The organism is Streptomyces sp. NPDC005820 (assembly GCF_040630255.1).
In the GTDB taxonomy this organism is placed as follows: Bacteria; Actinomycetota; Actinomycetes; order Streptomycetales; family Streptomycetaceae; genus Streptomyces.
In genome coordinates this window covers 1-54,610 of sequence record NZ_JBEXXE010000060.1, presented here as the reverse complement: position 1 = coordinate 54,610, position 54,610 = coordinate 1, and the positions used below count along the sequence as shown (strand labels likewise).

Annotated in this window: 55 protein-coding genes and 1 pseudogene; 26 read left to right on the top strand and 30 right to left on the bottom strand. The window is 72.2% G+C overall.

Features of this window, described 5'->3' with window-relative positions; translation table 11 throughout:
- Positions 1 to 233: 233 nt before the first annotated feature.
- The 3 genes from ABZ464_RS46020 (at position 234) to ABZ464_RS46010 (ending at position 3,102) form a co-directional block, all read left to right on the top strand.
- Positions 234 to 932, top strand: coding sequence for an SDR family NAD(P)-dependent oxidoreductase (locus ABZ464_RS46020; RefSeq protein ID WP_359287922.1), 699 nt, complete (start codon positions 234 to 236; stop codon positions 930 to 932).
- Positions 929 to 2,056, top strand: coding sequence for an S-adenosylmethionine:tRNA ribosyltransferase-isomerase (locus ABZ464_RS46015; RefSeq protein WP_359287921.1), 1,128 nt, complete (start codon positions 929 to 931; stop codon positions 2,054 to 2,056). Before ABZ464_RS46020 ends, ABZ464_RS46015 begins: the two co-directional genes overlap by 4 nt.
- A 299-nt stretch (positions 2,057 to 2,355) precedes the next feature.
- A complete protein-coding gene (locus ABZ464_RS46010) occupies positions 2,356 to 3,102 on the top strand; it encodes a transglycosylase SLT domain-containing protein (protein ID WP_359287920.1) in 747 nt (248 codons plus the stop codon).
- Positions 3,103 to 3,184: 82 nt separating this feature from the next.
- Here the strand turns inward: ABZ464_RS46010 and ABZ464_RS46005 are convergent, their stop codons facing one another.
- Entirely contained in the window at positions 3,185 to 5,737 is a 2,553-nt protein-coding gene (locus tag ABZ464_RS46005; protein ID WP_359287919.1) for an FHA domain-containing protein, read from the bottom strand.
- A gap of 233 nt (positions 5,738 to 5,970) precedes the next feature.
- Here ABZ464_RS46005 and ABZ464_RS46000 point away from each other — a divergent pair, with 233 nt between their 5' ends.
- Together ABZ464_RS46000 and serB are read left to right on the top strand one after the other, a co-directional pair.
- Positions 5,971 to 8,100, top strand: coding sequence for a streptophobe family protein (locus ABZ464_RS46000; RefSeq protein WP_359287918.1), 2,130 nt, complete (start codon positions 5,971 to 5,973; stop codon positions 8,098 to 8,100).
- A gap of 149 nt (positions 8,101 to 8,249) precedes the next feature.
- Positions 8,250 to 9,470 (top strand): phosphoserine phosphatase SerB, encoded by a 1,221-nt coding sequence (gene serB, locus ABZ464_RS45995; RefSeq protein ID WP_359287917.1) that lies wholly within the window; start codon positions 8,250 to 8,252, stop codon positions 9,468 to 9,470.
- A 97-nt stretch (positions 9,471 to 9,567) separates the two neighbouring features.
- On the opposite strand, the gene ABZ464_RS45990 is transcribed toward serB, so the two are convergent.
- The 4 genes from ABZ464_RS45990 to ABZ464_RS45975 all read right to left on the bottom strand — a co-directional run bounded on the left by ABZ464_RS45990 (position 9,568) and on the right by ABZ464_RS45975 (position 12,021).
- A complete protein-coding gene (locus ABZ464_RS45990; protein WP_359287916.1) occupies positions 9,568 to 10,086 on the bottom strand; it encodes a histidine phosphatase family protein in 519 nt (172 codons plus the stop codon).
- Between the two features lie 100 nt (positions 10,087 to 10,186).
- On the bottom strand, positions 10,187 to 10,402 hold the full coding sequence (locus ABZ464_RS45985) for a hypothetical protein (protein WP_359287915.1): 216 nt from the start codon (positions 10,400 to 10,402) through the stop codon (positions 10,187 to 10,189).
- 151 nt (positions 10,403 to 10,553) lie between these two features.
- Complete coding sequence (locus ABZ464_RS45980) at positions 10,554 to 10,667, bottom strand: SGM_5486 family transporter-associated protein (RefSeq protein ID WP_099054046.1); 114 nt, start codon at positions 10,665 to 10,667, stop codon at positions 10,554 to 10,556.
- 43 nt (positions 10,668 to 10,710) lie between these two features.
- Positions 10,711 to 12,021: an MFS transporter gene (locus ABZ464_RS45975; RefSeq protein ID WP_359287914.1), complete on the bottom strand. Its 1,311-nt coding sequence runs from the start codon at positions 12,019 to 12,021 to the stop codon at positions 10,711 to 10,713.
- Positions 12,022 to 12,079: 58 nt separating this feature from the next.
- Between ABZ464_RS45975 and ABZ464_RS45970 the strand changes: the two genes are divergently transcribed.
- Positions 12,080 to 12,772: a FadR/GntR family transcriptional regulator gene (locus ABZ464_RS45970; protein WP_359287913.1), complete on the top strand. Its 693-nt coding sequence runs from the start codon at positions 12,080 to 12,082 to the stop codon at positions 12,770 to 12,772.
- A 12-nt stretch (positions 12,773 to 12,784) separates the two neighbouring features.
- Here ABZ464_RS45970 and ABZ464_RS45965 read toward each other — a convergent pair whose 3' ends face one another.
- The 3 genes from ABZ464_RS45965 to fabG all read right to left on the bottom strand — a co-directional run bounded on the left by ABZ464_RS45965 (position 12,785) and on the right by fabG (position 14,731).
- Positions 12,785 to 13,108, bottom strand: coding sequence for a hypothetical protein (locus ABZ464_RS45965; protein WP_359287912.1), 324 nt, complete (start codon positions 13,106 to 13,108; stop codon positions 12,785 to 12,787).
- 130 nt (positions 13,109 to 13,238) lie between these two features.
- Positions 13,239 to 14,006 (bottom strand): enoyl-ACP reductase FabI, encoded by a 768-nt coding sequence (gene fabI, locus ABZ464_RS45960; protein ID WP_359287911.1) that lies wholly within the window; start codon positions 14,004 to 14,006, stop codon positions 13,239 to 13,241.
- Between the two features lie 5 nt (positions 14,007 to 14,011).
- Entirely contained in the window at positions 14,012 to 14,731 is a 720-nt protein-coding gene (gene fabG / locus ABZ464_RS45955; protein WP_359287910.1) for a 3-oxoacyl-[acyl-carrier-protein] reductase, read from the bottom strand.
- 255 nt (positions 14,732 to 14,986) lie between these two features.
- On the opposite strand from fabG, the gene ABZ464_RS45950 reads away from it, so the two are divergent.
- From ABZ464_RS45950 to tyrS, 3 genes are read left to right on the top strand one after another with little or no spacing between them, the layout of a single operon-like run.
- Positions 14,987 to 16,510: a TldD/PmbA family protein gene (locus tag ABZ464_RS45950; RefSeq protein ID WP_359287909.1), complete on the top strand. Its 1,524-nt coding sequence runs from the start codon at positions 14,987 to 14,989 to the stop codon at positions 16,508 to 16,510.
- Positions 16,507 to 17,910 (top strand): metallopeptidase TldD-related protein, encoded by a 1,404-nt coding sequence (locus ABZ464_RS45945; protein WP_359287908.1) that lies wholly within the window; start codon positions 16,507 to 16,509, stop codon positions 17,908 to 17,910. Before ABZ464_RS45950 ends, ABZ464_RS45945 begins: the two co-directional genes overlap by 4 nt.
- A 43-nt stretch (positions 17,911 to 17,953) precedes the next feature.
- Positions 17,954 to 19,222 (top strand): tyrosine--tRNA ligase, encoded by a 1,269-nt coding sequence (gene tyrS, locus ABZ464_RS45940; protein WP_359287907.1) that lies wholly within the window; start codon positions 17,954 to 17,956, stop codon positions 19,220 to 19,222.
- A gap of 102 nt (positions 19,223 to 19,324) precedes the next feature.
- On the opposite strand, the gene ABZ464_RS45935 is transcribed toward tyrS, so the two are convergent.
- Complete coding sequence (locus ABZ464_RS45935; RefSeq protein ID WP_359287906.1) at positions 19,325 to 19,603, bottom strand: GlsB/YeaQ/YmgE family stress response membrane protein; 279 nt, start codon at positions 19,601 to 19,603, stop codon at positions 19,325 to 19,327.
- A 202-nt stretch (positions 19,604 to 19,805) separates the two neighbouring features.
- Here ABZ464_RS45935 and ABZ464_RS45930 point away from each other — a divergent pair, with 202 nt between their 5' ends.
- Together ABZ464_RS45930 and ABZ464_RS45925 are read left to right on the top strand one after the other, a co-directional pair.
- Positions 19,806 to 20,180 carry a DUF3099 domain-containing protein gene (locus ABZ464_RS45930; protein WP_359287905.1) on the top strand — a complete coding sequence of 125 codons (375 nt, stop codon included), beginning with the start codon at positions 19,806 to 19,808 and terminating at the stop codon, positions 20,178 to 20,180.
- A 196-nt stretch (positions 20,181 to 20,376) separates the two neighbouring features.
- On the top strand, positions 20,377 to 20,595 hold the full coding sequence (locus ABZ464_RS45925) for a hypothetical protein (RefSeq protein ID WP_359287904.1): 219 nt from the start codon (positions 20,377 to 20,379) through the stop codon (positions 20,593 to 20,595).
- A 75-nt stretch (positions 20,596 to 20,670) separates the two neighbouring features.
- Here ABZ464_RS45925 and moaA read toward each other — a convergent pair whose 3' ends face one another.
- From moaA to ABZ464_RS45910, 3 genes are all read right to left on the bottom strand, one after another.
- Complete coding sequence (moaA, locus tag ABZ464_RS45920) at positions 20,671 to 21,660, bottom strand: GTP 3',8-cyclase MoaA (protein WP_359287903.1); 990 nt, start codon at positions 21,658 to 21,660, stop codon at positions 20,671 to 20,673.
- Positions 21,661 to 21,810: 150 nt separating this feature from the next.
- Complete coding sequence (locus ABZ464_RS45915; protein ID WP_359287902.1) at positions 21,811 to 23,439, bottom strand: cation acetate symporter; 1,629 nt, start codon at positions 23,437 to 23,439, stop codon at positions 21,811 to 21,813.
- Positions 23,436 to 23,792, bottom strand: a complete 357-nt coding sequence (locus tag ABZ464_RS45910; RefSeq protein ID WP_359287901.1) for a DUF485 domain-containing protein — start codon at positions 23,790 to 23,792, stop codon at positions 23,436 to 23,438. The genes ABZ464_RS45915 and ABZ464_RS45910 overlap by 4 nt, the downstream gene beginning before the upstream one ends.
- 258 nt (positions 23,793 to 24,050) lie before the next feature.
- On the opposite strand from ABZ464_RS45910, the gene ABZ464_RS45905 reads away from it, so the two are divergent.
- Positions 24,051 to 25,592, top strand: a complete 1,542-nt coding sequence (locus ABZ464_RS45905; RefSeq protein WP_359287900.1) for a S8 family serine peptidase — start codon at positions 24,051 to 24,053, stop codon at positions 25,590 to 25,592.
- Positions 25,593 to 25,656: 64 nt separating this feature from the next.
- Positions 25,657 to 27,021, top strand: coding sequence for a CoA transferase (locus tag ABZ464_RS45900; RefSeq protein ID WP_359287899.1), 1,365 nt, complete (start codon positions 25,657 to 25,659; stop codon positions 27,019 to 27,021).
- 103 nt (positions 27,022 to 27,124) lie between these two features.
- Here ABZ464_RS45900 and ABZ464_RS45895 read toward each other — a convergent pair whose 3' ends face one another.
- From ABZ464_RS45895 to ABZ464_RS45885, 3 genes are read right to left on the bottom strand one after another with little or no spacing between them, the layout of a single operon-like run.
- Positions 27,125 to 28,168, bottom strand: a complete 1,044-nt coding sequence (locus tag ABZ464_RS45895) for a zinc-dependent alcohol dehydrogenase family protein (RefSeq protein WP_359287898.1) — start codon at positions 28,166 to 28,168, stop codon at positions 27,125 to 27,127.
- A gap of 36 nt (positions 28,169 to 28,204) precedes the next feature.
- Complete coding sequence (locus ABZ464_RS45890; protein ID WP_359287897.1) at positions 28,205 to 28,912, bottom strand: lysoplasmalogenase; 708 nt, start codon at positions 28,910 to 28,912, stop codon at positions 28,205 to 28,207.
- Positions 28,909 to 29,787: a sterol desaturase family protein gene (locus ABZ464_RS45885; protein WP_359287896.1), complete on the bottom strand. Its 879-nt coding sequence runs from the start codon at positions 29,785 to 29,787 to the stop codon at positions 28,909 to 28,911. Before ABZ464_RS45885 ends, ABZ464_RS45890 begins: the two co-directional genes overlap by 4 nt.
- 119 nt (positions 29,788 to 29,906) lie before the next feature.
- On the opposite strand from ABZ464_RS45885, the pseudogene ABZ464_RS45880 reads away from it, so the two are divergent.
- Positions 29,907 to 30,614: pseudogene (locus ABZ464_RS45880) on the top strand (ATP-binding protein); the annotation flags it as partial.
- 85 nt (positions 30,615 to 30,699) lie between these two features.
- Here ABZ464_RS45880 and ABZ464_RS45875 read toward each other — a convergent pair.
- A complete protein-coding gene (locus ABZ464_RS45875) occupies positions 30,700 to 31,428 on the bottom strand; it encodes a VIT family protein (RefSeq protein WP_359287895.1) in 729 nt (242 codons plus the stop codon).
- A 62-nt stretch (positions 31,429 to 31,490) separates the two neighbouring features.
- Between ABZ464_RS45875 and ABZ464_RS45870 the strand changes: the two genes are divergently transcribed.
- The 3 genes from ABZ464_RS45870 (at position 31,491) to ABZ464_RS45860 (ending at position 33,668) form a co-directional block, all read left to right on the top strand.
- The gene (locus tag ABZ464_RS45870; RefSeq protein WP_359287894.1) at positions 31,491 to 32,483 is read left to right on the top strand and encodes a DEDDh family exonuclease; all 993 of its coding nucleotides are present in this window, start codon (positions 31,491 to 31,493) and stop codon (positions 32,481 to 32,483) included.
- Between the two features lie 104 nt (positions 32,484 to 32,587).
- Positions 32,588 to 32,821 carry a hypothetical protein gene (locus tag ABZ464_RS45865; protein ID WP_078633039.1) on the top strand — a complete coding sequence of 78 codons (234 nt, stop codon included), beginning with the start codon at positions 32,588 to 32,590 and terminating at the stop codon, positions 32,819 to 32,821.
- A gap of 49 nt (positions 32,822 to 32,870) precedes the next feature.
- Complete coding sequence (locus ABZ464_RS45860) at positions 32,871 to 33,668, top strand: SURF1 family protein (protein ID WP_359287893.1); 798 nt, start codon at positions 32,871 to 32,873, stop codon at positions 33,666 to 33,668.
- Between the two features lie 5 nt (positions 33,669 to 33,673).
- Here ABZ464_RS45860 and ABZ464_RS45855 read toward each other — a convergent pair whose 3' ends face one another.
- The 3 genes from ABZ464_RS45855 to ABZ464_RS45845 form a co-directional block, all read right to left on the bottom strand.
- Positions 33,674 to 34,627 (bottom strand): hypothetical protein, encoded by a 954-nt coding sequence (locus ABZ464_RS45855; RefSeq protein ID WP_359287892.1) that lies wholly within the window; start codon positions 34,625 to 34,627, stop codon positions 33,674 to 33,676.
- 184 nt (positions 34,628 to 34,811) lie between these two features.
- Entirely contained in the window at positions 34,812 to 35,003 is a 192-nt protein-coding gene (locus ABZ464_RS45850) for a YbdD/YjiX family protein (RefSeq protein ID WP_359287891.1), read from the bottom strand.
- Positions 35,000 to 37,153 carry a carbon starvation CstA family protein gene (locus ABZ464_RS45845; protein ID WP_359287890.1) on the bottom strand — a complete coding sequence of 718 codons (2,154 nt, stop codon included), beginning with the start codon at positions 37,151 to 37,153 and terminating at the stop codon, positions 35,000 to 35,002. Before ABZ464_RS45845 ends, ABZ464_RS45850 begins: the two co-directional genes overlap by 4 nt.
- A 248-nt stretch (positions 37,154 to 37,401) precedes the next feature.
- On the opposite strand from ABZ464_RS45845, the gene ABZ464_RS45840 reads away from it, so the two are divergent.
- Genes ABZ464_RS45840 through ABZ464_RS45820 form a run of 5 tightly spaced genes read left to right on the top strand, consistent with a single transcriptional unit; the run spans position 37,402 to position 42,451 of the window.
- Positions 37,402 to 38,958 carry a sodium:solute symporter gene (locus ABZ464_RS45840; protein WP_359287889.1) on the top strand — a complete coding sequence of 519 codons (1,557 nt, stop codon included), beginning with the start codon at positions 37,402 to 37,404 and terminating at the stop codon, positions 38,956 to 38,958.
- A gap of 14 nt (positions 38,959 to 38,972) precedes the next feature.
- Complete coding sequence (locus ABZ464_RS45835; RefSeq protein WP_359287933.1) at positions 38,973 to 39,536, top strand: sigma-70 family RNA polymerase sigma factor; 564 nt, start codon at positions 38,973 to 38,975, stop codon at positions 39,534 to 39,536.
- Positions 39,533 to 39,868, top strand: a complete 336-nt coding sequence (locus ABZ464_RS45830) for a hypothetical protein (RefSeq protein WP_359287888.1) — start codon at positions 39,533 to 39,535, stop codon at positions 39,866 to 39,868. Before ABZ464_RS45835 ends, ABZ464_RS45830 begins: the two co-directional genes overlap by 4 nt.
- A 34-nt stretch (positions 39,869 to 39,902) precedes the next feature.
- On the top strand, positions 39,903 to 41,690 hold the full coding sequence (locus ABZ464_RS45825; RefSeq protein ID WP_359287887.1) for a glycoside hydrolase family 15 protein: 1,788 nt from the start codon (positions 39,903 to 39,905) through the stop codon (positions 41,688 to 41,690).
- Between the two features lie 5 nt (positions 41,691 to 41,695).
- Positions 41,696 to 42,451 carry an SDR family oxidoreductase gene (locus ABZ464_RS45820; RefSeq protein ID WP_359287886.1) on the top strand — a complete coding sequence of 252 codons (756 nt, stop codon included), beginning with the start codon at positions 41,696 to 41,698 and terminating at the stop codon, positions 42,449 to 42,451.
- Positions 42,452 to 42,476: 25 nt separating this feature from the next.
- Here ABZ464_RS45820 and amaP read toward each other — a convergent pair whose 3' ends face one another.
- The 5 genes from amaP to ABZ464_RS45795 are packed head-to-tail and all read right to left on the bottom strand — an operon-like array spanning position 42,477 to position 44,813.
- A complete protein-coding gene (gene amaP / locus ABZ464_RS45815; RefSeq protein WP_359287885.1) occupies positions 42,477 to 43,055 on the bottom strand; it encodes an alkaline shock response membrane anchor protein AmaP in 579 nt (192 codons plus the stop codon).
- A 5-nt stretch (positions 43,056 to 43,060) separates the two neighbouring features.
- On the bottom strand, positions 43,061 to 43,699 hold the full coding sequence (locus ABZ464_RS45810; protein ID WP_359287884.1) for a DUF6286 domain-containing protein: 639 nt from the start codon (positions 43,697 to 43,699) through the stop codon (positions 43,061 to 43,063).
- Positions 43,696 to 44,115, bottom strand: a complete 420-nt coding sequence (locus ABZ464_RS45805) for a hypothetical protein (protein ID WP_359287883.1) — start codon at positions 44,113 to 44,115, stop codon at positions 43,696 to 43,698. Before ABZ464_RS45805 ends, ABZ464_RS45810 begins: the two co-directional genes overlap by 4 nt.
- Positions 44,112 to 44,297 carry a hypothetical protein gene (locus ABZ464_RS45800; protein WP_133910355.1) on the bottom strand — a complete coding sequence of 62 codons (186 nt, stop codon included), beginning with the start codon at positions 44,295 to 44,297 and terminating at the stop codon, positions 44,112 to 44,114. Before ABZ464_RS45800 ends, ABZ464_RS45805 begins: the two co-directional genes overlap by 4 nt.
- A gap of 30 nt (positions 44,298 to 44,327) precedes the next feature.
- On the bottom strand, positions 44,328 to 44,813 hold the full coding sequence (locus ABZ464_RS45795) for an Asp23/Gls24 family envelope stress response protein (RefSeq protein ID WP_359287882.1): 486 nt from the start codon (positions 44,811 to 44,813) through the stop codon (positions 44,328 to 44,330).
- Positions 44,814 to 44,901: 88 nt separating this feature from the next.
- Between ABZ464_RS45795 and ABZ464_RS45790 the strand changes: the two genes are divergently transcribed.
- Complete coding sequence (locus ABZ464_RS45790; protein ID WP_359287881.1) at positions 44,902 to 45,660, top strand: nucleopolyhedrovirus P10 family protein; 759 nt, start codon at positions 44,902 to 44,904, stop codon at positions 45,658 to 45,660.
- Positions 45,661 to 45,673: 13 nt separating this feature from the next.
- Here the strand turns inward: ABZ464_RS45790 and ABZ464_RS45785 are convergent, their stop codons facing one another.
- From ABZ464_RS45785 to ABZ464_RS45775, 3 genes are all read right to left on the bottom strand, one after another.
- Complete coding sequence (locus ABZ464_RS45785; RefSeq protein WP_359287880.1) at positions 45,674 to 46,477, bottom strand: enoyl-CoA hydratase/isomerase family protein; 804 nt, start codon at positions 46,475 to 46,477, stop codon at positions 45,674 to 45,676.
- Positions 46,478 to 46,604: 127 nt separating this feature from the next.
- Positions 46,605 to 46,826: a helix-turn-helix domain-containing protein gene (locus ABZ464_RS45780; RefSeq protein WP_004002281.1), complete on the bottom strand. Its 222-nt coding sequence runs from the start codon at positions 46,824 to 46,826 to the stop codon at positions 46,605 to 46,607.
- 336 nt (positions 46,827 to 47,162) lie between these two features.
- Positions 47,163 to 48,761 carry an ABC-F family ATP-binding cassette domain-containing protein gene (locus ABZ464_RS45775; RefSeq protein WP_358993653.1) on the bottom strand — a complete coding sequence of 533 codons (1,599 nt, stop codon included), beginning with the start codon at positions 48,759 to 48,761 and terminating at the stop codon, positions 47,163 to 47,165.
- Between the two features lie 148 nt (positions 48,762 to 48,909).
- Here ABZ464_RS45775 and ABZ464_RS45770 point away from each other — a divergent pair, with 148 nt between their 5' ends.
- A complete protein-coding gene (locus tag ABZ464_RS45770) occupies positions 48,910 to 49,329 on the top strand; it encodes a VOC family protein (protein WP_359287932.1) in 420 nt (139 codons plus the stop codon).
- Between the two features lie 52 nt (positions 49,330 to 49,381).
- On the opposite strand, the gene ABZ464_RS45765 is transcribed toward ABZ464_RS45770, so the two are convergent.
- The 3 genes from ABZ464_RS45765 to ABZ464_RS45755 all read right to left on the bottom strand — a co-directional run bounded on the left by ABZ464_RS45765 (position 49,382) and on the right by ABZ464_RS45755 (position 52,842).
- Entirely contained in the window at positions 49,382 to 50,812 is a 1,431-nt protein-coding gene (locus ABZ464_RS45765) for a hypothetical protein (RefSeq protein WP_359287879.1), read from the bottom strand.
- A 170-nt stretch (positions 50,813 to 50,982) separates the two neighbouring features.
- On the bottom strand, positions 50,983 to 52,119 hold the full coding sequence (locus tag ABZ464_RS45760; RefSeq protein WP_359287878.1) for an alpha/beta fold hydrolase: 1,137 nt from the start codon (positions 52,117 to 52,119) through the stop codon (positions 50,983 to 50,985).
- A gap of 66 nt (positions 52,120 to 52,185) precedes the next feature.
- Complete coding sequence (locus tag ABZ464_RS45755; protein ID WP_359287877.1) at positions 52,186 to 52,842, bottom strand: class II aldolase/adducin family protein; 657 nt, start codon at positions 52,840 to 52,842, stop codon at positions 52,186 to 52,188.
- A gap of 153 nt (positions 52,843 to 52,995) precedes the next feature.
- Between ABZ464_RS45755 and ABZ464_RS45750 the strand changes: the two genes are divergently transcribed.
- Positions 52,996 to 54,243 (top strand): inorganic phosphate transporter, encoded by a 1,248-nt coding sequence (locus tag ABZ464_RS45750; protein WP_359287876.1) that lies wholly within the window; start codon positions 52,996 to 52,998, stop codon positions 54,241 to 54,243.
- A 49-nt stretch (positions 54,244 to 54,292) separates the two neighbouring features.
- Positions 54,293 to 54,514: a hypothetical protein gene (locus ABZ464_RS45745; RefSeq protein ID WP_055635691.1), complete on the top strand. Its 222-nt coding sequence runs from the start codon at positions 54,293 to 54,295 to the stop codon at positions 54,512 to 54,514.
- The last annotated feature ends 96 nt before the right edge of the window (positions 54,515 to 54,610 follow it).

Below are 54,610 nucleotides of genomic sequence, written 5' to 3'. Positions count from 1 at the left end.
CGGTACCGGCGGGGTGTGACAGCCCGGATCCGACCTGTGACGGCCCGGGGTAGGCCGGGGGGCCTAGGCCGCAGGTCCTCGGTACGGCGGCGTAGGGCGCGGGGAGGGGGCGTGCGGGCGTACGTCGAAGGGCCCCGGCGGATCCGGTCCCGCGGTGGAGGCGGGGGCGCGGGGCCGGTTCCTAGGTTGGGGTCACCGCCGAGCGGAGGCGGGCTGACGAGGGGACGGTTGTCATGCCGGTAGCGATCATCACGGGGGCCTCGAAGGGGCTGGGGCGGGCGCTGGCCGAGGCGCTGGCCGCGCGGGGCTGGGATCTGGTGCTGGACGCCAGGAGCGAGGGGGTGCTGAAGGAGACGGCGGCCTGGGTGGCGGGGCACGGGACGGGGGTGCGGGCGTCGGCGGGGGACGTCACGGATCCGGTGCACCGGTCGGCGCTGGTCGAGGCGGCCCGGGAGCTGGGCGGGTGCGATCTGGTGGTGAGCAACGCGAGCGCGCTGGGTGCCGAGCCGCTGGTGCGGCTGGACGAGCTGCCGCTGGCGGGGCTGCGGCGGGCGCTGGAGGTGAACGTGGTGGCGGCGCTGGGGCTGGTCCAGGAGGCGCTGCCGCTGCTGCGGGCGGCGCGGGCGGGTGCGGTGATCACCGTGAGCTCGGACGCGGCGGCCGAGGCCTATGAGACCTGGGGCGGCTACGGGGCGTCGAAGGCGGCCCTGGACCATCTCTCGGCGGTGCTCGGGGAGGAGGAGCCGGGGCTGCGGGTGTGGGCGGTGGATCCCGGGGACATGGCGACGGACCTGTACGCGGCGGCCGTACCGGACGACGACGATCCGCGTCCGGAGCCGGGCAGTGTGGTGCCGGCCTTCCTGCGGTTGCTGGACGAGCGTCCGGCGAGCGGGCGGTACGGGGCTCCGGCGCTGCTGGAGGGACGGCGATGACGCTGGCGGTGAGGGTGCCGGAGGAGCTGTCGGCGCGGGTGCCGGCCGAGCAGCGGGGGCCGGGGCGGGAGCGGGACGACGTACGGCTGCTGGTGTCGCGGGGGACGGAGCCGGCGCATCACGTGTTCCGGGAGCTGCCGTGTCTGCTGCGGGCCGGGGACCTGCTGGTGGTCAACACCTCGCCGACGCTGGCGGCGGCCGTGGACGGGCGGATCGGGCACGCGCGTGTGGTGGTGCACTTCTCGACGCGCGGGGACGTGGCGCACGGCGGTGAGGGGCGGTGGGCGGTCGAGCTGCGGGATCCGGACGGGAGGGGAACGACACGCGCGCGTGCGGGAGGGCCCACGGGGACGCGGGTGCGGCTGCCCGGGGGTGCGCGGCTGGTGCTGGAGGAGGCGCTGAGTCCGGGGAGCGGGCGGTTGTGGTGGGCGCGGGTGGCCGGCGGGGCGGGGGGCGACGGCCGGGGCGCGGCCGACGTACCGGGGCTGTTGCGGGAGTACGGGCGGCCCATCCGTTACTCCTATACAGAGCGGGACCAGCCGTTGTCCGTGTATCAGACGGTGTTCGCGCTGCCGTCGGCGGACGGGGCGGGGAGCGCGGAGATGCCGAGTGCGGCGCGGCCCTTCACGGCGGCGCTGGTGGCGGAGCTGGTGAGCCGGGGGGTGCAGTTCGCGCCGGTCGCGCTGCACACCGGGGTGGCCTCGGCGGAGGTGCACGAGCCGCCGTATCCGGAGCGGTTCTCGGTGCCGGAGGCCTCGGCGCGGCTGATCAACGCCGTGCGGGCCGGGGACGGGCGGGTGATCGCCGTGGGGACGACGGCCGTGCGGGCGGTGGAGTCGGCGGCGGGGGACGACGGGGTCGTACGCGCGCGTGAGGGGTGGACGGACCTCGTGGTGACGCCCGGGCGCGGGGTGCGGGTGGTGGACGGGCTGCTGACCGGGCTGCACGAGCCGGAGGCCTCGCATCTGCTGATGCTGGAGGCGGTGGCGGGGCGGGCGGCGATCGACCGTGGGTACGAGGAGGCGCTGCGGGGGCGCTATCTGTGGCACGAGTTCGGGGACGTCCATCTCCTCCTGCCGGAGGAAGATGCTCACGCAGAGCATTGCTTCAGCAACTGCCGGTGAGAACGGGGGTCGGGCGATGTGAGGCCCCGCATAGGGCGCACATCACGTACGAAGGGGCATAGGAGAGAAAGCGGTCCCTTGCGAACGGGGCAGACGTTCCAGTCTGTCCCGTTTTGCCCTTCCCTGATCCACTACCCGGGATCGTAGGTCACACCTTTGCCTGGCCATTTTGCGGCCGCTAAGAATTGCTCTCGTCGCTCAGCGCCGCGGGTTTCCGCCGCGGCGTTCGTTCGTGCCAAGAGCACCGTGTCCACCGTCGGACGAGCGACCTCCGCGCTATTTCGAAGAGGTCATTCGCCATGCCCAAGAACACTCACAAGATCGCGATCGCCGGTGCCGCCACCCTCGGGGCCGCAGCCATCGCCTTCTCCGTGGTGCCGGCCGACGCGCACACGACCACGACGGACGCCGTGTCCTCGGCCCGGGTCGCGTACAGCACCGAGCCGGTGCAGGGCGTGAAGGGCACGGTGACCGACCAGCTCGCCGGCTCGAACCTGAAGGTCGAGGCCATCGAGGCGAAGAAGAACGCCGCCGCGGACGCCGCCGCCAAGAAGAAGGCCGCCGCCGAGGCCGTGCGCAAGGCCGTCGCCGCCAAGAAGAAGGCCGCCGCCGAGGCCGCCCGCAAGGCCGCCGCCGCGAAGGCCGCCGCCGCGCACAAGGCGAAACAGGCCGCGAGCCGCTCCGCGCACCGCGCCGCGGTGAAGCCGGTCGCCGCCAAGAGCTACGCCAACAACCTCGACGGCTGGATCCGCGAGTCGCTCCACATCATGAAGAAGCACGGCATCCCGGGCTCCTACGAGGGCCTCAAGCGCAACATCATGCGCGAGTCCTCGGGCAACCCGAACGCCATCAACGACTGGGACATCAACGCCATCAACGGCATCCCGTCGAAGGGCCTGCTGCAGGTCATCCCGCCGACCTTCAAGGCGTACCACGTCGCCGGCACGTCCTGGAACATCTACGACCCGGTCGCCAACATCACCGCCGCCTGCAACTACGCGGCCGACAAGTACGGCTCCATGGACAACGTCAACAGCGCGTACTGACGCAGCCCCCTCACACACCCCCTCACACGCCGAAGGGCGGCACCCGCACCGGGTGCCGCCCTTCGGCGTCGTACGACGGGCACTACTTGCGCATGACCTCGGGCTCGTGCCGGCGCAGGAAGCGGGCCACGAAGAAGCCGCAGATCACGCCGAGGACGATCAGGGCGATCATGTCCAGGCTCCAGGCGCCGACGGTGTGCTCCCACAGCGGGTCGGTGTCGCCGCCGTCCTTGGGCGGGCTGATCTTGTTGAAGTCCAGCGTGGCGCCGGCCGCGCCGACCGCCCAGCGCGAGGGCATCAGGTACGAGAACTCGTTGACGCCGATCGAGCCGTTCAGCGCGAACAGACAGCCGGTGAAGACCACCTGGATGATCGCGAACATGACCAGCAGCGGCATGGTCTTCTCGGCCGTCTTCACCAGCGAGGAGATGATCAGGCCGAACATCATCGAGGTGAAGCCCAGCGCCATGATCGGCAGGCACAGCTCCACCAGCGGGGCGTTGGTGAGGATCAGGCCCTCTTCCGGGATCTCCCGGCTGGAGAAGCCGATGACACCGACCAGCAGCCCCTGGAACACGGTGACCAGGCCGAGCACGAACACCTTGGACATCAGGTACGCCGAGCGCGACAGGCCGGTGGCGCGCTCCCGCTCGTAGATGACCCGTTCCTTGATCAGCTCACGGACGGAGTTCGCCGCGCCCGCGAAGCAGGCGCCGACCGCGAGGATCAGCAGCACGGTGGTGGCCGTGCCGTTGGGGATGATCCGGCCGCTCTTGGGGTTGACCGGGTTGGGCAGCAGGCTGTTCCCGGAGTCGATGAGCAGGCTCACCGAGCCGAGGACGACCGGCAGGATCACCGACAGGGCGAGGAAGCCCTTGTCCGACGCGATCACCGACGTGTAGCGGCGCACCAGCGTCATGAACTGCGACATCCAGCCCTGCGGCTTCGGCGGCTTCATGGCCTGCATCGGCGGCATCTGTACGGACTGCGGCGCGACGGCGTCGATGTCCGCGGCGTACATCTGGTAGTGCTGCGAGCCCTTCCAGCGGCCCGCCCAGTCGTAGTCGCGGTAGTTCTCGAAGGCGGAGAAGACGTCGGCCCAGGTGTCGTACCCGAAGAAGTTCAGCGCCTCCTCGGGCGGGCCGAAGTAGGCGACCGCGCCGCCCGGCGCCATCACCAGCAGCTTGTCGCAGATCGCCAGCTCGGCCACCGAGTGGGTGACCACGAGGACCGTACGCCCGTCGTCGGCGAGGCCGCGCAGCAGCTGCATCACATCGCGGTCCATGCCCGGGTCGAGGCCCGAGGTGGGCTCGTCCAGGAAGATCAGCGACGGCTTGGTGAGCAGCTCCAGGGCCACCGAGACACGCTTGCGCTGGCCGCCGGAGAGGGAGGTGACCTTCTTCTCCTTGTGGATGTCCAGCTTCAGCTCGCGCAGCACCTCGTCGATCCGGGCCTCGCGCTCGGCGGCCGTGGTGTCGGCCGGGAAGCGGAGCTTGGCCGCGTACTTGAGGGCCTTCTTGACGGTCAGTTCCTTGTGCAGGATGTCGTCCTGCGGGACGAGACCGATGCGCTGGCGCAGCTCGGCGAACTGCTTGTACAGGTTCCGGTTGTCGTAGAGGACGTCGCCCTGGTTGGCCGGGCGGTAGCCGGTCAGCGCCTTGAGCAGCGTCGACTTGCCGGAACCGGACGGTCCGATGACCGCGATCAGGGACTTCTCCGGGACACCGAAGGAGACGTCCTTGAGGATCTGCTTGCCGCCGTCGACCGTGACGGTGAGGTGGCGTGCGGAGAAGGAGACCTCACCGGTGTCGACGAACTCCTCGAGCCGGTCGCCCACGATCCGGAACGTCGAGTGGCCGACGCCGACGATGTCGGCCGCGCCCAGCAGCTGGGTGCCGCCCTTGGGGATCGGCTGACCGTTGACGTAGGTGCCGTTGTGCGAGCCGAGGTCGCGGATCTCCATGCTGCCGTCGGGCATGGAACGGAACTCGGCGTGGTTGCGGGACACCTGGAGGTCGGAGACGACCAGTTCGTTCTCCAGGGCACGGCCGATGCGCATGACGCGGCCGATGGAGAACTGGTGGAACGTGGTCGGGCTGCGGTCTCCGTAGACCGGCGGCGCCCCCGCGCCCCCGCCGGACACCTGCTGCGCGTACGGCTCGTTCGGCCCCGGCTGCTGCGGGACCTGCGGCGTCGCCTGCTGCGGCGGCTGCCAGCCGGCCTGCGCGGCCTGCGGCTGGGCGGCCGGCGGAGCGGCCCAGCCGGGGTTCGCGGCCTGTGCGGCGTACGGCTGCTGCTGAGGCTGCGCCGCGGGCTGCGCGACCGGCGCCTGCGCTCCCGACAGGGTCACGCGCGGGCCGTCGTTGGCGTTGCCCAGGTGCAGCGCCGAGCCGGGCCCGATCTCCAGCTGGCTGATCCGCTGCCCCTGCGCGAACGTGCCGTTCGTGCTGCCGTGGTCCTCGACCACCCAACTGCGGCCGTTGAAGCTGACCGTGGCGTGACGCCAGGAGACCCTGGCGTCCTCGAACACGATGTCCCCCTGCGGATCACGTCCGAGGGTGTATGGCCTGGACGGATCGAGCGTCCAGGTACGTCCGTTCAATTCCAGTACGAGTTCCGGCACTCCATGCCCCATGAGTAGTCCCCCGAGTTACCCCCATCACAGGGAGTCTAGGGATGTCGAACATCGTCGGGAACTATTTCAGTAGCGGCCCCCTGACCGAAAGTCGGGCCTCGTCACGAGCTTGCACGAGCACATCCGCCGTTCCCGTTGACGGGGTTGAAATCGCCCCGGAGAGTGGTAAACGCACGTGAGGGGGACGGATACGGCGATCTTCGCCGAAGCGCGCCGCGGATCGGGGGGTCTGCATGAGTGCCGGCACTGGGGTGGAGAGCAACGGGCGCGCGGGGTACGGCGGTGGCGTGCCGTGGGTGGACGTGGCGCTCGCCGCGATCGCCGCCGTGAGCTGGGCGTTGATCGGGATGGCGGGGACGGCGGCGCTGGGCCTGCATCTGCTCGGGGCCGACGCGGCGGGTTCGTTGGGCCCGATGACGGCGGCCGTGGTGGCGCTGGGGGCGGGCGGCTCGGTCACGCCGTCGGGCGATGTGTCGGCCTTCGGCCTCACGGGAGCCGAAGCAAACACCGCCATCGAGATCACGCCACTGGGGGTGAGCCTGGTCGGGGCGCTGCTGCTGTCGTGGTGTTTTCTACGGTCCCTGCGCGCCGCCGGAGTTGTCATCGCGCCGGCCGAACTCCTCGCGCGGGCGGGCGCGGTGGTCGCGCTGTTCGTCGCGATGCTGGGCGCTCTGGCCTGGGCGGGGCACGATGTCATCACGCTCGACGGCGGCGCGCTGGGGCTGGACGACCTGCCCGGCGGGGGTGGCGGCGGGGGCGGTGGCCTGGAGATCCCCGGGCTCGGTGACATCGGGGGGCTGCTGCCCGACCGGATCGGGGATCTGATCGACGCGAAGGCGGCGGTCGGCTTCACCGTCGACACGGCGCCCACCCTGTGGGGCGGGCTCCTCTGGTCGGCGGGGATCCTGCTGATCGCCCTGCTGGCCTCGCGCCGCACCCCGCTGCCGCGCGGATGGGAGGCGGTGCACCGGGTGGTGCGGCCCGCGGTGTCCGCCGTCGTCACCGTGCTGCTGGTGGCCGTGGCGGCCGGGCTCGCGGCGGCGGCGTACGCGGCGATCGGCGACGACCACCCGAAGCGGATCGCGGGAGCGGCGCTGCTCGGCGCGCCGAACGGGGTGTGGCTGGGCGTCTCGGTCGGCCTGTTCGTCCCCTGGGACGGCCGCGCCACGGGCGCCCTCGTACAGGTCCTGCCGGACCCTCTCGACAAGCTCCTCTCCGTCGGCACCGACCAGCCGGTCACCCTCGGCCGGCTGGCCGACCTGGAGAGCCGCGTGTGGCTGCTCGCGGTGGCCATGGCCGTGACGATGCTGTTCGCGGGGGTGCTGGTGGCGGTACGGACGCCGGTCACGGCGGGGGCCGGGGGGCGGAGTGCGGGACGGGCCAGGGTGGGGGCCGCGCGGCGGGCCGGGGTGGGGGGTTTCGTCGGGCGGTGTGCCGTGCGGCTGGGGGTGGCGACCGCGGTGGCGGTGCCCTTCCTCGGGCTGCTGACGGGGTTGTCCGTGGACGCTTCGCTGTCCGTGCTGGGGTTCGACGCGTTCGGGGCCGGGATCGACTTGCACGCGCACCTCGGCATGGCGCTGCTCCTCGGGGCCGTGTGGGGGGCGGGAGCGGGCGCCGCGGGGGCGCTGCTGGCGTGCGCCACGGGGGCGGCGGGACGGCGTGCCGCGCCGTTGGCACTCGGTGACGCGACGGGGGCGGGCGGGGAGTACGGGGGCGAGGGCGGGGCCGCGCGGTACAGCGGGGCGGAGGCGGGGCCGTACGCCCCGAGTGCGTCGTACCGGGCGCCGAACCCCGCGACCAATCCGTATCTCCGGGTACCGGACGAACTGCGGGAGCCGGAGGACGCCCGGCCCGGCGAGGAGCCCCGGGGGGAGCCCGGCGGGGCGGGTGGAGCGGGGCGGCGGTACCGGGGCGGACGTCCGGGTGAGCCCTGGTCCGGGGAGGGGCGTGGAGCGGGTCAGTCCCCTCCTGTGGAGGGGCGGGATGCGGGTGAGCCCCCGTCCAGGGGAGGGCGGCATGCGGGTGAGCCCCCGTCCGGGGAGAAGCGCGGGGCGGGTGGTCGGCCAGGGCCTCGCGGGAGTGCTCGGTCCGGCGAAGCCCCTTCGGGGCCGGCGCAGGGATCGGGTGAGTCCCAGGTCGGGGAGCGGCGGGACGGCGGAGGGCGGGGCACGGGACGGCAGGGGAATGACGGCCAGGGGAATGTGTACGGTGCGCCGACCGTCGTGGGCCCAGTTGGCCCAGTCGGGCCGGTCGGGCCGGCTTCTCGGCGGCCCGGGGGCGGCTCCACCGGGGACGACGGGCCGCCGCCGCCTCCGCCGCCCCCTCCCCCGCTGCCCCCGAAACGGCCCAGGCGGCCCCGGTGACCGGCTCGGCGACGGGCCCCGCACCGGCTCGCGCGACAAAATGAAGGGACTTCATAAAACCGACATCACCGGTTCGCCCAGTGTTCCGTGTCCGCTAGACGGACCTCTGCGGCGAAAGGCACTGGGTGCCGGATACGGTGGGATACATCATGAGAGCTTCGCAGACTTCGCCGACCTCGTCCTCTGATGTCCCCACGCTCCTTGTCAAGATCTTCGGCAAGGACAGGCCTGGCATCACGGCCGGTCTTTTCGACACCCTCGCGGCCTACTCCGTCGACGTGGTCGACATCGAGCAGGTGGTCACCCGGGGCCGGATGGTGCTGTGCGCGCTCGTGACCGCGCCACCGCGGTCGCTTGAGGGTGACCTCCGGCGCACGGTCCACAACTGGGCCGAGTCGATCAAGATGCAGGCAGAGATCATCTCGGGTCTCGGTGACAACCGTCCTCGCGGCGTCGGCCGCTCCCTGGTGACCGTCCTCGGCCATCCGCTGACCGCGGAGGCCACCGCCAAGGTGGCCGCCAAGATCACCAAGGCCGGCGGCAACATCGACCGTATCTTCCGGCTCGCCAAGTACCCCGTCACGGCCGTCGAGTTCGCGATCTCCGGGGTGGAGACCGAGCCGCTGCGCACCGCGCTGGTCACGGACGCGCGGGCGCTCGGGGTGGACGTCGCCGTCGTGGACGCGGGTCTGCACCGGCGTGCCCAGCGGCTCGTCGTCATGGACGTCGACTCGACCCTGATCCAGGACGAGGTGATCGAGCTCTTCGCGGCGCACGCCGGCTGCGAGAACGAGGTCGCCGAGGTGACGGCCGCCGCGATGCGCGGTGAGCTGGACTTCGAGCAGTCGCTGCACGCGCGCGTGGCCCTGCTGGAGGGGCTGGACGCCTCCGTGGTGGACAAGGTGCGCGCCGAGGTCCGGCTGACGCCGGGCGCGCGCACACTGATCCGTACCCTGAAGCGGCTCGGCTACCAGGTGGGGGTCGTCTCCGGCGGCTTCACGCAGGTCACCGACGATCTGAAGGAGCGGCTGGGGCTGGACTTCGCCCAGGCCAACACCCTGGAGATCGTCGACGGCAGGCTGACCGGCCGGGTCACCGGCGAGATCGTGGACCGGGCGGGCAAGGCGCGGCTGCTGCGCCGGTTCGCCGCGGAGGCGGGCGTGCCGCTCTCGCAGACCGTGGCGATCGGCGACGGCGCCAACGACCTGGACATGCTGAACGCGGCCGGTCTCGGGGTGGCCTTCAACGCCAAGCCGGTGGTGCGCGAGGCGGCGCACACGGCGGTGAACGTGCCGTTCCTCGACACGGTCCTGTATCTGCTGGGCATCACCCGTGAAGAGGTCGAGGCGGCGGAGACCCACACGGAGTAGCACCAGAGCGAGAGGCGCCTCGTACGACGTGGAGGCCTCGTAGGACACGGAGGGCCCGGTGCCGAAGTGGCGCCGGGCCCTCGTGCGTGCCGGACGGTCACTCCTCGGGCGCCCAGTAGTCGGTCAGTGTGGCCACGGCCGGCTCCAGGGACTTCCAGGAGCCGTCGAAGGTGAGGACGGCGAAGGAGGAGGTCGGGAAGCCGCGGCGGGTCATCCGCTCGCGGGGCTCGCTCTCGGCCGAGTCGGTCAGGATGTCGGTGAGGGCGTGGACGCCCGGGTTGTGGCCGATCAGGATGACGGTGCGCACGTCGTCCGGGGTCTCGTTGAGCAGGGCGATCAGCTCGCCCGGGGAGGCCTCGTAGATCCGCTCCTCGTAGACCGTTTTCGGCCGGTGCGGGAGTTCATGGACGGCGAGCTTCCACGTCTCCCTGGTCCGGGCCGCGGTGGAGCACAGCGCCAGGTCGAGGGGGATGCCGCTGTCGGCCAGTCTGCGTCCGGCGACGGCGGCGTCCTTCCGGCCCCGCTCGGCGAGCGGGCGCTCGTGGTCGGTCACCTGTGGCCAGTCGGCTTTCGCATGCCGGAAGAGGACGATCCTGCGGGGTTCTGCGACGCTCATGCGTCCCAGCTTCGCATGAAACAGGCCATGGGGCGCAGGGAGTTGACATGGGGCTTTGCCGCTCGCCCCGGGTGTGTGGAGTGCGTCCGGGGCGTGCTCGTCACGGCTGGCGCGCGAGCAGTCGCTGCACGCGCTCGACGAGGTGGGTGATCGCCGGGTCGCCGGTGGCGGCGTGGGCGTCGGAGGGGTTCAGTATCAGGGCGAGCAGAGTGATGAAGGCGAGCGTCGGCAGGGCGAGGGCCCACCAGGGCAGCCGGGTGTCGAGCCGGGCCCGGGCGGCGGTCGGGCGGGGCCGGGTGAGCACAGGGGCCGACATGGATGCCTCCGGTCGTCTTCGAGCGGTCCGTGGTCCGCGTCGTACGGCCACATCTCGAAGCTACGGAATCGGCGGCCCGCAGCCCATCCGGTGATCCACCCACTTGACCCTGACCCTCACCCCCTAGGGGACAGGGGGGTTAACCCCACCCTCAGGGTGCGGCGATCGTGGCGATGACGGCGATGATCACGAAGATGGCGAGGAACGAGCCGAAGACCATCAACATCTTCTTCTGGCCGTTCTGGGGGTTCGGGTCGAGCACCATGGGCCCAGTGTCGCACCCGTGGTCCGCCGCACGGCAGCCGGGGTCAGCGGGCCGCGGCCTCGTCCTCCACCGTGCGGGGGCGGCCCGCCAGGACGCCCACGGCCATCTGCGGGAGCATCAGCGCCGCCATGAGCGCGAGGGGCAGACCCCAGCCGCCGCTGTGCTGGTAGAGCACCCCGACCAGGAGGGGCCCCGGGATCGAGATCAGATAGCCGGTGCTCTGCGCGAAGGCGGACAGCTGGGCCACGCCCGCGCCGGTCCCGGCGCGCATGCCGACCATCGTGAGGGCCAGTGGGAAGGCGCAGTTGGCGACGCCGAGCAGCACGGCCCAGGCCCAGGCTCCCTGAGCGGGCGCGAGGTACAGACCGGTGTAGCCGGCGAGGCCGCAGACGCCGAGCACGACGACGATCGGGCCCTGCTGCGGGAGCCGGGCGGCGACGCGCGGGATGACGTAGGCCAGGGGCACGCCCATCGCCATGGTGACGGCGAGCAGCAGACCGGCCTCGCCCGCGGACACGCCCGCGTCCCGGAAGATCTGGGCCATCCAGCCCATGGTGACGTAGGCGGCGGTGGCCTGGAGCCCGAAGAACAAGGCGAGCGCCCAGGCGGTGCGACTGCGGGTGATACGCAGTCCGTCCGGTCGCTCCGGCTGTTCCTGCTGCTGTTCTCGCTGTTCTCGCTGTTCTCGCTGCTCTCGCTGTTCCTGCCGTCCCCGCCCTTCGCGTGCGAAGAGCAGCCACGGTGGAACGGCAACGGCGGCCAGGGCCGCCCACAGGGCGAGGCCGGGCCGCCAGCCGCCGCCCAGCGTCTCGGTCAGGGGGACGGTGAGCGCGGCGGCGGCCGAGGTGCCGAGGGCGAGGGCCATCGAGTAGAGGCCGGTCATGGAGCCGACCCGGTCGGGGAAGTTCCGCTTGACGATGACCGGCATCAGGACGTTGCTGACGGCGATGCCCATCAGGGCGAGGGCACTGGCGGCCAGGAACCCGGCCGTTCCGCCCGTGTACGGCCGTATGAGCAGGCCCGCGGTGATCGCCGCCATCCCCGCGCACACCACCGCGCCCGCTCCGAGGCGGCGGGCGAGGCGCGGGGCCATGACGCCGAACACGGCGAAGCACAGCGGGGGCACGGAGGTGAGGAGTCCGGCCATGCTGCCGCTCATGCCGAGCCCGTCGCGCACCTCCTCCAGGAGCGCGCCGAGGCTGGTGATGGCGGGCCGGAGATTGAGTGCGGCCAGCACGATGCCGGCCATGAGCAGCCGGGTGCGCCACGCGCGCGTGGCCGTACGCGGGGGCTCGGCGACCGTCGGCGTGCGGGTGGGCGGGGGTGTCGTCGTCCTCGTGTCCTCACTGACCATGCCGCCCATCATAGAATCATAGGATGAATATCTGTCCAGTCCTGTGAGAAGGTGTGCCATGCCCCTGAGCCATCCCCGTCGCTCGGCCCTCTCCGAGCAGGTCATCACCGAGCTGCGCCACCAGATCACCTCGGGCGAGTGGCCGGTCGGCTCGCGGATTCCCACCGAGCCCGAGCTGGTCGAGCAGCTGGGCGTCGCCCGCAACACGGTCCGTGAGGCCGTCCGCGCCCTCGCGCACAACGGGCTGCTGGCCATCCGGCAGGGCTCGGGGACGTATGTCGTGGCGACCAGTGAGCTGGCGGGCGTGATGCACCGGCGGTTCGCGGGGGCCGACCCCCGGCACATCGCCGAACTGCGCTCCAACCTGGAGTCGGGCGCGGCACGTCTCGCGGCCGAGCGGCGCACGGAGCGGGACCTCAAGCAGTTGGACGCGCTGCTGCTGCGGCGCGAGGAGGCCTGGGAGTCGGGGGACGCGGAGGCCTTCGTGGCGGCCGACGCGACGTTCCATCTGGCGGTGGTGGCCGCCTCCCACAACGACGTCATGACCGCGCTCCACGCCGACCTGGGCGAGGTGCTGCGGGACTGGCTGCGTGAGGACGTCGGCGACGCGCTGACGCCGGAGACGTACATGGACCACACGCGGCTGGTGGACGCGATCCGCGCGGGCGACGCGGAGACTGCCGCCGCGGAGGCGGCCGGCTATCCGCTGTCCTGCCGCCCGGGCCGGATCGCCGGATCCGGCGCGGGCTGAGCGGGGACCGGCTCACACCTTCTCGTGGGTGACCCAGGCCCTGCCGACCTCCTTCCAGCAGCGCCCGGTGAGCCGTACGGTCAGGGCGGGCCCGGCGTCGACGGGGGTGCCGTCGGTGTCGAGGTCCCACCAGCGCGCGCACTCGATGTGCAGGGTGACGCGGTCGGTGTCGGCGTAGGGGTTGTGGCAGTGGGCGACGACGTGGGAGCCGTCGACGGCGGTGCGGCACTCCGCGCCGAAGGGTTCGGGACGCTCGTGGGGCAGCGCCTCGTGGGGTGCCCAGAGGACGAGCGCGACGGCGGCGGTCACGGGGGCGAGGACACGGAACAGACGCACGACGGAACCTCCTCGGCAGAGCTGGGGAGGGCGGCGCGTGGGAGGAACGCGCACTTCATCGTGCCTGTTCGCGGGCGTGTCCCGCCCGGCCGGATAGGCCGGACGGGTGACACGGCAAACGGGGAGGGCGTCAGGCGCCGATGGCGTGCAGACCGCCGTCCACGTGGATGATCTCGCCGGTGGTCTTCGGGAACCAGTCGCTCAGCAGGGCGACGATGCCCTTGCCGGCCGGCTCCGGGTCCTTGAGGTCCCACTCCAGCGGGGAGCGGGTGTCCCACACGGAGGCCAGGTCGGCGAAGCCCGGGATGGACTTGGCGGCCATGGAGGCGAGCGGGCCCGCGGAGATGAGGTTGCAGCGGATGTTCTGCTTGCCCAGATCGCGGGCGACGTAGCGGCTGGTGGCCTCCAGGGCGGCCTTGGCCGGGCCCATCCAGTCGTACTGCGGCCAGGCGAACTGCGCGTCGAAGGTGAGGCCGACGACCGAGCCGCCGTTCTGCATCAGCGGCAGGCAGGCCATGGTCAGCGACTTCAGGGAGTACGCCGAGACGTGCATGGCCGTGGCCACGGACTCGAACGGCGTGTTCAGGAAGTTGCCGCCGAGCGCGTCCTGCGGCGCGAAGCCGATGGAGTGCACGACACCGTCGAGGCCGCCGAGCTCCTGGCCGACGACGTCGGCCAGCCGGCCCATGTGCTCGGCGTTGGTCACGTCGAGCTCGATGACCTTGGTGGGCTTCGGGAGCTTCTTGGCGATGCGCTCGGTCAGCGTGGGCCGCGGGAACGCGGTCAGGATGATCTCGGCACCCTGCTCCTGGGCCAGCTTGGCGGCGTGGAAGGCGATGGAGGACTCCATCAGCACACCGGTGATCAGGACGCGCTTGCCCTCGAGAATTCCGCTCATGGTGATCAGTGACCCATTCCCAGTCCGCCGTCAACGGGGATGACGGCTCCAGTGATGTACGAGGCGTCGTCCGAGGCGAGGAACCGCACCGCCGCGGCGATCTCCTCGGGCTGCGCGTACCGGCCGAGCGGGACCTGCGAGACGATGCCCGCGCGCTGCTCGTCGGTGAGCACCTTGGTCATGTCGGTGTCGACGAAGCCGGGCGCGACGACGTTGAAGGTGATGTTGCGCGACCCCAGCTCACGGGCGAGGGAACGCGCGAAGCCGACGAGTCCGGCCTTGGACGCGGCGTAGTTGGCCTGCCCGGGCGAGCCGTAGAGCCCCACGACCGACGAGATGAGGACGACCCGGCCCTTCTTGGCGCGCAGCATGCCACGGTTGGCGCGCTTGACGACGCGGAAGGTGCCGGTGAGGTTGGTGTCGACGACCGAGGTGAAGTCCTCCTCGGACATGCGCATCAGGAGCTGGTCCTTGGTGACGCCGGCGTTGGCGATCAGGACCTCGACGGGGCCGTGCTCGGCCTCGATCTCCTTGTAGGCCTGCTCCACCTGTTCGGCGTCGGTGATGTCGCACTTGACGGCCAGGCAGCCCAAGTCGGTGAGGGCCTGGGGCGGTTCGCCCGAACGGTATGTGATCGCGACCTTGTCGCCGGCGTCGGCGAACGCGCGGGCGATGGCGAGGCCGATGCCCCGGTTTCCTCCGGTGACGAGAACCGAGCGGCTCAACGGATCACCCTTTCGATAGGGGTCTGACACACCTGCCCGGGACCTTGACGGCAGGCGGCTTCCCTCGAAACCTATCGGTCCGGCCACGCGCGCGGACATTCGGGCACCGACAGTGGGGCAGGGGGCTGACTGTGGGGTCCCTACAGAAACTTTGGAGGAGGCGCTCCGAAAGGTGTGGTCCGACAGGCGCCGGGCGCGACATGATCGGGGCCACACGCGCGATGACACACGCGACGACACCAGGGAGATACGTAGGTGCCTCATACCATCGACGAAAGCTTCACGGCCCTACCTCTACGCGCCCTCGCCGACGCCGCTCTCGCACGCGCGCGTGCGCTCGGGGCCGAGCACGCGGACTTCCGGTTCGAGCGGGTGCGCAGTGCGTCGTGGCGGCTGCGGGACGCCAAGCCGTCCGGGTCGTCGGACACGACCGACCTGGGGTACGCGGTGCGGGTGGTGCACGGCGGCACGTGGGGGTTCGCGTCCGGCGTGGACCTGACGATGGACGCGGCCGCCAAGGTGGCTTCGCAGGCCGTGGCGATGGCCAAGCTGTCCGCACAAGTGATCAAGGCCGCCGGGTCCGACGAGCGCGTGGAGCTGGCCGACGAGCCGGTGCACGCCGACCGGACGTGGATCTCGTCGTACGAGATCGATCCGTTCACCGTGCCGGACGAGCAGAAGAGCGCGCTGCTGGCCGACTGGAGCAACCGGCTGCTGGCGGCCGACGGCGTCAACCATGTCGACGCCTCGCTGCTCACCGTCCACGAGAACAAGTTCTACGCCGACACGGCGGGGACGGTGACCACCCAGCAGCGGGTGCGGCTGCACCCCTCGCTGACGGCGGTCTCGGTCGACGAGTCCAGCGGTGAGTTCGACTCGATGCGGACGATCGCGCCGCCCGTGGGCCGGGGCTGGGAGTACCTCACCGGGACCGGCTGGGACTGGGACGACGAGCTGGAGCGGATGCCGGAGCTGCTCGCCGAGAAGATGCGGGCGCCCAGCGTGGCCCCCGGGCTGTACGACCTGGTCGTCGACCCGTCCAACCTGTGGCTGACCATCCACGAGTCCATCGGGCACGCCACCGAGCTGGACCGGGCCCTCGGCTACGAGGCCGCCTACGCCGGCACCTCCTTCGCCACCTTCGACCGGCTCGGCAAGCTGCGCTACGGCTCCGACCTGATGAACGTCACCGGTGACCGCACCGCCGAGCACGGCCTCGCGACGGTCGGCTACGACGACGAGGGCGTCGAGGGCCAGTCCTGGGACCTGGTGAAGGACGGCACGCTCGTCGGCTACCAGCTGGACCGGCGGATCGCGAAGCTGACCGGCCTGGGCCGCTCCAACGGGTGCGCCTTCGCCGACTCCCCGGGGCACGTCCCGGTGCAGCGGATGGCGAACGTGTCGCTGCGGCCGGATCCGGCGGGGATGTCGACCGAGGACCTGATCGGGAGCGTCGACCGGGGGATCTATGTGGTCGGGGACCGGTCGTGGTCCATCGACATGCAGCGGTACAACTTCCAGTTCACCGGCCAGCGGTTCTTCAAGATCGAGAACGGGCGGGTCACCGGGCAGCTGCGGGACGTGGCCTACCAGGCGACGACCACCGACTTCTGGGGGTCCATGGCGGCCGTGGGCGGCCCGCAGACCTATGTCCTCGGGGGTGCCTTCAACTGCGGCAAGGCCCAGCCGGGGCAGGTCGCGGCGGTGTCGCACGGCTGCCCGTCGGCCCTGTTCAAGGGCGTCAACATTCTGAACACCACACAGGAGGCCGGTCGATGAGCGCCCGTACCAACAAGCCGCACGAGGTCGTCGAGCGCGCCCTCGAGCTGTCGCGGGCCGACGGGTGCGTGGTGATCGCCGACGAGCAGTCGACGGCGAACCTGCGTTGGGCCGGCAACGCGCTGACGACGAACGGCGTCACCCGCTCGCGCACGCTCACCGTGATCGCGACGGTCGACGGCAAGGAGGGCACCGCCTCCGGGGTCGTCTCGCGGGCCGCCGTGACCGCCGACGAGCTGGAGCCGCTGGTGCGGGCCGCCGAGGCCGCCGCGCGCGGTGCCGGGCCCGCCGAGGACGCGCAGCCCCTGGTCACCGGGGTGGCCGGGGCCCTCGAGCACCCCGAGTTCGTCGAGGCGCCGGCGGAGACCTCGTCGGCCGTGTTCGCCGACTTCGCGCCCGCGCTGGGCGAGTCCTTCGCACGCGCGCGTGCGGGCGGCCGTGAGCTGTACGGCTTCGCCAACCACGAGCTGGTGTCGACGTACATGGGCACGTCCACGGGGCTGCGGCTGCGGCACGACCAGCCGAACGGCACCCTGGAGCTCAACGCCAAGTCCCCGGACCGTACCCGCTCGGCCTGGTCGGGGCGCTCCACGCGGGACTTCAAGGACGTCGACCCGGCGGTGCTCGACGCCGAGCTCGCCGTACGCCTCGGCTGGGCGGAGCGGCGGATCGCGCTGCCCGCCGGGCGGTACGAGACGCTGCTGCCGCCGACCGCCGTCGCGGACCTGCTGATCTACCAGATGTGGTCGGCGTCGGGACGGGACGCGGCCGAGGGCCGGACGGTGTTCTCCAAGCCCGGCGCCGGCACCCGCCTCGGCGAGCGGCTGTCCGAGCTGCCGCTGACCCTGCGCAGCGACCCGAACGAACCGGGCCTGGAGTCGGCGCCCTTCGTCCTCGCCCACTCGTCCGGGGGCGACTCGTCGGTGTTCGACAACGGGCTGCCGCTGACGGCCACCGAGTGGGTCGGCGAGGGCCGGCTGAAGAACCTGATCACCAGTCGGCACAGCGCCGCCCTGACCGGGCTGCCGGTCGCGCCGGCGATCGACAACATCATCCTCGACGGCGGCGCGGACCGCTCCCTGGAGGAGATGGTCGCGAGCACCACGCGCGGGCTGCTGCTGACCTGTCTGTGGTACATCCGCGAGGTCGACCCGGCGACCCTGCTGCTGACCGGTCTGACCCGGGACGGCGTGTACCTCGTCGAGAACGGCGAGGTCGTGGGCGAGGTGAACAACTTCCGGTTCAACGAGTCGCCGGTCGATCTGCTGGGCCGGGCCGTCGAGGCCGGACGCACGGAAAAGACGCTGCCCCGGGAGTGGAGCGACTGGTTCACTAGGGCTGCGATGCCCGCGCTGCGGGTGCCGGACTTCAATATGAGCTCTGTCAGTCAGGGCGTATAACCTCGTACTGACCACGAGCCCATTCCAAGGAGATACGAGAACCGTGACGGACATCGTCGACGAGCTGAAGTGGCGGGGCCTGTTCGCCCTGTCCACCGACGAGGACGCCTTGCGCAAGGCGCTCGCGGACGGCCCCGTCACGTTCTATTGCGGCTTCGACCCGACCGCGCCCTCGTTGCACGTGGGGCACCTGGTGCAGGTGCTCACCGTGCGACGGCTCCAGCAGGCCGGTCACCGGCCGCTGGCGCTGGTCGGCGGGGCCACGGGACTGATCGGCGACCCGCGCCCGACGGCGGAGCGCACGCTGAACGACCCGGAGACGGTCGCCGGCTGGGTCGGCAAGCTGCGCTCCCAGATCGAGCCGTTCCTCTCCTTCGAGGGCGAGAACGCGGCCGTGATGGTCAACAACCTCGACTGGACCGCGGGGCTGTCCGCGATCGAGTTCCTCCGGGACATCGGCAAGCACTTCCGCGTCAACAAGATGCTGACGAAGGACTCCGTGGCCCGGCGCCTGGAGTCCGACCAGGGCATCAGCTACACCGAGTTCAGCTACCAGATCCTCCAGGGCATGGACTTCCTCCAGCTCTACCGGCGCCACGGCTGCACGCTCCAGCAGGGCGGCAGCGACCAGTGGGGCAACCTCACGGCCGGTCTGGATCTGATCCACAAGCTGGAACCGCAGGCCGACGTGCACGCGCTGGCGACGCCGCTGATGACCAAGGCGGACGGCACCAAGTTCGGCAAGACCGAGGGCGGCGCGGTCTGGCTCGACCCCGAGATGACGACGCCGTACGCGTTCTACCAGTTCTGGCTGAACGTGGACGACCGGGACATCTCGGGCTACCTGCGGATCCTGTCCTTCAAGTCCCGTGCGGAGCTGGAGGAGCTGGAGCGGGAGACCGCGGAGCGGCCGCAGGCGCGGGCCGCCCAGCGGGCGCTGGCGGAGGAGCTGACCACGCTGGTGCACGGCGCCGGCCAGACGGCCGCGGTGATCGCCGCGAGCCGGGCGCTGTTCGGGCAGGGCGAGCTGGGCGACCTCGACGAGCGGACGCTGACGGCGGCGCTCTCCGAGGTGCCGCACATCCAGGTCGCCGAGCCGGCTCCGGTCGTGGACCTGTTCGCGGAGGTCGGGCTGGTGGCCAGCAAGTCCGCCGCGCGGCGGACCGTGAAGGAGGGCGGGGCCTACGTGAACAACGTGAAGGTCACGGCCGAGGACGCGGTTCCCGTGAAGGAGGAGCTTCTGCACGGGCGGTGGCTGGTGCTGCGGCGGGGGAAGAAGAATCTGGCCGCCGTCGAGGTGACGGGAGCGTAAGCGCCGTAGGGGTGCGGGTCGCTGCGGGCCGAGGGTCCGTTGTGGCTTGTCGCGCGGTTCCCCGCGCCCCTGAGGGCGGCGCCCCTTTCGGGGCGCACCCCCTCAGGCTCGTTGCTTTCTCTTGCCCAGGGTCGCCACGTACGCCCTGTCTCCCAGAGCCACCACCACGATCGCCGCCACCAGCTGGAAGACGTGACGCCACCAGTCGATGCCGGCGGTCTCCTCTACGCCGAAGCCCCGGGCGATCGCGTTGCCGATGACCGCGCCGATGATGCCGAAGATGGTGACCAGCCAGAGGGGGCTGTGCTGCTTGCCCGGGATGATCGCCTTGGCGAGCAGACCCAGTACGAATCCCACGATGATCGCCCACAACCAGCCCATGGCTGCCTCCTCGTACGGCTCGACGTGAGCATTGCCCTCAGTCTTGTTCCGTGACCCGTACGGCGCATGTCGGGCACGGCCGTACGCGGTACGGCGCAGGATGTTCGCCCCGGCGGGAGGCGACCCGGTCTCGAAGGCGGCGCAGCCCCGGCGTAACGTGGAGTGCCGGGGAGAGTTCGATGTGGGCGGACGGTGGAATGGGATGCGGAAGCAGGGTGGCGGCGGAAAAGCCCAGGTGTTCCGGATCACCGGGGCCCGGCAGGGGCTCCAGGAGGATGTGCGCGGCCGGCAGCGGCGGTATGTGATCTCGATGACGGTCCGTACCGTGTCGGTGATCCTCGCGGCGACCCTCTGGAACGTGGAGCGTCATGTCGCCCTCGTGGCCCTGGTGTTGGGGGCGGTCCTGCCGTACATCGCGGTGGTGATCGCCAATGCGGGGCGGGAGAACGCGCCGGGGTTGCCCTCCACGTTCGTCACCGCTCAGGTGCGGCCCATGATCACTCCGCCCCGGGCGGACGGTGCGGACGGTTCCGGGACGGAATCGGTTCCGGAGGACCGGGCCGAGCAGCGGCCCTGACGTGCCTGTGCGCCAAGCTCAAGAAAAGCTCAGATCAATCATGCTGTTCCAGTGCCGTGCGAAGGGTCGGCCGTGACATACTTCGTACGCGCTCCGCATCCCCCGTCGGAGCGACGGACCGACGCCGGGCAGCTCCCCCCGTGGCTGCTCGGCGTCGCCTTTTGTGTGGGTATCTGTGGGACGGAACGACGGAACTGTGACTGACGAGACTCCTATCTGTTCCGCCAAGGGGTGCCGTGTCGATGCGGTGTGGGTGCTGGCGTGGAACAACCCGAAGATTCATACGCCGGAGCGGCGCAAGACGTGGCTGGCGTGTGAGGAGCACCGGGAGCATCTGTCCCAGTTCCTCGGTGTTCGGGGGTTTCTGAAGGATGTCGTGCTGCTGGAGGAGTGGGAGCCGGAGCAGCGGGGCTGAGGTGCCTTTCCGGGTGCGGGCCGCACGTGTTTCTCGCGCCGTCACCCTCCCCCGCGCCCCTTTCGGGGCGCTGCCCTAGCCCCCGATCGCTGACATCGGTCGGTCCGGCTGGACGAACGTCGGGTCGTCCAGGCCCGCTCCCGCCTTCTTGCCCCACATCGCCAGGCGCCAGATGCGGGCTATCTCCTCGTCGGGGGCGCCGGAGCGCAGGGCTGCGCGGAGGTCGGTCTCCTCGCGGGCGAAGAGGCAGGTGCGGATCTGGCCGTCGGCGGTGAGGCGGGTGCGGTCGCAGGCCGCGCAGAAGGGGCGGGTGACGGAGGCGATGACGCCGACGCGGTGCGGGCCGCCGTCGACCAGCCAGCGCTCGGCGGGGGCGGAACCGCGCTCGTCCTGCCCCTCGGGGGTGAGGTCGAAGCGGGTGCGGAGCGAGGCGAGGATGTCGCCGGCGGTGACCATGTCCTCGCGCTTCCAGCCGTGCTGGGCGTCCAGGGGCATCTGCTCGATGAAGCGCAGTTCGTAGTCGTGCTCCACCGCCCAGGCCAGGAGGTCCGGGGCCTCGTCGCCGTTGAGGCCGGGCATGAGGACGGTGTTGACCTTGACCGGGGTGAGGCCGGCGTCGCGGGCGGCCCGGAGGCCGTCGAGGACGTCCCCGTGGCGGTCGCGGCGGGTGAGGGTCTTGAAGACGTCCGGGCGGAGCGTGTCGAGGGAGACGTTGACCCGGTCCAGGCCGGCCGCCTTGAGGGCGGTCGCGGTGCGCTTGAGGCCGATGCCGTTCGTCGTCAGGGACATCCGGGGGCGCGGGGTCAGGGCCGCCACCCGCTCGACGATGCCGACCAGGCCGGGGCGCAGCAGCGGCTCGCCGCCGGTGAAGCGGACCTCCTCGATGCCGAGCGTGGAGACCGCTATGTCGATGAGGCGGACGATCTCGTCGTCCGTGAGGAGGTCGGGCTTGGCCAGCCACTGCAGGCCCTCCTCGGGCATGCAGTACGTGCAGCGCAGATTGCAGCGGTCGGTCAGCGAGACTCTCAGGTCGGTGGCCACCCGGCCGTAGGTGTCGATGAGCACGTGGGCCCCCTCCCCCTTGCGGATCGCGTTTCTTCTCTCGTCACCTGCGAGCCTACGTGACGCCACTGACAACGAAAGAGGCCGATCCCACGGCGTAGGACGCGGCCGCGTCGTGGGCATCCACGACGCGGCCGCGCTCCCGGAGGGGAATCAGTGGGCTCCGGTGCCCGTCAGGGAGCGGACCTCCAGTTCGGCGTACTTGCCGTGGTCGGGCTCCTCCTTCGACAGGAGGGTGCCGAGGATGCCGAGGAGGAAGCCGACGGGGATGGAGATGATGCCGGGGTTCTCCAGCGGGAACCAGTGGAAGTCGGCGTCCGGGAACATCGAGGTGGGCTTGCCGGAGACGACCGGGGAGAACAGCACCAGGCCGACCGCGGTGACCAGGCCGCCGTAGATCGACCAGAGGGCTCCGGAGGTGGTGAACCGCTTCCAGAAGAGGCTGTAGAGGATGGTGGGGAGGTTGGCGGAGGCGGCGACCGCGAAGGCGAGGGCGACCAGGCCGGCGACGTTGAGGTCGCGGGCGAGGGCGCCGAGGAGGATCGAGACGGCGCCGATGCCGACCGTGGCGTAGCGGGCCGCGTTGATCTCCTGCTTCTCGGAGGCCTGGCCCCTCTTGATCACGTTCGCGTAGATGTCGTGCGCGAAGGAGGAGGACGAGGCCAGGGTCAGGCCCGCGACGACCGCGAGGATCGTGGCGAAGGCGACCGCCGAGATGGTGGCGAGCAGGATCGCGCCCCAGTTGGAGTCGATTCCGCCGAGGTGGAGCGCGAGGAGCGGTGCGGCCGTGTTGCCGGCCTTGTTCGACGCGACGATCTCCTCCGGCTTGATCAGCGCGGCGGCGCCGAAGCCGAGGGCGAGGGTCATCAGGTAGAAGGAGCCGATCAGGCCGATGGCCCAGATGACCGACTTACGGGCGGCCTTGGCGGTGGGGACCGTGTAGAAGCGGATCAGGATGTGCGGCAGACCGGCGGTGCCGAGGACCAGGGCGATGCCGAGGGAGATGAAGTCCAGCTTGGTGGTGCCGGTGGCGCCGTACTTCAGGCCGGGCTCCAGGAAGGCGGCGCCCTTGCCGCTGTTGTCGGCGGCCGAGCCGAGCAGGTCGGAGACGTTGAAGTCGAACTTCAGCAGGACCAGGAAGGTCAGCAGGAGGGCGCCGGCGATCAGCAGGACCGCCTTGACCATCTGGACCCAGGTGGTGCCCTTCATGCCGCCGATGGTGACGTACACGATCATCAGGACGCCGACCAGGGCGACGATGCCGATCTTGCCGCCGTCGCTGGTGATGCCCAGGAGCAGGGAGACCAGGACGCCGGCGCCCGCCATCTGGGCGAGGAGGTAGAAGATCGAGACGACGATCGTGGAGGTGCCGGCGGCGGTGCGGACCGGGCGCTGGCGCATGCGGTACGCGAGGACGTCGCCCATGGTGTAGCGGCCGGAGTTGCGCAGCGGCTCGGCGACCAGGAGCAGGGCGACGAGCCAGGCGACCAGGAAGCCGATGGAGTACAGGAAGCCGTCGTAGCCGAAGAGGGCGATGGCGCCTGCGATGCCGAGGAAGGAGGCGGCGGACATGTAGTCGCCGGAGACGGCGAGGCCGTTCTGGAAGCCGGTGAACTGGCGGCCGCCCGCGTAGAAGTCGGCGGCGTCCTTGGTCTGGCGGCCGGCCCAGACGGTGATGACGAGGGTGGCCGCGACGAAGATCGCGAACAGGGTGATGATCAGCGGCCGGTGCTCGCTGGCCTCACCGGCGGCGAGCAGGGTGGTGTGCTGTGCGGGGCTCATGCGCCGCCCTCCATCCGGGACTTGATGGCCTCGGCCTTGGGGTCGAGCTTGGCGGCGGCGGTGCGCGCGTACCACCAGGCGATGAGGAACGTGGTGAGGAACTGGGCGAGGCCCAGGGCGAGCGCGACGTTGATGTTGCCGACGAGCTTGGTGCCCATGAAGTCGCCCGCGTAGTTCGAGAGCAGCACGTAGAGCAGGTACCAGGCGATGAAGCCGACGGTCAGCGGGAAGGCGAAGCCGCGGTAGGAGCCGCGCAGTTCACCGAACTCCGCGCTCTCCTGCACCGCGACGAACTCCTCGGTGGAGGGGAGTTGGGCTTGGGTTTTCGAGGGGGGCGGTGTCTCGGTGGCCACGGAGTCTCCTCGCTTGCGGGCGGTGGGTCGGGCGGGGGCTCGATCGTGCACGGGCTCCCTGTCCAAGGGCACGGCGGCACGCTAGGGCGGGTTCAACCCGATCGGGTTCTTTCGTAAGTCGTCGCCTTGATCGACGTGCGGCCGTTGCTGGGCGGTGAGTCGGGGAGATAGCTTCGGCGCAGCACCACCCGTCATGTACCTGCCCAGGCGCGGACCCGCGTCCGGGCCGGTCTCGTTTCCGGATGATGTGGAGACCCCATGGCTCATCTGCCTTCCAGACGCCGCCTCGCTCTCGCGGTGCCCGTCGTGCTGTCCCTGACCGCCGCCGTCGGCTTCCTGCCGACGGCCGCCGGCGCGGCGCCCGCCACGGCTCCGGCCGCGGTGTCGACCGCCGAGGCGGCCGAGGCCGGGACCTTGGCGTATGTCGTCAACACGAAGGTGAACCACCGCACGATCGCGTCGGTGAAGAAGGCGATCGCCGCGGCCGACGGCACCCTGGTGGCGTCGTACGACAGGATCGGCGTGCTCGTCGTGCACTCGGCGAACCCCGACTTCGGGCCGCGGATCCGCGCGGTGCGCGGGGTGCAGTCGGCGGGTGCGACGCGTACCGCGCCGCTGAGCGCCGCGGGGACCACCGACGAGGGGGCCGCGCAGGTCCTGTCGAAGGCGGAGGCCGCGAAGATCGAGAAGGCGTCCGACGCGGCCGGCCAGAGCGAGCCGCTCGAGGCCGACCAGTGGGATCTGCGGGCGATCGGCGCCGACAAGGCCGCCGGGATCAACCCGGGCAGCAAGAAGGTCACCGTCGCCGTGATCGACACCGGCGTGGACGACACCCACCCGGACCTGGCGCCGAACTTCTCGGCGTCCCAGTCGGCCAACTGCGTGGGCGGTGTCGCGGACACCAGCGAGGGCGCCTGGCGGCCGTACACCGCGGCCGACTACCACGGCACGCATGTCGCCGGTGAGATAGCCGCGGCCCGCAACGGCATAGGCGTGGCGGGTGTCGCGCCGGGCGTGAAGGTCGCCGGCATCAAGGTGAGCGACCCCAAGGACGGCCTCTTCTACCCGGAGAACGTCGTCTGCGCGTTCGTGTTCGCCGCCGACCACGGCGTGGAGATCACGAACAACAGCTACTACGTTGATCCGTGGCTGTACAACTGCATGGACGACCCCGACCAGAGGGCCATTGTTGACGCGGTCAACAGGGCTCAGCTGTACGCCCAGAAGAAGGGCACGCTCAATGTGGCCTCGGCGGGCAACTCCAACCACGACCTGGACTCCGACGCGCTGGAGGACTCGTCCAGCCCGGACGACTCCACGCCGGTGACGCGGACCGTCGACCCGCACGAGTGCTTCGACGTGCCGACGCAGCTGCCCGGTGTGGTCACGGTCAGCGCCACGGGCGTCAAGGGCACCAAGTCGTACTACTCCAGCTATGGTCTGGGCGCCGTCGACGTGGCCGGTCCGGGCGGCGACAAGTACCAGATCCCGGACACGCCGTCGGCCAACGGCCGCATCCTGTCGACGCTGCCGAACAACACGTACGGCTTCCTGCAGGGCACGTCGATGGCGTCCCCGCACGTGGCCGGGGTGGCGGCGCTGCTGAAGTCGACGCACCCGTTCGCGTCCCCGGCCCAGTTGCAGGCGCTGCTCAAGGCGCAGGCGGACAACCCGGGCTGCCCGGCCGAGCCGTACGACGGCAACGGCGACGGCGTGGTGGACGCGACCTGCGTGGGCGGCAAGCGCGTCAACGGGTTCTTCGGGTACGGCGTGGTGAACGCGCTGCGGGCCGTCAAGTAGCGCCCGCACAGCGTCCATGAAATAAGTCCATATATTGATTGAATCAATACTGCACAATGCAGTCATGACATCAATCAAGTACGTGTGGTCGGAGCTGGGCGGCGATCCCGTCCAGCTCGCACGCGTGTCGACCGTCGTACGCGACGGCGCGCTGTCGGCGCGGCTGCCCGTGCGGGAGCTGGCGCGGGCCTGTGTGGGTGCGTGTGCGCTGGCCGGGGCGGAGCTGGGAGCGCGGCGGGCGGGGCTCGCGCGGGTGCCCGGGGTGCGGGTGGACGACGGGGCGGTGGCGACCGCGTTCACCAGTGAGCGGCACCTGCTCGTCGACGGGCGGGCGCCGGTGCCGTTCGCGCCGTTGTCGCGGTTCTGGCGGACCGCGGACGGGTGGGTGCGGACGCACGCCAACTACCCGCACCACCGCGAGCGGCTGCTGCGGGCGCTGGGTGTGCCCGGCGACCCGGCCGTCGTCGGGGCCGCCCTGGCCGAGCGGTCCGCGCGGGACGTCGAGGACGCGGTGTACGCAGCCGGCGGGCTCGCCGTCGCGCTGCGCACGCCCGAGGAGTGGGCCGCGCACGGGCAGGCGGCCGAGGTCGCCGCGCGGCCTCTCGTCGAGCGCGGCCGGTTGGACACCGCACGTGCGCGTGCGTTCCCGGATCTCGCGGGGGCACACCTGCTGCCCGCCGCCGGTGTGCGCGTCCTGGACCTCACGCGGGTGCTGGCCGGGCCGGTCGCCACCCGTACGCTCGCCCTGCTGGGCGCGGACGTCCTGCGGCTCGACGCGCCCCGGCTGCCCGAGCTTCCCGACCAGCACATCGACACCGGGTTCGGAAAGCGCTCGGCCCTGCTGGACCTGGACTCCGACCGGCGCCGCTTCGAGGAGCTGCTCGCGGACGCGGACGTCGTCGTCACGGGCTACCGGCCGGGCGCCCTCGACCGGTTCGGCCTCTCCCCCGAGGCGCTGGCCGAGCGGCGGCCCGGGCTGGTGGTGGCGCAGGTGTCGGCGTGGGGTGCGTACGGGCCGTGGGGGGATCGCCGGGGGTTCGACAGCCTCGTCCAGGTGGCCACCGGCATCGCGGCCGTCGAGGGGGCGGCCGGGCGGCCCGGTGCGCTGCCGGCGCAGGCCCTCGATCACGGCTCGGGTTATCTGCTGGCGGCGGGTGTGCTGCGGGCGCTGACCGAGCAGTCGTACGACGGTGGGGGGCGGGTCGTGCGGGTGGCGCTGGCGCGGACCGCTGCGTGGCTCATGCGGGGTGTCAGGAGTGAAGGTGAGGTCGGGGCGGTTGGCCCCCGGGCCGAGGAGTGGCTCGGGGAGACGGACAGTGCGGTGGGGCGGCTGCGGTACGCGTTGCCGCCGGTGGCCTTTGAGGGCGGCCCGAGCGACTGGACGCGGCCGCCGGGCCGTTGGGGAAGCGATGCGGTGGGGTGGGTCTGAGCGCCTCCGAGAGTGGCGTGCCGTGCCGTCTTGCGTCCGATGCGCCGTCGTGGCTCGTCGCGCCGTTCCCCGCGCCCCTTTCGGGGCGCTGCCCGGCCGCCGTCTAGTTCGTCACCAGGACCTTCAGTGCCGTGCGCTCGTCCATCGCCTTGTAGCCGTCCGGTACCGCTTCGACGCCCACGGTGAGGTCGAAGACCGGGGACGGGTCGATCGTGCCGTCGAGGACGTCGGGCAGGAGGTCGGGGATGTAGGCGCGGACCGGGGCGACGCCGCCGCGCAGGGTGAGGTTGCGGTCGAACATGACGCCCAGGTCGAGTCCGGTGCCGCTGCCGTGCGGGACGCCGACGTAGCCGATGGCGCCGCCGTCGCGGGTGATGCCGACTGCCGTGCGCATGGACTCTTCCGTGCCGACGGCCTCGACGACGGCGTGGGCGCCCTGGCCGCCGGTGAGTTCGCGGACGGCCGCGACGGCCTCGTCCCCGCGCGCGGCGACGACGTCGGTGGCGCCGAAGCGGCGCGCGATGTCCGTACGGACCCGGTGGCGGCCGAGGGCGATGATCCGCTCGGCGCCGAGCCGCTTGGCGGCGAGGACCGCGCACAGGCCGACGGCGCCGTCCCCGACGACCGCGACGGTGGCGCCCGGGCGGGCGCCCGCGCCGAGGGCGGCGTGGTGGCCGGTGCCCAGCACGTCGGAGAGGGTGAGCAGCGCGGAGAGCAGGTGGTCGTCGGAGGCCGCCTCCTTCGGCAACCGGACGAGGGTGCCGTCGGCGAAGGGCACCCGGACGGCCTCGCCCTGGCCACCGTCGTAGCCGACGGAGCCCCAGAAGCCGCCGTGCTCGCAGGAGGTGGTGAGGCCTTCGCGGCAGTAGTCGCACACGCCGTCGGACCACATGAAGGGCGCGACGACCAGGTCACCGGCGCGCAGCGTGCTCACCTCGGAGCCGGTCTCCTCGACCACGCCGAGGAACTCGTGCCCGATCCGCTGCCCCGGCTGCCGTGCCGCCTCGCCCCGGTACGCCCACAGGTCGCTGCCGCAGATGCAGGCGCGCAGCACCCGTACGACGGCGTCGGTGGGCAGCTGCACCACGGGGTCGGGCACGTCCTCCACCCGCATGTCGTAGGGGGCGTGGATGGTGGTGGCGCGCATGGCGAGGGTCCTTCTCGTGCGGGTGCGTGGGTGCGCTCAGGGGGTGGTCGAGCGCACTTCACGGTACGCCGTCGGCGGCGCCGCCCGTTCCTCGAGAGCGCCCCGTACCAGCAGGAACTGTGCGGCGGCGTACGTCAGCATGATCCACAGATCGGGGCGCGGGGGCTGCGGCCAGTCGGCGACGCCGGTCGCGATGAGGGTGTCGGAGAGCAGGAAGAGCACACCGCCGGCGCCGGCGAGGGGGCCGAGGCGGGTGGCGGCGGTGTACGCCACGGCGGTGAGGAGGGTGCTGTAGGCGGCGACGGGGGCGCGCAGGTCCGGCGGGAGACCGGGCCACAGGAGGGTGAGCGTGGCGATCAGGACGGCGGCGTAGGCGGGGGCGAGGAGGCCGGCACGCGCGTGTGGGCGGCCGTACCGGGCGCCGGTCGTGAAGAGGACGAGGTAGCAGAGGTGTCCGGCGGCGAAGCACGCCATGCCGGCGAGGAAGGCGGGGTCGGCGTCGGACAGGAGGAGGACGTCGCCGCCCCAGCCGCACATGACGGCGGCGAGGAGCAGTCGTGGTGCGCCGCTCGCGGCCGCCCAGACGGCGAGGAGGGGCATGAGGAGCGGCTTGGCGACGGTGTGCCCGGGGTGCCAGCCGGCCGCGAGGAAGCCGAGGTCGACGGCGGTCGCGAGGACGAAGGCGGCGAGGAAGGGGCGGGGGCGGAGGGAGCGGGGGCGGAGGGAGCCGGGGCGGAGGGTCATGCGGCGCTGCTCTCCTCGACCGGCGCCGGAGCGTCGGCGCGAGCCTGGGCCGGTTGCCATCCCGGTCCCCCGAACACCCGCCCCGCCCGCTCGCGCCAGCTGTTCGCCGTCTTGATGTCCTTGACGATCGCCACGTACTCATGGGTGGCGACCTTGATCGGGTTGAACGTGTTGATGTTCTTCGTCAACCCGTAGACGGGCCGCTCCACCTCCGGCACGAAGGAGCCGAAGAGCCGGTCCCACACGATGAGGATGCCGCCGAAGTTGCGGTCGAGGTAGCCGCCCTGGGAGGCGTGGTGGACGCGGTGGTGGGAGGGCGTGTTGAACACCGCCTCGAACCACCGGGGCATCCTGTCGATGCGCTCGGTGTGGATCCAGAACTGGTAGACGAGGTTGGCGGAGGAGCAGAACGCGAGCGCGGCCGGGTGGACGCCGAGGGCGACGAGGGGGACGTAGAACGGCCAGACGGTGAGGGTCGTCCAGGGCTGGCGCAGGGCGGTGGTGAGGTTGAACTTCTCGCTGGAGTGGTGGACGACATGACAGGCCCACAGGACGCGGACGACATGGTGGCCGCGGTGGGACCAGTAGTAGAAGAAGTCCTGGGCGAGCAGCATCAGCGGGACGGTCCACCACAGGACGGGCACGCGCAGCGGGGTCAGCTCGTGGATCGCCGTGTAGAGGGCGACGATCGGGATCTTCCAGAAGAAGTCGAAGAACAGGCTCCCGAGCCCCATGCCGACGCTCGTCGCGGCGTCCTTCGCCTCGTATCCGGCGGCATCGTCGTCGGGGTGGATCCGGACGCTGATCATCTCGACCACGGTGAGCAGCACGAAGGCGGGTATCGACCACAGCACGACATCGGGCAGGTTCGGCATGGGGGCACCGTAGAACCGCAGGTCGGCCGGGGCTAGACGTTGTTACCCACAAGTATTTACGGGGGTATGCGCTTGCTTGTTGGCGATCTCCGCCAAGAGCCGGGCGGCTGCCGCCTACGATGCAACTGCCCCGGGCCCGCAAGGAGTTGTACGACGCGGCGCTCGACATGCTGCTGGTGCGGCGGGACACCGAGCGTGAGATCGCCTCCGTGGAGGGCGTGGTCCTCTCCCGCGACGAGCAGACGGCCCTGCTCCAGCGCCTCGCGTACTGGCTCATCCGCAACGGCCAGGTGGAGGCCTCCCGGGACGAGGTCGTCGCCCTGCTCGACGAGTGGCTGGCGGCGATGCCGCAGGTACGGGAGCAGGGGGACGCCGAGCAGGTCTTCGCCCACCTCCTGATCCGCAGCGGGCTGCTGCGCGAGCCGGTCCCGGGATACGTCGACTTCGTCCACCGCACCTTCCAGGACTACCTGGGCGCGAAGGCCGCGGTCGAGGCCCGCGACTTCGGGGTGCTGGTGCGCAACGCCCACGACGACCAGTGGGACGACGTGGTGCGGATGGCGGTCGGGCACGCGCGCGTGGAGGAACGGGGTCGGCTGTTACGGCAGTTGCTGCGCCGCGCGGACAAGGTGCGCCGGCACCGGGAGCGGCTCGTGCTGCTGGCGGCGGCGAGCCTGGAGCATGCGCCGGAGCTGGATCCGGCGGTGCGGGGGGAGGTGGAGGCGCGGACGGGGGAGTTGATGCCGCCGCGGACCAGCAGGCAGGCCGAGTCCCTGGCCAGGGTCGGGGAGCTGGTGGTGGAGCTGCTGTCGGGGCCGGAGAGGTTGACCGATCGGGGTACGACTGCGACCAGGTCGTCGGCACCGAGCTCCTTCCGCCGGACCGCCTGCACATCGAATGACGGACCCGCGCTCACACCCCCGCCGCCCCCAACAAGGCCCCCACCCCATACGTCACCCCCATCGCCAACGCTCCCCCGCACACGTTCCGCAGGACCGCCCGCCCCGGTGCGGCCGCCCCCAGCCGGGCGCTGCTCCAGCCCGTGCAGGCCAGGGCCACCAGGACCGACACCACCGTCACCGGCACGCGCCGGTCGGCCGGCGGCAGGACGATCGCGAGCAGGGGCAGCAGCGCGCCGGCCGTGAAGGCCAGGAAGCTCGCCCAGGCCGCGTGCCAGGGGTTGGTGAGGTCGTCGGGGTCGATGCCGAGCTCCACGCGCGCGTGGGCCCGCAGGGCGTCACGTTCCGTCAGCTGGACGGCGGCCTCGCGGGCCACCTCGCGGGTGAGGCCGCGTTCCTCCAGCAGCTCGGTGAGTTCCTCCAGTTCGGCCTCCGGCTGTTCGCGCAGCTCGCGCCGCTCCTGCGCGAGGGCCGCCTTCTCGGAGTCGCGTTGGGTGGACACGGACACGTACTCCCCCGCCGCCATCGACAGGGAGCCGGCCAGCAGACCGGCCAGACCCGCCGTCAGCAGCGCCGCGCGGTCGTCGGTGGCGCCGGCCACGCCGACGACCAGGCCCGCGGTGGAGACGATGCCGTCGTTGGCGCCGAGCACGGCGGCGCGCAGCCAGTTCAACCGGGAGCCGAGGGTGCCCCCGTGGGCCTCGCCGTGGGGAGGTTCAGGTCGCGTCTCACGTTCCGTCACGGGAGGGAGGATGGCATCCGGTGCGTCGGCGGTGTCGGTGGCGCCCCGTATCCTCAATGACCATGCTCGCAGACCGCACGACGACAGCGTCCTCCCCCACGGAGTGGCCGGCCGCCTATCCCCAGGGGTACGCGGTCGTTGACGTGGAGACCACCGGGCTGGCCCGGGACGACCGGATCATCTCGGCCGCCGTCTACCGGCTGGACGCGCGCGGTGAGGTCGAGGACCACTGGTACACGCTGGTCAACCCGGAGCGCGACCCGGGGCCGGTGTGGATACACGGTCTGACGAGCGAGGTGCTGGAGGGCGCGCCCCTCTTCCGGGAGGTGGCCGAGGAGTTCGCGGCGCGGCTCGCGGGGCGGGTGCTCGTCGCGCACAACGCGGTCTTCGACTGGCAGATGATCGCCCGGGAGTACGCGCGCGCGGAGCGCGAGGCCCCGGTGAAGCAGCGGCTGTGCACCATCGCGCTCTCCAAGGAGCTGCGGCTGCCGCTGCCCAACCACAAGCTGGAGTCGCTCGCGGCCCACTTCGGTGTGGTCCAGCGGCAGGCGCACCACGCCCTGGACGACGCGCGCGTGCTCGCGGAGGCGTTCCGGCCGAGCCTGCGGGCCGCGGCGGCGGACGGGGTGCGGCTGCCGCTGCACGAGTGCCGGCCGCTGACGGAATGGAACGACGGGCCCGCGCCCCGCATCGGCCGCCAGGGCGGCGGCGGTTACGGCGGCCACCGGCCGAGCAGCTGGCGGCCGTCGCGCAGACGGCCCGCGTGTCCGCACCCGAACCCGGGGCGGTACGAAGACGGCAAAAGGCTCAAGCAGGGCATGCGGGTGGCTTTCTCGGGCGACACGTCCGTGGACCGCGAGCTGCTGGAGGACCGGGCCACGGAGGCGGGGCTGCATGTGGCGACCAGCGTGTCCCGGCTGACCAGTCTGCTGGTCACCAACGACCCCGACTCGGGTACGTCGAAGGTGGTGAAGGCGCGGCAGTTCGGGACGCCGGTCGTGGACGAGGCGGCGTTCGGGCAGCTGCTGCGGGATGTCGAGGCGGCCGACGAGTGAGTGGGCGGGCGAGCCCGCGGGTGAGCCGTACGTACGGGTGATTGCCGGGCGACTCGCCCGCCGCCCACTCGCCCCCGCCGGGGCGACGGCTCACCCTGTGGCGCATGGCGAGATGCGAAGTTTGCGGCAATGACTACGGAATGACCTTCGAGGTGCACGCGCAGGGCGCCGTGCATGTCTTCGACTGCTTCTCCTGTGCGATTCATCGCATGGCCCCGATCTGCGAGCACTGCCGGGTCCAGATCATCGGCCAGGGGGTCGAGGTCGAGGGCCACTGGTACTGCGGCGCCCACTGCGCACGGGCCGAGGGGAGGGCGGGCATCGTCGACCGGGTGTGACCCGCCACCCCGCTGAGAGCGCCCCACGGCCGGGAGGTACGGTCGTGGGGTGTACCGCTTCCTGTTGTCCCGGCAGTGGGTGATCCTCACGCTGGTCGCCCTGCTGCTCATCCCCACGATGATCCGGCTGGGCTTCTGGCAGATGCACCGCCACGACGAGCGCGCCGCGCGCAACCAGCTCGTCACCGACGCGCTGTCCGCGAAGCCGGTGCCGGTGGAGCGGATGACGTCCCCGGGACACACCGTCACCCGTGACGAGCGCTACCGCGCGGTGACCGCGACGGGCACCTTCGACACCGCGCACGAGGTCGTCGTACGCCGCCGGGTCAACGCCGACGAGACGGTCGGCTTCCACGTCCTCACCCCGTTCGTGCTGACGGACGGCAAGGTGCTGCTGGTCAACCGGGGATGGATCCCCGCGAACGGCCCGAGCCAGACCGCGTTCCCGAAGGTCCCCGCGCCGCCCGCCGGCCAGGTCACCGTGACCGGGCGGCTGATGCCCGACGAGACGACCGCGGCGAGCGGGATCAAGGACCTCAAGGGGCTGCCGGACCGGCAGATCATGCTGATCAACAGCGAGGAGCAGGCGAAGCGGCTCGGCGCGGAGGTGCTCGGCGGGTACATCGCGCAGACGGCGCCCGAGCCTAAGGGCGACACCCCGGAGCTGGTCGGCAAGCCCGGCAGCGAGGACGCGGCGCTGAACTACGCGTACGCCATCCAGTGGTGGCTGTTCGCCGCGGGCGTCCCCGTCGGCTGGGTGGTCCTGGTCCGCCGCGAGCGGCGGGACCGGGACGCGGCGGCCGCCGCCTCGGCGCAGGAGAAGGAAGCGGCGCCGGCGCCGGTGTAGCGCCCTCAGGCCCGGCGGTGGCTCGCCAGGCTGTCCCGCCAGTACACGAAGGTGCGTTCCGGATCGGGCAGCAGGTCCCACGGGTGGCGGGTCATATGGCGGCCGATGCGCCGGAAGACGGGGGCGGCCTCGTCCGGTCGGTGGGCGCGGGTGAGGGCGAAGGCGAGGACGTTGAGGTCGGCGACGGCCTCGGCGTGGGCCGGGGCGGCGGTGCGGAACCAGCCCGTGAGGGCCGTGTCGATCTCCTGGACCGCGCGCGGCTCGCTCCAGTTGACGTTCGTGCCGAGGGCGTCGAGGGGGGACGCCGCTCGGCGATGGGCCGTCAGCTCGACGCGGGCGGCGACGGGGAGCAGGGCCACGGGTGAACCGTGCGGTGCGCGGGCGGCGGCCTGCCAGGCGAACTCCATCATGTCCGGGAGCGTCCCGTGTCCGCGCGGGGAGAGGTATTCCAGGAGCCGGTGGTACGCGGTCCGGTGCCACGGCGCCCGCCGGACCGCCTCGCTCCACACGGGCACCGCGTCCTTCACCGGTACGGCGCAGGAGTGCATCAGGGACAGCAGGGCCAGCCACGGCGTCGGGTCCTCGGGACAGGCGTCGGCGGCGCGCAGACAGGTCCGCTCGGCAGCGCGCACGGCGGCGTGGCCCTCGGCGGGCGCGCGGAGCGTCTCCACGCAGGCCCGCAGGACGAGGGCGTCCCCGTCGCCGGGCCGGTCGGCGGCCCAGCGCTGCGAGACCACGGCCGGCAGCTGCCCGGCCAGGACCGAGACCCGGTGCGCCCTGCGGTCCCAGTCCCGTCCGGTGGCGCGCAGCAGCCGGGCCGCGGGCTCCCAGACGGGGCGGGCGCTGCCCGCGCCGAGCCCGTGGAGCTGCGGGGCGGGCCGGAGTTCGGCCAGGGTCGTGTGGAGCAGGTCGTCGTCCAGCGCGGGCCGGATCAGCAGGGAGGGTCGGCGTCTCAGCATCTCGATCGCCTCGGCATCACGGTCTCGGTCATCTCCCCATCACGACCTCGGCATCACGGTCTCGGTCATCTCCCCATCACGACCTCGGCATCACGGTCCCGGTTCGCCACCGCATCGCGTTCCCGGGCGGCGCAGGGCAGGGGGCGGGCGTGCCGTCCGGAGGCACGCCCGCCCCGCAGGAGCGTCAGCAGCAGCGGCCCGGGGACTCGGTCTCGCGCCACAGCGTGCGCATCCGCTGGTACTCCCGGCGGGTCGGTAGCGGTGCGTGCGGGTGGTGGCGGCGGTGCCGGGCGCAGTAGCGGTCGTACTCGGCCTCGCCGGTCAGTTCGCGCGCGTACCAGAGCAGGGCGCTCACCGCCTTGCGTACGGCGGTCATGAGCCGGCCCCCACCAGCGGCTCGCTGTCGCGCTGCTCCGGGACGTCGATGCGGGAGGCGACGTACGGCGTCTCGGTCGTCGGCAGCGGCTCGGCCGCCCTGAGGGCCCGTACGCAGACCACCGCGCAGTTGACCAGGACGATCGTGACCAGCAGCAGGAAGACCGCCATGAGGACGCCGTCGACGGTGTTGTTGAGGACGATGGTGTGCATGTCGTCCAGGTCGGTGGCGCCGGGCAGGAGCTTGCCCGCGTCGGCGGCGTCCGCGTAGACGTCGCGCTGGGCGAAGAAGCCGATCTTCGGGTTGTCGGAGAACACCTTCTGCCAGCCGGCGGTGAAGGTGATGGCCACGACCCAGGCGAGCGGGGCGCCGGTGACCCAGGCCCAGCGGGCCTTGCCCGCCTTGACGAGCATGGTCGTGGTGACGGCGAGGGCGACCGCGGCGAGCAGCTGGTTGGCGATGCCGAAGAGGGGGAACAGCTGCTTGATCCCGCCCAGGGGGTCGGTGACGCCGGCGTAGAGGAAGTAGCCCCAGGCGCCGACGACGAGGGCACTGGTGATCCAGATGCCGGGCTTCCAGGTGACGCGGCCGATCGGCTTCCAGACGTTGCCGAGCATGTCCTGGAGCATGAAGCGGCCCACCCGGGTGCCCGCGTCCACGGTGGTGAGGATGAACAGCGCCTCGAACATGATCGCGAAGTGGTACCAGAAGGCCTTGAGTCCGCTGCCGAACACGCTGGAGAAGATCTCCGACATGCCCACGGCGAGGGTGGGGGCGCCGCCGGAGCGGCCGACGAGCGTCTGCTCCTCGACGGCCTTGGCGGCGGCGGTCAACTGGTCCGGGGTGATGGCGAAGCCGAGGCCCTTGACCGCCTCGGCGGCGCTCTGCGCGGTCGGGCCGAGCAGGGCGGCCGGGGAGTTCATGGCGTAGTACAGGCCGGGTTCGAGGACGCAGGCGGCGATCAGCGCCATCACGGCGACGAAGGACTCCGTGAGCATCGAGCCGTAGCCGATGAGCCGGACCTGGGACTCCTTCTGGATGAGCTTGGGGGTGGTGCCGGAGGAGACCAGCGCGTGGAAGCCGGAGAGGGCGCCGCAGGCGATGGTGATGAAGAGGAAGGGGAAGAGGGATCCGGCGAAGACGGGTCCGGCGCCGGTGGAGGCGAACTCGGTCACCGCGCCCGCCTTGAGGGTCGGGGCCGCGATCACCACGCCCACGGCCATCAGGGCGATGGTGCCGACCTTCATGAACGTCGACAGGTAGTCACGGGGCGCCAGGAGCATCCACACCGGGAGCACGGAGGCGACGAAGCCGTAGCCGACCAGGCAGAAGACGAGGGTCTCCGGGCTCCAGACGAAGTAGTGGGCCAGGGAGGAGTTCTGGACCCAGCCGCCGCCGAGGATGGCGAGCAGGAGCAGCGCCACGCCGATGACGCTGGTCTCCACGACCCGGCCGGGCCGCAGATAGCGCAGGTAGAAGCCCATGAACAGGGCGATCGGGATGGTCATGGCGACCGAGAAGGTGCCCCAGGGGGACTCCGCCAGGGCGTTGACGACGACCATCGCCAGGACCGCGAGCAGGATGATCATGATGGCGAAGACGCCGATCAGCGCGGCGGCCCCGCCCACCCGGCCGATCTCGTCCCGGGCCATCTGGCCGAGGCTCTTGCCGTCCCGGCGCATGGAGAGGAACAGGACGATCATGTCCTGGACCGCGCCGGCGAAGATCACCCCGCTGATGATCCAGATCGTGCCCGGGAGATAGCCCATCTGCGCGGCCAGCACCGGTCCGACCAGCGGGCCCGCGCCCGCGATGGCCGCGAAGTGATGGCCGAACAGGACCCGGCGGTCGGTGGGGTGGTAGTCGACCCCGTCCTCCAGCCGCTCGGCCGGGGTGGCGCGGCTGTCGTCGGCCTGAAGGACCCGGCGGGCGATGAACCGGGAGTAGAAGCGGTAGGCGATGGCGTACGAGCCGAGGGCGGCCACCACCAGCCAGACCGCGGAGATCTCCTCCCCGCGGGAGAGCGCGAGGACGCCCCAGGCGACGGCGCCGAGCAGGGCGACACCGGTCCACAGCGCAAGGGACTTCAGTGACATACGTGACTTTTCCGGCGCGGGACGGCCGGTTTCGGGCAGGGCTGACGCAGGCATGGCGGCTCCTCACCTGGGCGGTGCGGTACGCCTCGGGACCCGAGGCGGGCGAGATCGACGACCGGTACCAGCGAGGACGGCTCTCCCGTTCGCTGTCGGTCTGTGCAAGAGTTGCCCACCCCCCGACAGCGGTTGACAGCGAATTTCCAGAGGATTTTCCGCAGGATTTCCCGCCGGTTCCCGTCAACCGAATCCGCCTCCCGCGCAACTGACCGGTGAGGGCTCAGGCACACCAAAGGCGGTGACCCATGGCCGACGGCGCCATGACGACGACGTTCCTCGCCGTGATCGGCGGAGCGTCGCTGCTCGCCGTGACCGCGCGCCGGCTGCACCCCAGCGACCGGCTGCCCGCCCTGGAGGGCTGGGCGCTCGCCGACCGTTCCCTCGGCCCCGTGTGGACCTGGCTGCTGCTCGGCGGCACCGTCTTCACCGCGTACACCTTCACCGCCGTGCCGGGCCTCGCGTACGGCAACGGGGCGCCCGCGTTCTTCGCGGTGCCGTACACGGTGATCCTCTGCCCGCTCGCCTTCGTGCTGCTCAGCCGGTTGTGGGAGGTGGCCCGGCGGCACGGCTACGTCACCGCCGCCGACTTCGTGCGGGGCCGCTACGGCTCACCGCCGCTGGCCCTCGTCGTGGCGCTGACCGGGATCCTCGCGACCATGCCGTATCTGGCGCTGCAACTGCTGGGGATACGGGCGGTACTGACCGCCGGGGGCGTGTACCCGCGCGGCGTGGCCGGGGACCTGGTGATGGTGGCGCTGTTCGCGGGGCTGGCGGTGGCGACCTACCGGCACGGGCTGCGGGCGCCTGCGGTCATCTCGGCGCTGAAGGCCGTGGCGGTGTTCGTGTCGGTGACCGCCGTGTGCTGGCTGGTGCTGCGGCAGCTCGGCGGGCCCGGACCGGTGTTCGAGGGCGCGGCGCGGCGGCTCGGGGGCACGGACGTGGCCCACTCGCCGCTGGTCCTCACCCCCGCCCAGCAGCCCGCGTACGCCACCCTCGCGCTCGGCTCCGCCCTCGCCCTGCTCATGTACCCGCACGTCCTCACCGCCGGGTTCGCCGCCGACGGGCCGCGCACCCTGCGCAAGGTGTCGGTGGCCCTGCCCGCGTGGACGGGGCTGCTGGCTCTCTTCGGCTTCCTCGGGGTCGCGGCGCTCGCGGCGGGGGTGCGCGCTCCGGCGGGCGGCGCCGAGGCCGCCGTACCGATGCTGGTGGACCGGCTGATGCCGGGGCCGCTGGCCGGGCTGGTGTTCGCCGCGATCACCGTGGGGGCGCTGGTGCCGGCCGCCGTGATGTCCATCGCGGCCGCCACGAGCTTCGTCCGCAACGTCTACGTCGAGTACGTCCAGCCCACCGCCACGCCCAAGCGGCAGGTGCGCATCGCCAAGGCGGTGTCGCTGACCGCGAAGGTGGGGGCGGTGGCGTTCGTGTTCGGGCTGCGCGACCAGGACGCCGTCAATCTGCAACTGCTGGGCGGGGTGTGGATCCTGCAGATCTTCCCCGCCGTGGCCGTGGGGCTGTTCACCGGGCGGCTGCATCCGCGCGCGCTGCTCGCCGGCTGGGCGACCGGCATGGCGGCCGGGACCGTGCTGGTCGTCCGCGAGGGGTTCTCCTCCATCGTGACCCTCGGGTTCGGACCGCTGGAGATCTACGCCGGGCTCGCCGCCCTGCTGCTCAATCTGACCGTCGCGGTGACCGGCACCGCGGCCCTGGAACGCCTAGGCGTCGCCCGCGGCGCCGACACCACCGACCTGCCCTCCCGCCTGACCGTCAGGCGGCCCCGCACGACGGGAGCGAACCACCCGTGAGACGCAGACACCCGATCCCGGCCCCCGTCGCGGAGACGTACGCCGAGCCGCTCGCGCTCGCCGTGACCGATCCGGCGGAACGTGAACGCGAGGCCGGACTCGCCCAGCTGTTCGAGCTGCACTATTCCTCGATGCTGCGGCTCGCCGTGCTGCTCGGCGCCGACGATCCGGAGAACGTGGTCGCCGAGGCCTACTACCAGATCTACCGGAAGTGGCGGCGGCTGCGGGACGTCCAGGCGGCCGAGGCCTATCTGCGCTCGACCGTCTGCAATCTGACCCGGATGCGGATACGGCACCTCCAGGTCGCCCGCCGGCATGTGGAGAGCCCGCCGGAGCTCCCCGACGAGACGGTCGCCTCCGCCGAGAGCGCGGCGCTGCTCCGCGACGACCAGCGGGTGCTGATCGACGCCCTGCAGCAGTTGCCGGCCCGGCAGCGCGAGGCGCTCGTGCTGCGCCACTGGCTGGGCCTGAAGGAGAGCGAGATCGCCGCCGCGATGGGCATCTCCTGCGGGTCGGTCAAGACCCACACCTCACGCGGCCTCGCCGCACTCACCCAGGCGATGGAGGCCCGGCGATGAAGGACACCGGACCTGGCCCCGAGGCCATGAACGACACCGGACCCGACCGCGCCCGGACCGAGCGGGAGCTGCGGGACGCCCTGGAAGCGCTGGCCGGAGGGGTGCAGCCGGCCCGCCCCCTGCCCGACGCCTACCGCACCGCGCGCGGCGAGTGGCTGCGGCGCGAGCGGCGGCGCAGGCTCGTGCTGGCCGTGCTGATCGCCGTCGTCTTCGCCCTGGCCACCCTGATCGGCCTGTGGGTGCTGAACCAGGCGCCCGCCCACCCCGGAGTGATCTTCTCCGGGACGGGGGACGCCGTGCGCGGCGCGTCACTCCCCCGGCCGCACCCCTGATTGCCCGCCCGGCCCGACGGGAACCCGCAATGGCGTGCACCCCCGCATCGAGGACTACGCCCTCATCGGCGACGAACAGACCGCCGCCCTGGTCGGCCGGGACGGCTCGGTCGACTGGCTCTGTCTGCCCCGCTTCGACTCCGCCGCCTGCTTCGCCCGTCTGCTGGGCGACCGGCACAACGGCCACTGGCGCATCGCGCCCAAGGGCGTCGAGGGTGCCTGCACCCGCCGCGCCTACCGCCCCGACACCCTCGTCCTGGACACCGAGTGGGAGACCGACGGGGGCGCCGTCCGGGTCACCGACCTGATGCCGCAGCGCGACCGCCATCCCGATCTGGTCCGGATCGTGGAGGGGCTGCGCGGCCGGGTCGCCGTCCACAGCGATCTGCGGCTGCGCTTCGACCACGGCTCGATCGTGCCGTGGATGCGCCGGGCGGACGGCCACCGGGTGGCGATCGCCGGGCCGGACGCGGTCTGGCTGCGCAGCGAACCGGCCGTGCGCACCTGGGGCGAGGACTTCGCCACCCACTCCGAGTTCACCGTCGGGGAGGGCGAGTCCGTGGCGTTCGTGCTGACCTGGCACCCCTCGCACGAACGGCGTCCGCCGCTGATCGACCCGCGGGAGGCGCTGCGTTCCAGCGTCGAGGACTGGCGGGCGTGGGCCGCGCGCTGCCGCTACGACGGCCCGCACCGGGACATCGTGATCCGCTCCCTGATCACCCTGAAGGCGCTCACCTACCGGCCCACCGGAGGCATCGTCGCCGCCCCCACGACCTCCCTGCCCGAACAGCTGGGCGGGGTGCGCAACTGGGACTACCGCTACTGCTGGCTGCGCGACTCCACCCTCACCCTGGGCGCGCTGCTGTCCGCCGGCTACCAGGACGAGGCCGAGGCCTGGCGGGACTGGCTGCTGCGGGCCGTCGCCGGCGACCCCGCCGACCTGCAGATCATGTACGGGCTCGGGGGTGAACGCCGGCTGACCGAGTTCGAGCTGCCCTGGCTGTCCGGCTACGCCCGCTCCCGCCCCGTACGCGTCGGCAACGAGGCCGTGAACCAGCTCCAGCTGGACGTCTACGGCGAGGTCATCGACTCGCTGGCGCTGGCGCGCGCCGCGGGCCTGCCGACGAAACCGCATGTGTGGGCGATCCAGTGCGCGCTGATGAGCTGGCTGAGCGAGAACTGGCGGCAGCCGGACGAAGGGCTGTGGGAGGTACGCGGGGGCCGCCGGCAGTTCGTGCACTCGAAGGTGATGGTGTGGGTGGCCGCCGACCGGACGGTCCGCGCGCTGGAGGAGAACCCGCAGCTGCGCGGGGACCTCGCGGGCTGGCGGGCGATGCGCGACGAGGTGCACCGGGAGGTGTGCGAGAAGGGCTACGACCCGGAACGCAACACGTTCACCCAGTCCTACGGCTCCCGTGACCTGGACGCCGCCCTGCTGCTCATCCCGCGCCTCGGCTTCCTGCCGCCGGACGACCCGAGGGTGGTCGGCACGGTCGACGCGGTCCGCGCCGAGCTCGGCCACGGCGGTCTGGTGCGCCGCTACAGCACCGACGGTACGACGGTGGACGGGCTGCCCGGGGACGAGGGCACCTTCCTGGCCTGCTCGTTCTGGCTCGCGCACGCGCTGGAGGAGACGGGCCGCCCCGAGGAGGCACGGGAGCTGTTCGAACGGCTGGTGGGTCTCGCCAACGACGTGGGCCTGCTGGCGGAGGAGTACGACCCGGTCGCCGGCCGTCATCTCGGCAACTTCCCGCAGGCGTTCAGCCACCTCGGCCTGGTGAACACCGCCCTCGCCCTGTACGGGGGCGAGAAGGCAGGATAGGGGCCATGGATCTTGGACTGAAGGACCGGGTGTTCGTCGTCACCGGGGCCACGCGCGGGCTGGGCAACGCGGCGGCGCGCGAGCTCGTCGCGGACGGTGCGAAGGTGGTCGTGACCGGGCGGGACGACAAGCGGGTCGCGGACGCGGCGGCCGAGCTGGGGCCGAACGCGGTCGGGGTGGCCGTCGACAACGCCGATCCGCAGGCCGCGGCGCGGCTGATCGCCACCGCCCGGGAGGCCTTCGGCGCGTTCGACGGGGTGCTGGTGAGCGTGGGCGGTCCGCCGCCGGGGTTCGTCGCGGACAACACCGACGAGCAGTGGCAGTCGGCGTTCGAGTCGGTGTTCCTCGGGGCGGTGCGGCTGGCGCGGGCGGCGGCGGCCGAGCTGGAGCCCGGCGGGGTGATCGGGTTCGTGCTGTCCGGGTCCGTGCACGAGCCGATCCCGGGGCTGACGATCTCGAACGGGCTGCGGCCGGGGCTCGCGGGCTTCGCCAAGTCGCTCTCCGACGAGCTGGGGCCGCGCGGCATCCGCGTCGTGGGGCTGCTGCCGTCGCGGATCGACACGGACCGGGTGCGGGAGCTGGACGGGTTGTCGGCCGACCCGGAGGCGACGCGGGCCGCGAACGAGTCGCGGATCGCGTTGCGGCGGTATGGGGCGGCGGAGGAGTTCGGCAGGGTGGCGGCGTTCTTGCTGTCTCCGGCCGCTTCCTATCTCACCGGGATCATGGTGCCCGTGGACGGCGGGATGCGGCACGGGTTCTGAGCGTCGCGTCCCCTCAGCGTTGGTTTCAACTCACCCTTGCTGCCTTGTGTTTCGCCGCCCTCAGCCGTACATCCGCCGGAAGCCTCTTCAGGGCCGCCGAGTCCCTCGCGTGGGCCAGGGACTGTGTGGCCAGGTCGTTCAGGGCCGTTCCCGGGTCCACATGGGGTTCCAGGCGTAGGCGTACCCGGGTCTCGGGGGCGTCCCTGCGGCCCGTCAGGTGGACCTCGGCGTGGGCCACGCCCTCCAGGTTGCCCGCGTCGGAGGCGAGCACGGACTGCAGGGCGCGGCCCCGGAGCAGCGCGCCCGCGCCGTCGCCGGTGTCCACCAGGACCTCGGCGAGCCGACGGCGGCGCAGCACGGACGTGAGCCACCACAGGGCGAGCAGCACGAGCACCGCGAGGACGGCGATGACCGTCGGCCACCACCAGGTCTCGTCCCGCCACTTCGTGCGTTCGGCGGTGCTGAGCAGGACGTCGTGGGGGCCGTCGTGGATCCACCAGGAGGGGGGTGACACCCCCAGGCCCACGGCCAGTACCGCGCCGCCGACGGCGAGCAGCACCAGGCCGACGAGGCCGAGCAGCACACGGTTGACGGTCCCGAGCATGCCCCTCACCCCTTCTTTCCGGGCCGCCGCACATGCACCGACAGATGCGGCGGACGGACCAGGCCCAGTCCCTGGATCGCCTGTGTCAGCACGGCGTCCAGGTCGGCGTAGACGGCGTCCAGGTCGCGGAAGTGGGAGAGCGCGCGTACGTCGGCCCTGCGCCGGTGGGCCCGGACCCGTACCGACTGGATGCCGGCGACCTCCATCGCCCGGTCGCGCAGCACCAGCGCCACCGCGTCCCGGTGCAGACCTGCCCGCACGTCGGGGTGGATGCGGCGCATCGGCAGGACGGCCCGCAGGCCGGGGGTGACGGCGAGCAGGATCAGCCAGAGGCCGAGGGCCGCCGCGACGCCGGCGCCGACCAGCACCCAGGTGTCGTCGAGGGGGCGTTCGGCCAGTTGCGTGGCGAGATCGCGGCGCCAGGCGAGCGCGGACCGGCCGGCGCGGACCGCGCAGACGTCGTAGAGGAAGGCGCCCGTGACGACCGCCAGCACGGCCGCCACGATCGCCGCCGGGACGCGGCGCGGGGACCAGAAGCGGTGCACCTCGCCGGTGCCGACGGCCTCGGGCGGATCGCTCGTCTCCGTGGGTTTGTCCAGTACGGGCAGGGGTGTGGTGGCCTCCGAGCCCCGGGGCTCGCTCATCGCGTCCTCCCGTGTGCCGCGCCGGGGGCCGTCGTCAGGTGCAGCCGTTCCACCCGGACGGCGACCTCCGGAACCTGCATTCCCACCAACGCGCCTACCCGCTCGGTGACATGCCGACGCACCGCGTGGCAGCGGGAGCCGATGTCGGTGGGGTAGTCGAGTTCCAGGTGGACGTGGAGGTGCGCGGCGTCGACGGGGGTCCCCCCGCTCGCACTCGGTGGGGAGTGGGGGCGGACGACGACGGTGGCGTACGGGCGGGCCGCTCCGGGGGGCAGCGGGCGGATCGCCTCGAGTGCGGCCCGGGCGGCGATCTTCGCCACGACCCGGTCCGCGATCCGGGTCGCGCCGCGCTCACCCGGCGGGACGTCGGCGGGCCGTCGGCCCACCGCGCCCGTCTCCTCGCTCACGCCCGTCACCTGCGTCGGTCGTCACGTGTGCGGAAGAAGTCCCCGACCTCCATGTCCCCTTCCAGGAGCCTGCCGACGACGAACCCGATGGCGCCGAGGGCGGCCACCAGGAGGAAGGCGCCGAACCCGCCGAAGTATCCGGCGAAGCCCAGTGCCATGCCGGCGATCATCCCGATCACGGCCCTGCTCATGCTGTGTTCCTCCGCTCGTCGGCCGGTACGTCACTGGATGCGGGGCTCGGGCTCCTCGTCCTCCTCCTCGGGGAGCTTCACGTCGCTCACCGCGATGTTGACCTCGACGACCTCCAGACCGGTCATCCGCTCCACGGCCGCGATCACGTTCTCCCGGACGTCCCGGGAGACCTCGGTGATCGACACTCCGTAGTCGACGACGATCTCCAGGTCGAGCGCGGTCTGCACCTCGCCGACCTCGGCCTTGACGCCGCGGGTCACGGACTTGGTGCCGCCGCCGGGCACCCGGTCCCGTACGGCTCCGAAGGTGCGGCTGATGCCGCTGCCCATCGCGTGGACGCCGACGACGTCCCGGGTCGCGAGGCCCGCGATCTTCTCCACGACCCCGTCGGCGATGGTGGTCCGTCCCCGGGTCGCGGGGTCACCGCCGCCGCGCCGGGTCGGCTTGCGGGTCGAGACGGACTCCGTGCCGCCTTCCGTGCTCTGTGTCCGCGCCTGCTCCGTTGCCTCAGTCATGGCCGTACGTCCTTCTCGGTCGTCGTCCCTTCGACCACGGTAAGCGCGGTTGCGCCGCCGCGCTCCGGGGATGCGGCAGGCTGGAGGAATGGATGGGTCGACGAGTGCGACGGGTGCGGTACGGCAGCGGCTGGGCCTGGGCAGACTGCTGCCCCTGGGCGGCCCGCGCGACGGGGCGTGGATCGCGGAGGAGGCGGCGAACGGCGTACTGCGGGAGGCTGTTCGGAATGTGCCGGGGGTGCGGCTCGGGGTGCTGCGGCTGTCCGCCGCGGATCCCGCGGACGGGGTCGAACCGGTCGTACCGGCTCCGCCGGGCGCTCTGCCGCCGGGGGCCCTTCGGGTGACGGCGGACTTCGCGGCGTCCGCCACGGTGCCGCTCCCGACGACGGCGACCCGGCTGCGCGAGGCCCTGGCCGCGGCCGCGACCGGACGGCTCGGTCTGACGGTCACGGAGGTGGACCTGCGGGTGACGGACCTGCTGGACCTGCTCGACGACGGGCCCGCCCCGGCGCCCGTACCGCCCCGGGCCGCACCGCCCGCCGGCCCGCTGCCCGCCGGCCAGCTGCCCGCCGGCCCGCCGCTCACCGGCGAGGAAGCCGTCGTGGCGGAGGCGGCTCTGGCCGTCCCGGGGGTGACGGGCATGACCGGTGTGCTCGGCAGGGCGGTTCGCCTGGAGAGCGTCGAGGGTACGGTCGCCGCGGCCCTGCCGCACCGGCACGCCCGCGTGGAGATCGTGGTCCGCGCGGACCACCGGGCCGTGGAGGTGGCCGGGGAGGTCCGCGCGGCGGTGAGCAGGGCCCTACCGGATCACCCGACGGTCACGGTGCTGGTGACGGGGGTGAACTGACGGCGGGCGCACCTCATTCGCCCAGGCCGGCCAGGTCCCGCAGCCGCCTGGCCTGGGCGGCCCGCTCGGCGGCGCGCTGCTCGTCGTAGGTACGGTCCCCGGCGCCGCGCAGCAGCGCCTTGGTCTCGATCAGCGCCTCGCGGGGCGCGGCGAGCAGCGCCGCGGCCAGTTCCCGTGCCGCCGCGTCGAGTTCCTCCGCCGGCACCGCGCGGTTGGCGAGCCCGGAGTTCACCGCCTCCTGTGCGCCGACGAACCGCCCGGTCAGGCAGATCTCGGCCGCGCGGCCGTAGCCGACGAGGGAGACGAGGGGATGTGTGCCCGTCAGGTCCGGCACCAGGCCGAGGCTGGTCTCGCGCATCGCGAACAGCACGTCGTCGGCGACGACGCGCAGGTCACAGGCGAGCGCCAGCTGGAAGCCCGCGCCGATGGCGTGGCCCTGGACGGCGGCGACGGTCACGATGTCGTTGCGCCGCCACCAGGTGAAGCCCTCCTGGAACCCGGCGATGGCGGCGTCGAGTTCGGCGTCGCCACTGCGCGCGAGGTCGATGAAGGACGGTTCGCCCTCGATCCCCTCGGGCGTGAACATCTGCCGGTCGAGGCCGGCGGAGAAGGACTTGCCCTCGCCGCGCAGTACGACCACCCGGACGGAGCCCGGCAGCAGCCGCCCGGCCTCGGCGAGCGCCCGCCACATCGCGGGGCTCTGCGCATTGCGCTTGGCCGGGTTGGTCAGCGTCACCGTGGCGAGCGCGTCGTCGACGGTGAGCCGTACGCCGTCCTGGTCGAGCAGGGGAACGAGTTCCTGGTCGGGCGTGGCCATGGGGCGCCTCCGATGCGTGCGGTCAGTCAGCGGTCAGCTGGTGAACAGCTAAGTGACTGCACAGTAACCACCCGGCCGATCGGAGAACCGACCGGGTGGCACCATCGAAGCCGGTGGGCCGCCCGGGTCAGGACGAGGCGGCCTTCTTGCCTCGTGTCGCGCCGCCTCGCCCACGGAGCGTGACGCCCGACTCGCTGAGCATCCGGTGTACGAAGCCATACGAGCGGCCGGTCTCCTCGGCCAGCGCCCGGATGCTCGCACCGGAGTCGTACTTCTTCTTCAGGTCTGCCGCGAGCTTGTCGCGCGCGGCGCCGGTCACCCGGCTGCCCTTCTTCAGAGTCTCGGCCACCCGTGCCTCCTCATGGGAAGTGCGCTCTGGTCCCCTCATGATCACCCCTCCGGGGCCCGATGGCCACCCATTCGGCAAGGTCCGTGGGAGAGGGTTTTGACGACAGGAGCGCGTCCGCACAACCGGAACCTGTGATTCCGCCCGGTGGTGTTCGTACGGCCGAACGGGTTGTCGTGCGAAGCAGCAGGTCAGAGACGCACGACGGCCGATCCCCTGTCGACAAAGGGATCGGCCGGAAAATGGATGTAGGACACACGTCGATACGAGGAGATCTCACGCAGATGAAGGATCACCCATGGGCCGAATGATCCACTACGGGTGATCCACCACGGATGATCAGGCGAGCGCGACGAGATCCGCGTAGTCGGAGCCCCACAGGTCCTCGACACCGTCGGGCAGCAGGATGATCCGCTCGGGCTGGAGCGCCTCCACCGCGCCCTCGTCGTGGGTGACGAGGACCACCGCGCCCTTGTACGTACGCAGCGCGCCGAGGATCTCCTCACGGCTGGCGGGGTCGAGGTTGTTGGTGGGCTCGTCGAGCAGCAGGACGTTCGCCGAGGAGACCACGAGGGTCGCGAGGGCGAGACGGGTCTTCTCGCCGCCGGAGAGGACGCCGGCGGGCTTGTCGACATCGTCGCCGGAGAACAGGAACGAGCCGAGCACCTTGCGGACCTCGACGAGGTCCAGGTCGGGGGCGGCGGAACGCATGTTCTCCAGAACGCTGCGCTCCGGGTCCAGGGTCTCGTGCTCCTGGGCGTAGTAGCCGAGCTTGAGGCCGTGACCGGGGCGGACCTCGCCGGTGTCGGGCTGCTCCACGCCGCCGAGCAGCCGCAGCAGGGTGGTCTTGCCGGCGCCGTTGAGGCCGAGGATGACGACCCGGGAGCCCTTGTCGATGGCGAGGTCGACATCGGTGAAGATCTCCAGCGAGCCGTACGACTTCGACAGACCCTCGGCCATCAGCGGGGTCTTGCCGCAGGGCGAGGGCTCGGGGAAGCGCAGCTTGGCGACCTTGTCGGACATCCGGACCGCCTCCAGGCCGGCGAGCAGCCGGTCGGCGCGCTTGGCCATGTTCTGCGCGGCGACGGTCTTGGTGGCCTTGGCGCGCATCTTGTCGGCCTGCGAGTGCAGGGCGGCGGCCTTCTTCTCGGCGTTCTGCCGCTCGCGCTTGCGGCGCTTCTCGTCGGCCTCGCGCTGCTGCTGGTAGAGCTTCCAGCCCATGTTGTAGACGTCGATCTGGGAGCGGTTGGCGTCCAGGTAGAACACCTTGTTGACGACCGTCTCGACCAGGTCGACGTCGTGGGAGATGACGATGAAGCCGCCGCGGTAGGTCTTGAGGTAGTCGCGCAGCCAGACGATCGAGTCGGCGTCGAGGTGGTTCGTCGGCTCGTCGAGCAGGAGGGTGTCCGCGTCGGAGAACAGGATGCGGGCGAGCTCGACCCGGCGGCGCTGACCGCCGGAGAGGGTGTGCAGGGGCTGGCCGAGCACGCGGTCGGGCAGGTTGAGGGCGGCGGCGATGGTGGCCGCCTCGGCCTCGGCGGCGTACCCGCCCTTGGTGAGGAACTCGGTCTCCTGGCGCTCGTACTGCCGCATGGCCTTGTCGCGGGTGGCGCCCGAGCCGTTCGCGATGCGCTGTTCGTTCTCCCGCATCTTGCGGATGAGGACGTCGAGGCCGCGCGCGGAGAGGATGCGGTCGCGGGCGAGGACGTCGAGGTCGCCGGTGCGCGGGTCCTGCGGGAGGTAGCCGACCTCGCCGGAGCGGGTGACCTGGCCCGCGGCGGGGATGCCCTCGCCGGCCAGGACCTTGGTCAGCGTCGTCTTGCCCGCGCCGTTGCGTCCGACCAGGCCGATGCGGTCGCCCTTGGCGACACGGAAGGAGGCGCTCTCGATGAGGATGCGGGCACCGGCGCGCAGCTCGATGCCGGAGGCGGAGATCACGGTCAGACTCCTGTGCGGGGTCGGTGGCGGGTTGGGCGGCTGAGGACGTTCCCGCCGTCTAATGCGCGAGGAGAATGGCCATGAGGCCAGTCTAACGGGCCCGTGCAAGCACTTTTTCTGGGTTCAGGTGTTCGATCTTGGCGAGGGAGTGATCTGCGTGACACGCACGAGCGGCCGCCCGAGCGTCTACCCCACGCTGCTGTACGCCGACGCGAAGGCGGCGATACGGCAGCTCACCGAGGCCTTCGGGTTCACCGAGCTGTCGGTGTACGAGGGGGAGAACGGGGCCGTGACGCATGCCGAGCTGGTGCAGGGAAACGGCGCCGTGATGCTCGGCACGAAGGGCCGTGGCGGGGTGTTCGACACGGCGATGAAGGACGCGGGCCCGGTCGGCGTGTACGTCGTCGTGGACGACGTGGACGCGCACCACCGGCGGGCCGTGGAGCACGGCGCCGAGGTCCTGATGCCCCCGACGGACCAGGACTACGGCTCCCGCGACTACATGGCCCGCGATCTGGAGGGCAACATCTGGAGCTTCGGCACGTACGCGCCGGACATCCAGGCCTGACACCGGCCCGACGGCCCGGGGCCCCTGCATCGAGGCTCCGGACCGTGTGGGTTCAGCCTCCCGTGTGCACCTGGAAGGCGGCCCGGCGGACGGCCTTGGCCAGCGCCGGGTCGGGGTGCGCGGCGGCCAGCGCCACCAGCACCTGCACGGTGCGGGGGTGTCCGACGGCGCGCACCTCGGCCAGCAGCGCGGGCACGGTCGGCTGCAGCGCGGACTCCAGGTGCCGAACGAGCATCGGGGCCTCGCCGTGGTCGGCGACGGCGGCGGCCGTGTCGACCCACAGCCAGGTGGCCTCCTCGCGGGTGAGCACCTCGTGGGCGTCCTCGGGGTCGACGCCGTCGTGCTCGGCGAGCCAGAGCAGCGCGTACGGCCGCAGGGCGGCCACCTCGACGACGGCCCGTACGTCGGGCTCGGCGGGGGCTCCGACGACGCGCAGCGCCTCGAAGGCCAGGCCGCGCAGCAGGGCGTCCTCGCCGCGGGCGGCGACCAGCAGCTCGGTGACGGCGCTGCCGACGGGGCGGGCGGCGAGCCAGGCGCGGTACTCGGCGCGGGCCGCGTTGGGGCGGAGCTGGGCGCAGCCGCGGAGCATGTCCTCGGCGGCCTGCTCGATGTTGCCGGCCGGGCTCTGCGCGGCGACGCAGATCTGCTCCAGCTTGACCCACACCGCCCAGTTGCCGAGCGGGGTGAGGGTGGCCTGGCCGTCGCCGCAGGTGAGGGCGCCCACCGAGGCGAGCGCCTGGAGGGCCCAGTCGAGCAGGGGGGCGAGTTCGGCGTCCCGGGCGGGCTCCGCCGGGTCGTCGGTGGAGGGCTCGGCGGCGGGGGCCGGCGGGCCGGCCGCGTCGGCGGCGTAGGGGACCTCGCAGCGCTCGGTGCGCAGCTCGGTGACGCGCTGGCGCAGCAGGTCGAGGAGCTGGTCCACGGGGACGGGTCCGGCGGACAGCTGGAGGAAGGAGAGCACCTGCGGCATGGCCGAGACGACCTCGGCTACGGCGGCGGGCTCCTCCTCGGCGGGTTCCGGGGTGGCGAGCGACCAGGCGTCGAAGAGGGCGACCCAGCCGCGCAGTACGGCGGTGTCGTCGCGGTCCCAGGCACGCAGCCGCCAGCCGGGGCGGGCGCTGTCGCCGTGCACCTCGACGAGGCCCGCCAGCCGGGCGGTGTCCCAGTCGTGGCGGACCTGATCCGGGGTCAGGGCCAGATCGCGGGCCGCGCGTTCGGCGGTCGTGTCGGAGAGCGTGGCCTTGCCGTCGGCGGTCGCGGCGTCGCCGCCGGGGCCGAGGACGCCGTCGGCCCAGCGCGCGACACGGGCCGCGGCGGCCAGACCTGAGCGTGCCATTCTGGCCAGCTCCGCCGGGGCCGGAGTGCCCTCCGGGGGGCGGGGCGCGGGGCGGCGCGGGCGCCGCTGGTTCACAGCTGTGGGGGCGGCGGCCAGGGGTCGCGGGCGGACGAGTCGAAGCCTGGAGTCGCGCGGGATACGGGACGTCACGGGTGCAGTCTTCCGGTTGACGGTCCGAAAACCCAAACGGAATGTCACGGCGGGCGACGGGACTGGCCAACGCACGGGGTCCGAGGAGCGGCGAGGAGACGGGTTCAGGCCAGTGGTACGGGCTTAAACGGAACCGTCGGGACCGGTCCGGCGGGGATGTGGCGCGCGGTTCAGCTGAGGGGGGTGAGGAAGCGGCGCAGTGCCTCTTCGTAGGCCTTGGGGTCGGCGTTCCACATGGCGCCGTGCGGGGCCTGTGCGACGGTGTGGAGGGCGACCAGGTCGGGGCGGCGGGCGGCGAGGCGGCGGGCGGCGTGCCAGGGGGCCACGGTGTCGTCGGGGCCGTGGAAGATCAGGGTCGGGACGGACAGTCGCGCCGGGTCGGCGAGGTCGTCGCCGTGGCCGTCGGGGACGGCGTGCAGACCGGTGCGGCCCTGGGCGGCGCGGACGGCGAGCGGCAGCAGCACGCCGGGGGTGTGCCGGGCGGCGGCCAGGGCGCGCAGGGTGGACTGCCAGTCCAGCACCGGGGAGTCCAGGACGAGTCCGGAGACGAGGTCGCGCAGTCCGGAGCGGGCCGCTGCGCGCAGGGCCATGGTGGCGCCGGTGGACCAGCCGAGCAGGACGAGGCGCTCGGCGCCGTAGCGGACGGCGTAGCGCATCGCCGCGTCCAGGTCGCGCCACTCGGTCTGGCCGAGGTGGTTGAGGCCGTCCGTGGGGCGGGGGGCGCCGAGGTCGCCGCGGTAGGACAGGGCGAGCACGGGGAAGCGGCGGTGGTGCAGGAAGCCGAGGAGGTTCAGGGCCTGCTCGCGGGTGGTGCCGAGGCCGTGCACCGCGATGACCCAGGTGCGGCGGGCGCCGGGGACGAACCAGGCGGGCAGGTTGCCGAGTTCGCCCGGTACGTCGACGTCGGCGTGGTCGAGGCCCAGGGTGCCGCTCGGGGTGCCGACGTAGAGGTTGGGGGTGAGCCAGACCGCGTCGCCGGGGTCGAGGGTGCCGTGCGTCACGCGTACGAGGCGGCGGACGACCGTGTCGGCGGAGTGGGCGACGCCGGGCAGGACGGGGCCGACGACCGCGTGGGAGCCGTCGCCGGCGAGGCCGTAGGTGCCGGGGCGCAGGGCGGCGAGGTGCCGGGTGAGGGTCACCTGGCCGGCGGCGGTGCCGTGCACGGTGAGCCGGGGTTCGGTGGGCAGGGGACGGCCGGGCGGCGCCTTGAGTGCGGCGTCGCTGGCGAGTCGGCCGGCGGCGACACTGGCGGCGCCGGCGGCCAGGGCTGCGGTGACGGCGGCGGCCGTCGCTGTGACAGTGCGCACCCGTCCAGTGTCCTGGCCATTCCTCTTTGCGGCCAGTGGTGGCGGGGGAGGATGCGCGGCCAGGATTCACCGTTGGCCGTAGCCCCGCAGGCGGGCCCCCGCCTCCGCCACCTGGGTCCGTGTCAGGAGGTTCGGGGTGCGGCCGGGGACCGAGGAGGCGGTGAGCCAGAGGTGGCACATCCATTCCAGCTGGGCCGTTCGGTCGTAGGCCTGGTCGAGGGTGGCGCCGTAGGTGAGCGTGCCGTGGTTCTGCAGCAGGCAGCCGGTGCGGTCGGTCAGGGCGTGGAGGGTGTGCTCGGCCAACTCCTCGGTGCCGTACGTCGCGTAGGGGGCGACCCGGACGGGGCCGCCGAGGGCGCCGGCCATGTAGTGGACGGTCGGGAGCTCGGTGACGAGGGTCGAGACGGCGGTGGCGTGCACGGCGTGGGTGTGGACGATCGCGCGAGCCTCGGTGCGGCCGTATACGGCGAGGTGCATGGGCAGCTCGCTGGTCGGGACGAGGGTGCCGAGGACCTGCCGGCCGGTGAGGTCGACGCCCGTGATGTCGTCGGGGGCGAGGCGGTCGTAGGGCACGCCCGAAGGGGTGACGAGCACGGTCTCGCCGACCCGTACGGAGACATTGCCGGAGGTGCCGACGACCAGGCCGTCGGTGACGGTGCGGCGGGCGGTCGCCACGAGTGCCGCCCAGGCCTGCCGCTCGTCGTCGCTCAGGTGTTCACCCATGCCCCGATCCTGCCAGCGGGACGACGGCCCGGTCGAACGAACTGGCGAGGCCTAGTCCATCTGGACACCACGACGACCGTCTCAGTTCACCTTCCGTTCACTCAGGTTACCTAACTTCAACGAACCAATGACTTCGAACGATTGCCTGGGTAAATGGAAAACTTCTCGCTGATCCTCGCGATTGTGGTGGTAACCGCACTCGCGTTCGATTTCACGAACGGTTTCCACGACACCGCCAACGCGATGGCCACCACCATCTCGACCGGTGCACTCAAGCCCAAGGTCGCGGTGGCCATGTCCGCCGCGCTGAACCTGGTGGGCGCCTTCCTCTCCGTGGAGGTCGCGAACACGATCTCCAAGGGTCTCGTCGACGAGACCGGCATCCGTCCCGAGGTCATCTTCGCCGCCCTGGTCGGCGCGATCCTCTGGAACCTGCTGACCTGGCTGGTGGGTCTGCCCTCCAGTTCCTCGCACGCCCTGATGGGCGGCCTGATCGGCGCCACCGTCGCCTCGGCCGGCTTCGGCGCGGTGCACGGTGACGCCCTCGTCACCAAGGTGCTGATCCCGGCGGTCGCGGCCCCGATCGTGGCGGGCGTCGCCGCGATGCTCGCCACCCGGCTGTCCTACACGCTCGGCAAGAAGGCCGACGGCAAGGCCGCCGAGAAGGGCTACCGCGCCGGCCAGATCGCCTCGGCCGGCCTGGTCTCCCTGGCGCACGGCACCAACGACGCGCAGAAGACGATGGGCATCATCACCCTGGCCCTGGTCGCGGGCGGCGCCGTCGCCCCGGACTCGGACCCGCCCACCTGGGTCATCCTCTCCGCCGGTCTGGCCATCGCGCTCGGCACCTACCTCGGCGGCTGGCGCATCATCCGCACCATGGGCAAGGGCCTGACCGACCTCCAGCCGCAGCAGGGCTTCGCCGCCCAGACCAGCGCGGCGACGGTCATCCTGGCCTCCTCCCACCTCGGCTTCTCCCTGTCCACCACGCACTCCGTCTCCGGTTCGGTGATGGGCGCGGGCCTGGGCCGCAAGGGCGGTGTGGTCCGCTGGTCCACGGCGACCCGGATGTTCGTGGCCTGGGGTCTGACGCTCCCGGCGGCCGCCCTGGTGGGCGCGCTGGCCGAGTCGGTCACCGACCTGGGCGACTGGGGCACCGCGGTCGTCGCGGTCTTCCTGATCGCCTCCAGCGCCGCCATCTGGAAGATCTCCCGCCGGGAGGTCGTGGACGCGTCGAACGTCAACGCGACCGAGGAGCCGCCCGGTGTGGTCACCACGGCGATCGCGGCCGTCGCCCCGCCCCCGGCGGGCACGGTCGCCGAGGACCTGACGGCCACCATCCCGTCCCCGGCGGCCACCGCCACGACCGCCACCACCGAGCCGACGGCTCCGGCCGCCTGAGCCCGCCCACCCGGTACTCCAGTACTCAGTACTAAGGAAGAGAAACAGCATGGACATCGACTGGGCGGCCCTGGGCTCCGTGTTCGGCGTCAGCCTCGTGGTCACGGTGGCCCTGGTGGCCCTGTTCACCCTCGGCGTCATGGGCCTGTCCCGCCAGGAGCGGGCCACCGCGGAGGGCGGCTCGGCCGGCCTCGCGGTGACGGGAGCGTACGTGTGCTTCGCGGCCTGCGCGGCGGCGGTGGCGTACGGGATCTCACTGATCGTGGCCTGACCACGCGTTCGGACACCCCGGGGTGCGGGACGGTTCGCCGTCCCCCGCCTCGGCCAGGGTGCGGCAGCGGTAGAGGTGCGGGCGGTCGTCGGGGTG

Excerpts from the sequence above, each read along its gene's own strand:
- ABZ464_RS46020 (WP_359287922.1), top strand. The coding sequence starts at position 234 with ATGCCGGTAGCGATCATCACGGGGGCCTCGAAGGGGCTGGGGCGGGCG.
- ABZ464_RS46015 (WP_359287921.1), top strand. The coding sequence starts at position 929 with ATGACGCTGGCGGTGAGGGTGCCGGAGGAGCTGTCGGCGCGGGTGCCG.
- ABZ464_RS46010 (WP_359287920.1), top strand. The coding sequence starts at position 2,356 with ATGCCCAAGAACACTCACAAGATCGCGATCGCCGGTGCCGCCACCCTC.
- ABZ464_RS46005 (WP_359287919.1), bottom strand. The coding sequence starts at position 5,737 with ATGGGGCATGGAGTGCCGGAACTCGTACTGGAATTGAACGGACGTACC.
- ABZ464_RS46000 (WP_359287918.1), top strand. The coding sequence starts at position 5,971 with ATGAGTGCCGGCACTGGGGTGGAGAGCAACGGGCGCGCGGGGTACGGC.
- serB (WP_359287917.1), top strand. The coding sequence starts at position 8,250 with ATGAGAGCTTCGCAGACTTCGCCGACCTCGTCCTCTGATGTCCCCACG.
- ABZ464_RS45990 (WP_359287916.1), bottom strand. The coding sequence starts at position 10,086 with ATGAGCGTCGCAGAACCCCGCAGGATCGTCCTCTTCCGGCATGCGAAA.
- ABZ464_RS45985 (WP_359287915.1), bottom strand. The coding sequence starts at position 10,402 with ATGTCGGCCCCTGTGCTCACCCGGCCCCGCCCGACCGCCGCCCGGGCC.
- ABZ464_RS45980 (WP_099054046.1), bottom strand. The coding sequence starts at position 10,667 with ATGGTGCTCGACCCGAACCCCCAGAACGGCCAGAAGAAGATGTTGATG.
- ABZ464_RS45975 (WP_359287914.1), bottom strand. The coding sequence starts at position 12,021 with ATGGTCAGTGAGGACACGAGGACGACGACACCCCCGCCCACCCGCACG.
- ABZ464_RS45970 (WP_359287913.1), top strand. The coding sequence starts at position 12,080 with ATGCCCCTGAGCCATCCCCGTCGCTCGGCCCTCTCCGAGCAGGTCATC.
- fabI (WP_359287911.1), bottom strand. The coding sequence starts at position 14,006 with ATGAGCGGAATTCTCGAGGGCAAGCGCGTCCTGATCACCGGTGTGCTG.
- ABZ464_RS45945 (WP_359287908.1), top strand. The coding sequence starts at position 16,507 with ATGAGCGCCCGTACCAACAAGCCGCACGAGGTCGTCGAGCGCGCCCTC.
- ABZ464_RS45935 (WP_359287906.1), bottom strand. The coding sequence starts at position 19,603 with ATGGGCTGGTTGTGGGCGATCATCGTGGGATTCGTACTGGGTCTGCTC.
- ABZ464_RS45930 (WP_359287905.1), top strand. The coding sequence starts at position 19,806 with ATGCGGAAGCAGGGTGGCGGCGGAAAAGCCCAGGTGTTCCGGATCACC.
- ABZ464_RS45915 (WP_359287902.1), bottom strand. The coding sequence starts at position 23,439 with ATGAGCCCCGCACAGCACACCACCCTGCTCGCCGCCGGTGAGGCCAGC.
- ABZ464_RS45905 (WP_359287900.1), top strand. The coding sequence starts at position 24,051 with ATGGCTCATCTGCCTTCCAGACGCCGCCTCGCTCTCGCGGTGCCCGTC.
- ABZ464_RS45900 (WP_359287899.1), top strand. The coding sequence starts at position 25,657 with ATGACATCAATCAAGTACGTGTGGTCGGAGCTGGGCGGCGATCCCGTC.
- ABZ464_RS45895 (WP_359287898.1), bottom strand. The coding sequence starts at position 28,168 with ATGCGCGCCACCACCATCCACGCCCCCTACGACATGCGGGTGGAGGAC.
- ABZ464_RS45890 (WP_359287897.1), bottom strand. The coding sequence starts at position 28,912 with ATGACCCTCCGCCCCGGCTCCCTCCGCCCCCGCTCCCTCCGCCCCCGC.
- ABZ464_RS45885 (WP_359287896.1), bottom strand. The coding sequence starts at position 29,787 with ATGCCGAACCTGCCCGATGTCGTGCTGTGGTCGATACCCGCCTTCGTG.
- ABZ464_RS45870 (WP_359287894.1), top strand. The coding sequence starts at position 31,491 with ATGCTCGCAGACCGCACGACGACAGCGTCCTCCCCCACGGAGTGGCCG.
- ABZ464_RS45865 (WP_078633039.1), top strand. The coding sequence starts at position 32,588 with ATGGCGAGATGCGAAGTTTGCGGCAATGACTACGGAATGACCTTCGAG.
- ABZ464_RS45855 (WP_359287892.1), bottom strand. The coding sequence starts at position 34,627 with ATGCTGAGACGCCGACCCTCCCTGCTGATCCGGCCCGCGCTGGACGAC.
- ABZ464_RS45850 (WP_359287891.1), bottom strand. The coding sequence starts at position 35,003 with ATGACCGCCGTACGCAAGGCGGTGAGCGCCCTGCTCTGGTACGCGCGC.
- ABZ464_RS45845 (WP_359287890.1), bottom strand. The coding sequence starts at position 37,153 with ATGCCTGCGTCAGCCCTGCCCGAAACCGGCCGTCCCGCGCCGGAAAAG.
- ABZ464_RS45840 (WP_359287889.1), top strand. The coding sequence starts at position 37,402 with ATGGCCGACGGCGCCATGACGACGACGTTCCTCGCCGTGATCGGCGGA.
- ABZ464_RS45830 (WP_359287888.1), top strand. The coding sequence starts at position 39,533 with ATGAAGGACACCGGACCTGGCCCCGAGGCCATGAACGACACCGGACCC.
- ABZ464_RS45820 (WP_359287886.1), top strand. The coding sequence starts at position 41,696 with ATGGATCTTGGACTGAAGGACCGGGTGTTCGTCGTCACCGGGGCCACG.
- amaP (WP_359287885.1), bottom strand. The coding sequence starts at position 43,055 with ATGCTCGGGACCGTCAACCGTGTGCTGCTCGGCCTCGTCGGCCTGGTG.
- ABZ464_RS45810 (WP_359287884.1), bottom strand. The coding sequence starts at position 43,699 with ATGAGCGAGCCCCGGGGCTCGGAGGCCACCACACCCCTGCCCGTACTG.
- ABZ464_RS45800 (WP_133910355.1), bottom strand. The coding sequence starts at position 44,297 with ATGAGCAGGGCCGTGATCGGGATGATCGCCGGCATGGCACTGGGCTTC.
- ABZ464_RS45795 (WP_359287882.1), bottom strand. The coding sequence starts at position 44,813 with ATGACTGAGGCAACGGAGCAGGCGCGGACACAGAGCACGGAAGGCGGC.
- ABZ464_RS45790 (WP_359287881.1), top strand. The coding sequence starts at position 44,902 with ATGGATGGGTCGACGAGTGCGACGGGTGCGGTACGGCAGCGGCTGGGC.
- ABZ464_RS45785 (WP_359287880.1), bottom strand. The coding sequence starts at position 46,477 with ATGGCCACGCCCGACCAGGAACTCGTTCCCCTGCTCGACCAGGACGGC.
- ABZ464_RS45755 (WP_359287877.1), bottom strand. The coding sequence starts at position 52,842 with ATGGGTGAACACCTGAGCGACGACGAGCGGCAGGCCTGGGCGGCACTC.
- ABZ464_RS45750 (WP_359287876.1), top strand. The coding sequence starts at position 52,996 with ATGGAAAACTTCTCGCTGATCCTCGCGATTGTGGTGGTAACCGCACTC.
- ABZ464_RS45745 (WP_055635691.1), top strand. The coding sequence starts at position 54,293 with ATGGACATCGACTGGGCGGCCCTGGGCTCCGTGTTCGGCGTCAGCCTC.